56 protein-coding genes and 1 tRNA gene (1 of these 57 cut by a window edge) are annotated in these 56,153 nt (G+C 64.0%); 36 read left to right on the forward strand and 21 right to left on the reverse strand.

The genetic code is table 11. The features are described 5' to 3' along the window. Positions 1-271, reverse strand: the 5' end (the start) of a protein-coding gene (locus FJ942_RS04200) for an ABC transporter ATP-binding protein (protein WP_140897398.1). The gene continues 1,262 nt to the left of window position 1, outside the view; 271 of the gene's 1,533 nt are visible here — the first part of the coding sequence; its start codon is at positions 269-271; its stop codon lies beyond the left edge, outside the window. A gap of 213 nt (positions 272-484) precedes the next feature. On the opposite strand from FJ942_RS04200, the gene FJ942_RS04205 reads away from it, so the two are divergent. Further along, complete coding sequence (locus tag FJ942_RS04205) at positions 485-694, forward strand: SlyX family protein (RefSeq protein ID WP_140513732.1); 210 nt, start codon at positions 485-487, stop codon at positions 692-694. A 17-nt stretch (positions 695-711) separates the two neighbouring features. Next, positions 712-1,095, forward strand: coding sequence for a hypothetical protein (locus tag FJ942_RS04210; RefSeq protein WP_140560265.1), 384 nt, complete (start codon positions 712-714; stop codon positions 1,093-1,095). Here the strand turns inward: FJ942_RS04210 and FJ942_RS04215 are convergent. The 4 genes from FJ942_RS04215 to FJ942_RS04230 all read right to left on the reverse strand — a co-directional run bounded on the left by FJ942_RS04215 (position 1,090) and on the right by FJ942_RS04230 (position 4,018). Further along, positions 1,090-1,530, reverse strand: a complete 441-nt coding sequence (locus FJ942_RS04215) for a GNAT family N-acetyltransferase (protein WP_246679655.1) — start codon at positions 1,528-1,530, stop codon at positions 1,090-1,092. The genes FJ942_RS04210 and FJ942_RS04215 overlap by 6 nt on opposite strands. A 107-nt stretch (positions 1,531-1,637) precedes the next feature. Next, positions 1,638-2,627, reverse strand: coding sequence for a BMP family ABC transporter substrate-binding protein (locus FJ942_RS04220; protein WP_140686059.1), 990 nt, complete (start codon positions 2,625-2,627; stop codon positions 1,638-1,640). A 194-nt stretch (positions 2,628-2,821) separates the two neighbouring features. Beyond that, entirely contained in the window at positions 2,822-3,139 is a 318-nt protein-coding gene (locus tag FJ942_RS04225; protein ID WP_140686058.1) for a hypothetical protein, read from the reverse strand. A 129-nt stretch (positions 3,140-3,268) separates the two neighbouring features. Continuing rightward, positions 3,269-4,018, reverse strand: a complete 750-nt coding sequence (locus FJ942_RS04230) for a hypothetical protein (protein WP_246679657.1) — start codon at positions 4,016-4,018, stop codon at positions 3,269-3,271. Between the two features lie 375 nt (positions 4,019-4,393). Here FJ942_RS04230 and FJ942_RS04235 point away from each other — a divergent pair. The 9 genes from FJ942_RS04235 (at position 4,394) to FJ942_RS04275 (ending at position 13,589) form a co-directional block, all read left to right on the forward strand. Continuing rightward, a tRNA-Ser gene (locus FJ942_RS04235) sits at positions 4,394-4,483 on the forward strand. 260 nt (positions 4,484-4,743) lie between these two features. Continuing rightward, on the forward strand, positions 4,744-4,968 hold the full coding sequence (locus tag FJ942_RS04240; RefSeq protein WP_140584299.1) for an alkylphosphonate utilization protein: 225 nt from the start codon (positions 4,744-4,746) through the stop codon (positions 4,966-4,968). Between the two features lie 418 nt (positions 4,969-5,386). Next, a complete protein-coding gene (gene kdpF / locus FJ942_RS04245) occupies positions 5,387-5,476 on the forward strand; it encodes a K(+)-transporting ATPase subunit F (RefSeq protein ID WP_015315765.1) in 90 nt (29 codons plus the stop codon). 22 nt (positions 5,477-5,498) lie between these two features. Then, on the forward strand, positions 5,499-7,199 hold the full coding sequence (kdpA, locus tag FJ942_RS04250; RefSeq protein WP_140897267.1) for a potassium-transporting ATPase subunit KdpA: 1,701 nt from the start codon (positions 5,499-5,501) through the stop codon (positions 7,197-7,199). 27 nt (positions 7,200-7,226) lie between these two features. Then, positions 7,227-7,442, forward strand: a complete 216-nt coding sequence (locus FJ942_RS04255; RefSeq protein WP_140897268.1) for a hypothetical protein — start codon at positions 7,227-7,229, stop codon at positions 7,440-7,442. Beyond that, positions 7,439-9,532: a potassium-transporting ATPase subunit KdpB gene (gene kdpB, locus FJ942_RS04260; protein ID WP_140897269.1), complete on the forward strand. Its 2,094-nt coding sequence runs from the start codon at positions 7,439-7,441 to the stop codon at positions 9,530-9,532. The genes FJ942_RS04255 and kdpB overlap by 4 nt, the downstream gene beginning before the upstream one ends. Before the next feature lie 12 nt (positions 9,533-9,544). Continuing rightward, the gene (gene kdpC, locus FJ942_RS04265) at positions 9,545-10,114 is read left to right on the forward strand and encodes a potassium-transporting ATPase subunit KdpC (protein ID WP_140897270.1); all 570 of its coding nucleotides are present in this window, start codon (positions 9,545-9,547) and stop codon (positions 10,112-10,114) included. Positions 10,115-10,167: 53 nt separating this feature from the next. Continuing rightward, on the forward strand, positions 10,168-12,900 hold the full coding sequence (locus FJ942_RS04270) for a sensor histidine kinase KdpD (RefSeq protein ID WP_140897271.1): 2,733 nt from the start codon (positions 10,168-10,170) through the stop codon (positions 12,898-12,900). Continuing rightward, on the forward strand, positions 12,897-13,589 hold the full coding sequence (locus FJ942_RS04275) for a response regulator transcription factor (protein WP_140556501.1): 693 nt from the start codon (positions 12,897-12,899) through the stop codon (positions 13,587-13,589). Before FJ942_RS04270 ends, FJ942_RS04275 begins: the two co-directional genes overlap by 4 nt. Positions 13,590-13,605: 16 nt before the next feature. On the opposite strand, the gene FJ942_RS04280 is transcribed toward FJ942_RS04275, so the two are convergent. From FJ942_RS04280 to FJ942_RS04310, 7 genes are all read right to left on the reverse strand, one after another. Beyond that, positions 13,606-15,042, reverse strand: a complete 1,437-nt coding sequence (locus FJ942_RS04280) for an MFS transporter (protein WP_140897272.1) — start codon at positions 15,040-15,042, stop codon at positions 13,606-13,608. 178 nt (positions 15,043-15,220) lie between these two features. Further along, the gene (locus FJ942_RS04285) at positions 15,221-15,703 is read right to left on the reverse strand and encodes a DUF992 domain-containing protein (protein WP_140897273.1); all 483 of its coding nucleotides are present in this window, start codon (positions 15,701-15,703) and stop codon (positions 15,221-15,223) included. 107 nt (positions 15,704-15,810) lie between these two features. Continuing rightward, positions 15,811-16,287 carry a DUF992 domain-containing protein gene (locus FJ942_RS04290; protein ID WP_140816760.1) on the reverse strand — a complete coding sequence of 159 codons (477 nt, stop codon included), beginning with the start codon at positions 16,285-16,287 and terminating at the stop codon, positions 15,811-15,813. Between the two features lie 199 nt (positions 16,288-16,486). Continuing rightward, positions 16,487-17,329, reverse strand: a complete 843-nt coding sequence (locus FJ942_RS04295; protein WP_140496334.1) for a tetratricopeptide repeat protein — start codon at positions 17,327-17,329, stop codon at positions 16,487-16,489. Positions 17,330-17,470: 141 nt separating this feature from the next. Then, entirely contained in the window at positions 17,471-17,737 is a 267-nt protein-coding gene (rpsU, locus tag FJ942_RS04300; protein WP_010911429.1) for a 30S ribosomal protein S21, read from the reverse strand. Between the two features lie 179 nt (positions 17,738-17,916). After that, positions 17,917-18,303, reverse strand: a complete 387-nt coding sequence (locus FJ942_RS04305) for an SET domain-containing protein-lysine N-methyltransferase (protein ID WP_140496333.1) — start codon at positions 18,301-18,303, stop codon at positions 17,917-17,919. A gap of 111 nt (positions 18,304-18,414) precedes the next feature. Then, positions 18,415-19,173: an SDR family oxidoreductase gene (locus FJ942_RS04310; protein WP_140897274.1), complete on the reverse strand. Its 759-nt coding sequence runs from the start codon at positions 19,171-19,173 to the stop codon at positions 18,415-18,417. 265 nt (positions 19,174-19,438) lie between these two features. Here FJ942_RS04310 and FJ942_RS04315 point away from each other — a divergent pair, with 265 nt between their 5' ends. The 7 genes from FJ942_RS04315 (at position 19,439) to FJ942_RS04345 (ending at position 26,807) form a co-directional block, all read left to right on the forward strand. After that, positions 19,439-20,692 (forward strand): sarcosine oxidase subunit beta, encoded by a 1,254-nt coding sequence (locus tag FJ942_RS04315; protein WP_140624375.1) that lies wholly within the window; start codon positions 19,439-19,441, stop codon positions 20,690-20,692. 29 nt (positions 20,693-20,721) lie between these two features. Continuing rightward, positions 20,722-21,033: a sarcosine oxidase subunit delta gene (locus FJ942_RS04320; protein ID WP_140496330.1), complete on the forward strand. Its 312-nt coding sequence runs from the start codon at positions 20,722-20,724 to the stop codon at positions 21,031-21,033. Beyond that, the gene (locus tag FJ942_RS04325; protein WP_140897275.1) at positions 21,030-24,023 is read left to right on the forward strand and encodes a sarcosine oxidase subunit alpha; all 2,994 of its coding nucleotides are present in this window, start codon (positions 21,030-21,032) and stop codon (positions 24,021-24,023) included. The genes FJ942_RS04320 and FJ942_RS04325 overlap by 4 nt, the downstream gene beginning before the upstream one ends. Then, entirely contained in the window at positions 24,016-24,600 is a 585-nt protein-coding gene (locus FJ942_RS04330; RefSeq protein ID WP_140816756.1) for a sarcosine oxidase subunit gamma, read from the forward strand. Before FJ942_RS04325 ends, FJ942_RS04330 begins: the two co-directional genes overlap by 8 nt. Before the next feature lie 56 nt (positions 24,601-24,656). Continuing rightward, positions 24,657-24,878: a hypothetical protein gene (locus FJ942_RS04335; RefSeq protein ID WP_140496327.1), complete on the forward strand. Its 222-nt coding sequence runs from the start codon at positions 24,657-24,659 to the stop codon at positions 24,876-24,878. An 80-nt stretch (positions 24,879-24,958) separates the two neighbouring features. Continuing rightward, on the forward strand, positions 24,959-25,744 hold the full coding sequence (locus FJ942_RS04340) for a ThuA domain-containing protein (protein WP_140816752.1): 786 nt from the start codon (positions 24,959-24,961) through the stop codon (positions 25,742-25,744). A 13-nt stretch (positions 25,745-25,757) separates the two neighbouring features. Further along, a complete protein-coding gene (locus tag FJ942_RS04345) occupies positions 25,758-26,807 on the forward strand; it encodes a Gfo/Idh/MocA family oxidoreductase (protein ID WP_140816750.1) in 1,050 nt (349 codons plus the stop codon). 44 nt (positions 26,808-26,851) lie between these two features. On the opposite strand, the gene FJ942_RS04350 is transcribed toward FJ942_RS04345, so the two are convergent. The 6 genes from FJ942_RS04350 to FJ942_RS04375 all read right to left on the reverse strand — a co-directional run bounded on the left by FJ942_RS04350 (position 26,852) and on the right by FJ942_RS04375 (position 31,207). Further along, positions 26,852-27,100, reverse strand: a complete 249-nt coding sequence (locus FJ942_RS04350; RefSeq protein WP_140897276.1) for a DUF680 domain-containing protein — start codon at positions 27,098-27,100, stop codon at positions 26,852-26,854. Between the two features lie 194 nt (positions 27,101-27,294). Next, positions 27,295-27,939 (reverse strand): TetR/AcrR family transcriptional regulator, encoded by a 645-nt coding sequence (locus FJ942_RS04355; RefSeq protein WP_140496323.1) that lies wholly within the window; start codon positions 27,937-27,939, stop codon positions 27,295-27,297. A 105-nt stretch (positions 27,940-28,044) separates the two neighbouring features. Then, positions 28,045-28,821 carry an SDR family oxidoreductase gene (locus FJ942_RS04360; RefSeq protein WP_140897277.1) on the reverse strand — a complete coding sequence of 259 codons (777 nt, stop codon included), beginning with the start codon at positions 28,819-28,821 and terminating at the stop codon, positions 28,045-28,047. Positions 28,822-28,838: 17 nt separating this feature from the next. Then, positions 28,839-29,870 (reverse strand): phosphotransferase family protein, encoded by a 1,032-nt coding sequence (locus tag FJ942_RS04365; RefSeq protein WP_140513711.1) that lies wholly within the window; start codon positions 29,868-29,870, stop codon positions 28,839-28,841. Further along, the gene (locus tag FJ942_RS04370; protein ID WP_263483366.1) at positions 29,867-30,367 is read right to left on the reverse strand and encodes a MaoC family dehydratase; all 501 of its coding nucleotides are present in this window, start codon (positions 30,365-30,367) and stop codon (positions 29,867-29,869) included. The genes FJ942_RS04365 and FJ942_RS04370 overlap by 4 nt, the downstream gene beginning before the upstream one ends. Before the next feature lie 24 nt (positions 30,368-30,391). Then, positions 30,392-31,207, reverse strand: coding sequence for an SDR family oxidoreductase (locus FJ942_RS04375; protein WP_140496320.1), 816 nt, complete (start codon positions 31,205-31,207; stop codon positions 30,392-30,394). Between the two features lie 120 nt (positions 31,208-31,327). Between FJ942_RS04375 and FJ942_RS04380 the strand changes: the two genes are divergently transcribed. From FJ942_RS04380 to FJ942_RS04405, 6 genes are all read left to right on the forward strand, one after another. Continuing rightward, positions 31,328-32,566 (forward strand): acyl-CoA dehydrogenase family protein, encoded by a 1,239-nt coding sequence (locus tag FJ942_RS04380; RefSeq protein WP_140496319.1) that lies wholly within the window; start codon positions 31,328-31,330, stop codon positions 32,564-32,566. Between the two features lie 50 nt (positions 32,567-32,616). Beyond that, positions 32,617-33,654: a zinc-binding dehydrogenase gene (locus FJ942_RS04385; RefSeq protein WP_140897278.1), complete on the forward strand. Its 1,038-nt coding sequence runs from the start codon at positions 32,617-32,619 to the stop codon at positions 33,652-33,654. A gap of 228 nt (positions 33,655-33,882) precedes the next feature. Further along, positions 33,883-35,049: a glycosyltransferase family 87 protein gene (locus FJ942_RS04390; RefSeq protein WP_140556521.1), complete on the forward strand. Its 1,167-nt coding sequence runs from the start codon at positions 33,883-33,885 to the stop codon at positions 35,047-35,049. Next, complete coding sequence (locus FJ942_RS04395; RefSeq protein ID WP_140560287.1) at positions 35,042-36,028, forward strand: glycosyltransferase family 2 protein; 987 nt, start codon at positions 35,042-35,044, stop codon at positions 36,026-36,028. The genes FJ942_RS04390 and FJ942_RS04395 overlap by 8 nt, the downstream gene beginning before the upstream one ends. Beyond that, positions 36,025-36,846, forward strand: coding sequence for a ChbG/HpnK family deacetylase (locus FJ942_RS04400; protein ID WP_140496315.1), 822 nt, complete (start codon positions 36,025-36,027; stop codon positions 36,844-36,846). Before FJ942_RS04395 ends, FJ942_RS04400 begins: the two co-directional genes overlap by 4 nt. Next, positions 36,843-37,250 (forward strand): GtrA family protein, encoded by a 408-nt coding sequence (locus tag FJ942_RS04405; RefSeq protein ID WP_140496314.1) that lies wholly within the window; start codon positions 36,843-36,845, stop codon positions 37,248-37,250. The genes FJ942_RS04400 and FJ942_RS04405 overlap by 4 nt, the downstream gene beginning before the upstream one ends. A gap of 55 nt (positions 37,251-37,305) precedes the next feature. Here FJ942_RS04405 and FJ942_RS04410 read toward each other — a convergent pair whose 3' ends face one another. The 3 genes from FJ942_RS04410 to FJ942_RS04420 all read right to left on the reverse strand — a co-directional run bounded on the left by FJ942_RS04410 (position 37,306) and on the right by FJ942_RS04420 (position 42,692). Continuing rightward, positions 37,306-40,437: an efflux RND transporter permease subunit gene (locus FJ942_RS04410; protein WP_140496313.1), complete on the reverse strand. Its 3,132-nt coding sequence runs from the start codon at positions 40,435-40,437 to the stop codon at positions 37,306-37,308. Next, positions 40,434-41,588 (reverse strand): efflux RND transporter periplasmic adaptor subunit, encoded by a 1,155-nt coding sequence (locus FJ942_RS04415; RefSeq protein WP_140665938.1) that lies wholly within the window; start codon positions 41,586-41,588, stop codon positions 40,434-40,436. The genes FJ942_RS04410 and FJ942_RS04415 overlap by 4 nt, the downstream gene beginning before the upstream one ends. A gap of 279 nt (positions 41,589-41,867) precedes the next feature. Beyond that, positions 41,868-42,692: a MurR/RpiR family transcriptional regulator gene (locus FJ942_RS04420; RefSeq protein WP_140496311.1), complete on the reverse strand. Its 825-nt coding sequence runs from the start codon at positions 42,690-42,692 to the stop codon at positions 41,868-41,870. A gap of 143 nt (positions 42,693-42,835) precedes the next feature. Between FJ942_RS04420 and FJ942_RS04425 the strand changes: the two genes are divergently transcribed. The 12 genes from FJ942_RS04425 to FJ942_RS04480 all read left to right on the forward strand — a co-directional run bounded on the left by FJ942_RS04425 (position 42,836) and on the right by FJ942_RS04480 (position 56,107). After that, positions 42,836-43,654 carry an N-formylglutamate amidohydrolase gene (locus tag FJ942_RS04425; RefSeq protein ID WP_140897279.1) on the forward strand — a complete coding sequence of 273 codons (819 nt, stop codon included), beginning with the start codon at positions 42,836-42,838 and terminating at the stop codon, positions 43,652-43,654. A gap of 19 nt (positions 43,655-43,673) precedes the next feature. After that, positions 43,674-45,230, forward strand: a complete 1,557-nt coding sequence (locus FJ942_RS04430) for an amino acid permease (RefSeq protein WP_140496309.1) — start codon at positions 43,674-43,676, stop codon at positions 45,228-45,230. Positions 45,231-45,329: 99 nt separating this feature from the next. Further along, complete coding sequence (locus FJ942_RS04435) at positions 45,330-46,700, forward strand: glutamine synthetase family protein (RefSeq protein ID WP_140897280.1); 1,371 nt, start codon at positions 45,330-45,332, stop codon at positions 46,698-46,700. A 61-nt stretch (positions 46,701-46,761) separates the two neighbouring features. Beyond that, entirely contained in the window at positions 46,762-47,214 is a 453-nt protein-coding gene (locus FJ942_RS04440) for a hypothetical protein (RefSeq protein ID WP_140879564.1), read from the forward strand. A gap of 8 nt (positions 47,215-47,222) precedes the next feature. Further along, positions 47,223-47,627, forward strand: a complete 405-nt coding sequence (locus FJ942_RS04445) for a type II toxin-antitoxin system VapC family toxin (protein WP_224518925.1) — start codon at positions 47,223-47,225, stop codon at positions 47,625-47,627. Between the two features lie 30 nt (positions 47,628-47,657). Next, positions 47,658-49,043 (forward strand): aldehyde dehydrogenase family protein, encoded by a 1,386-nt coding sequence (locus tag FJ942_RS04450; protein ID WP_140496305.1) that lies wholly within the window; start codon positions 47,658-47,660, stop codon positions 49,041-49,043. Between the two features lie 17 nt (positions 49,044-49,060). Further along, a complete protein-coding gene (locus FJ942_RS04455; protein WP_140496304.1) occupies positions 49,061-50,233 on the forward strand; it encodes an iron-containing alcohol dehydrogenase in 1,173 nt (390 codons plus the stop codon). Positions 50,234-50,473: 240 nt separating this feature from the next. Further along, positions 50,474-51,580 carry an ABC transporter substrate-binding protein gene (locus tag FJ942_RS04460; RefSeq protein WP_140522419.1) on the forward strand — a complete coding sequence of 369 codons (1,107 nt, stop codon included), beginning with the start codon at positions 50,474-50,476 and terminating at the stop codon, positions 51,578-51,580. A gap of 64 nt (positions 51,581-51,644) precedes the next feature. Beyond that, positions 51,645-52,559 (forward strand): ABC transporter permease subunit, encoded by a 915-nt coding sequence (locus FJ942_RS04465; RefSeq protein WP_140496302.1) that lies wholly within the window; start codon positions 51,645-51,647, stop codon positions 52,557-52,559. Beyond that, the gene (locus FJ942_RS04470) at positions 52,556-53,347 is read left to right on the forward strand and encodes an ABC transporter permease (RefSeq protein WP_140496301.1); all 792 of its coding nucleotides are present in this window, start codon (positions 52,556-52,558) and stop codon (positions 53,345-53,347) included. The genes FJ942_RS04465 and FJ942_RS04470 overlap by 4 nt, the downstream gene beginning before the upstream one ends. A 16-nt stretch (positions 53,348-53,363) precedes the next feature. After that, entirely contained in the window at positions 53,364-54,428 is a 1,065-nt protein-coding gene (locus tag FJ942_RS04475; RefSeq protein WP_140897281.1) for an ABC transporter ATP-binding protein, read from the forward strand. Between the two features lie 128 nt (positions 54,429-54,556). Beyond that, positions 54,557-56,107, forward strand: coding sequence for a sodium:proton antiporter (locus FJ942_RS04480; RefSeq protein ID WP_140584316.1), 1,551 nt, complete (start codon positions 54,557-54,559; stop codon positions 56,105-56,107). The last annotated feature ends 46 nt before the right edge of the window (positions 56,108-56,153 follow it).

Here is a 56,153-nt window from a genome sequence, read left to right on the forward strand (position 1 = left end):
GCATGAAATGCTGGTGCACCATGCCGATGCCGAGCGCGATCGCATCGTTGGGCGTGCTTATCGATGCCGGCTTGCCGCCGACGCGGATCTCGCCGCTGTCGGCCTGGTAGAAGCCATACAGAATCGACATCAGCGTCGACTTGCCGGCGCCGTTCTCGCCGACGATGCCGTGGATGGTGCCGCGCGCGATTTCCAGGTTGATGTTGCGGTTGGCGCGCACGGCGCCAAAGCTCTTGTTGATGCCAATCAGTTCGATTGCGGCCAGTTCAATCGCGGCATGCGCCATGCAGCCTGTCCCACTCTTATTTTTTTATCGCTTGGTCAAAATGCCTAGCATGACGCTCCGCCCGTGCCAATTGGCCGGAGCAGCGTCCACTCTCGACAAATCCCGGCGCGCTTGTCAATTTCGAACGTGGCCGAAGCTCTCATATTCGCTAATATGGCAAGCCGATTTGACACTGCGCGCGACACCTGAGGACTTTGCATGACCATGCCCGCCGACCGGCTGACGACGCTGGAGATCCGCTCCGCCGAGCAGGAGAAGACCATCGAGGAGCTGTCCGGCCAGATCGCCGAGCAGTGGAAGGTGATCGAGCGCATGCAGCGCAAGCTCGACGCGCTGACCGACCGCTTCCTGGCGCTGGAGGAACAGGCGGCACCCGACGTGCCGGTGACTAAGCCGCCGCACTGGTAGGGGAGGGAAGCCGAGCGATGGCCAGCGATCGCATCGCAAGAGCCGGCGACTACGTGCTTGGCCTGATGAACGATGCGCAACGCCAAAGGGCCGAGCGCGATCTGGAGGTCGACCCCGCCTTTCGCGATGCGGTGGTCCAGCTTGCCGAGCGCATGCATATTTTCGACCGCGCCGAACCTTCCGGCGACGATCGCTGGCGGCTGATCTCGCAACGCATCGCCGAACTGCCGCAGATGCGCTCGCCCGGCGATGACGAGGCGAAACCTTCGGTGGTAATCCGCAAGCTGGAACGCCAACCCTACGGCGTCGGCGTTCCCGCGCTCGGCGGCCGGCGCGGCGCGGTCATCGCCATCTTGCTGATCGCGGTTTTCGCGCTCGGTTATCTGGTGGGCCAGCTATAGCCGAAGCTCGCGCACCATTAGCTGCATTGGGTGACCGTCCTGTTCAAACGGCTCGACGACTACCCAACCGAGCCCAGCATAGAAATCACGCGCTTCCCACGTATAGAGGTAGAGTCGCTCCGCACCGATCGACGCCCCATGTGCTTCGATGGCCCGGACCAGTGCGCCACCGATCCCTTTGTTGCGGTGGTTGCGATCCACGACCAAGCCGGCAAGCCATGGCGTCAGGTCGTGCGAAGGTTCCAATTCGTGGCGAACCAGCAGGCATGTGCCAACCGATACTTCGCCGATCCGGGCCTCAAGCGCCGTCTCGAAGCCGTCCCCGGCCAACAGCCTGCGGAGCCCGGCGGCATCCTCGTCCGGCGTCCTTGCGCTACCCTCGAAAAAGGCGGCAACCCGCAATCGTGCCATCGCCTCGACGTCGCTTTCGGTCATGGGTTCTATCATCGGCGCCACTCTTGCCTCGGTGCATGCCATCAAGGTCTTCCAAAAACAAAACCGCCGGGATAAGGCCCGGCGGTTCGAAACTTAGTGCTTACCGATCAATACGGGCAGGCGTTGTCGGCGGTGTAGTCGTGCACCTCGACCTTGCCGGCGATGATGTCGGCCTTGGCCTTCTCGACCGCCGCCTTCATCTCGTCGGTCACCAGCGCCTTGTTGTTGTCGTCCATGGCGTAGTCGACGCCGCCTTCCTTGAGGCCGAGATTTTCGACGCCGCCCTTGAAGGTGCCGTTCTTGCCGTCCATGAAGGCGGTGTAGACGGCAACATCCACGCGCTTCAGCATCGAGGTCAGAACCTTGCCGGGCTGGAGGCCGTTCTGGTTGGAATCGACGCCGATGCCGAGCTTGCCGGCATCAGCCGCCGCCTGCAGCACACCGACGCCGGTGCCGCCGGCGGCCGCATAGACCACGTCGGAACCCTGGTCGATCTGCGTCTTGGCGATCTCGCCGCCCTTGGCCGGGTCGTTCCAGGCGGCCGGCGTGTCGCCGGTCATGTTCTGGATGACGTCGGTCGCGCCTGCCGATTTGGCGCCGCCGACATAGCCGCATTCGAACTTGCGGATCAACGGAATGTCCATGCCGCCGACGAAGCTCACCTTCTTCGTCTTGGAGGCCATCGCCGCCATGATGCCGACGAGATAGGAGCCTTCATTCTCCTTGAATACGAGCGAGCGGACATTGGGCAGGTCGACGGCATCGTCGATGATGGCGAAGTTGAGATCGGGATATTCGGTCGCGACCTTCTTCAGCGCATCCTCCCAGGCGAAGCCGGCCATGACGATCGGGTTGTGGCCGTCCTCGGCGAAGCGGCGCAACGCCTGCTCGCGTTGCGAAGCGTTGGAGACCTCGAACTCGACATAGGGGACGCCGGTCTCTATCTTGAACTTTTCGGCGCCATGGTAGGCGGCCTCGTTGAAGGATTTGTCGAACTTACCGCCGAGATCATAGAGGATGGCCGGCTGCACATCCGCGGCGAAAGCCGGAAGAACCATTGCAGTTGCGGCCAGAAGGCCGAGAACGATACGTTTCATGTGATCCACACCCTGTCGGTTATTTTTTTCCGTTACGCCCCGCCCGCCTGCCCGGTTCTCCGGCATGCGCGCGACGTCAGCCAGGAGTGTATATTCCCCTCCCGCTCAGCGGCAATCTGGCACGGCCCGAAACAAAATTCACGTGGAATTTTGACCTTTTGGAAAAGCATGCCGGGGTGCGATGCCCGTGCCCTTCAGGCGAATTGCCCCGTGCGCCGCTGCCGCCTGTAGCCGATGGCGTAGAGCAGCAAGGCCAGCACCGCGAACACGGCAAAGCCCGGCTGGTTGAGCACCCAGGCGATGGGGCCGTCCCATAGCAGCGGGCCGGCCTTGGCGCGAACGAAGCTTTCAAAGGCGGCGCGCGTGTCGGGCGACACGGCCAGCCAGCTTGCATTGAGCGGGGTCAGCACCAGTGCCGAGGCGGCCACAGTGCGTGTCGTGTCAAGCACCGCCATGATGACCGAAATCGACAGCGCGACCATGGCCGCGAGACGAAAGACAAAGCGAAACATCAGAGACCTTTCCCCTGGCCGATCCTCAACATCCTCCCGAGGATCTCCGGCGGTGTTCCGAACGAGAAATAGAGCGCGCAGGCCCTATTCGCAATCACGGCACGCGAATTGAATCGCGGCCGACGCAGTCTACCCGGCCGGCCTGCGCTTGCGCCGGTTGGCGAGCCAGACGGCGAGAATGCCGCCGGCAATGGCGCCGACCACCAGCCCGGCCAGGCCGATGAAGGCGGCGAAGTAGCCGCACGCACCCTCGAAGCAACTCACGTCGGTGACTTCGGCGATGAGCGAACCGGCCAGGAAGCCACCCACCGCGCCGACGACCGCGCCGAGGATGATGCCGAGCAGCGCGGCGACAATGGAAACGAAGACCGACGGCGCTTCGGCTCGCGGCCTGGCATAAACGGTCTCGGCGCCGGAGCCGCGGCGCAACAGGTAGATGCAAAGCAGGCCGATGGCGATCTCGGCGGCGGTGATGGCCAGGCTTCTGGCGGAGAAGACGAAGCCCGGCACGGCGAGTGCGTAAGCGTGACTTGCCAGCAGCCATATGATCGTGGCGGCCTGCCAGATGGTGAAATGGCTGGGGAAGCGCGCCGAACGGCCGAAGGCGAGGCCGAGCAGGTAAAGCCCCCATAGGATGGTGATGATGTCGGCGACGAGCCCGCTGAAGAGGAAATAGAAAACGGGGTCCGGCAGGCCTGAACTCCCCACCAGCCACAAGGCCGACGCCAGCCAATAGACCGACAGGGCCATAACGATAACCAGCCAGCCCACCGGGACATAGGAAAGTCCGCTGTCCAGATGTCGGGCCGGGATCTTTCCCTCGGCCGGTGGCTGTCCGTTGTCCGGCGTACCGCCCGGAATTCCGCTGCTTGACGTCATGTTGCGACGATGCGCCCCGCAAAGCCTTTCGGACACTCGACAGGCCGCTCGGGACGAAGTCAAGCGCGGCTGGCCTCGCAGCCTTGCCCGTGCACATCATCAAGCAGCGATTGAAGTGGCGGGACTCCAAACGGATGTGCCGGCGGCCCCCATGAACGCCGTGTGGCCGGCAAAGCGAATTGACCGCCGTTATGGCTTGGCATTCGGCGCCGGATCGACTAGATGAGCCCCGCGCCTGTTGCTTCGACGGCTCAGGTGCGGGCAGGGCGTCCGCTGGTTGGCGGCGCCCGGTGCGGGCAGTTCCGCACGCATCCCCAAAGGGAGAGCATCTCCCCAACCCGCGCGGCGAAACCGGCCGACGCGAAAGGCAAGGACGGAGAGGTGGCCGAGTGGTTGAAGGCGCACGCCTGGAAAGTGTGTTTACGGGAAACCGTAACGCGGGTTCGAATCCCGCTCTCTCCGCCATCCTGCTTCGCTCTTCGAGCTTCGCAGGATTGGCTCAATCGACAGCGCGAAGCAGGATGCCCTCCGAAGCTTCAGCGTAGGAGGGCAGGGTCATCAACCTTGCCGACCGGCTTGCACGATTAAAAAAGCAGCTGTTAGTTTCGAGCGCTTTGGGAAGCGCGTCGAGTGATCCTTGGGCATTCTATGAACACGCCGCCCCCGACCCGGTTTTGGAATTCCCGGTGATCTGGTAATGGGTGATCCCGACCACAGGAGATGGCATGCCGGACGATGTAATGGTGCGCGACAGCAACGGCGCTCAGTTGAGTGACGGCGATTCCGTTACGCTGATGAAGGACCTCAAGGTCAAGGGCACTTCGGAGACGATCAAGCGCGGCACGTTGGTGAAGAACATTCGCCTTAACGGTAATCCCGGTGAGATCGAATGCAGTACCAGGCAAGTGAAGGGCCTGGTGCTCAAAACCGAGTTCGTAAAGAAGGCGTGACCCTCAAGGCGGTCGAGCCGCAGGGGTAGAATGCGTTTACCGGCGGCGAGCCGTTTCGTCGGCCAACCTGTTACCCCTTACGACTGACGATATCGCTGGAGCGCCAGGACGCGTTCACCACTTCCAATTCATCCGCCGAAAATCTTTACAAAATTCCTATTTCTTTCCGCTTTGCCCCGTCTCGAACCTTTATGGCGATCGGGTCCATATTCCGCTTTGAGAAAAACGTCGGACGCCGTCACCCAAGTGGGCGGGGCGTTCTCACGTAATCGCCAAGCTGCTTCGAGCGGGCGCAAAGTGGAAAAATCAAAGCAAGGACAAGCACAATGGACATCATTGTTCTCGGGATCGGGGTTTTGTTTTTCGCCCTCTCCTTTGCCTACGTCAAAGCCTGCGACAGAATTTGAGCGATCGGGACATGCTTGTCGATTACATCCTCGGTGGCGGCGTGACGTTGTTCCTGCTCGCCTACCTGACATACGCACTGATCCGCCCGGAACGCTTCTGACCGGCGCACGGAAAGCCAAATCATGACTATCAACGGATGGATACAGATCCTCCTCTATTGCGGGATCCTGGTTTTGCTCGTGAAGCCGCTGGGCGGCTACATGCATCGCGTCTTCACCGGCGACCGCAGCTTGCTGTCGCCGGTGCTCGGCCCCGTCGAGCGGGGCCTTTATCGCCTGGCTGGAACCGGCGACCAGGAGCAGCACTGGACGGGCTATGCCGCCGCCATGCTGTTGTTCAACCTTGCCGGTTTCCTGGCGCTCTATTTCCTCCAGCGCCTGCAAGGCGGCCTGCCCTACAACCCGGCCGGCATGAGCGCGGTCGAACCGGGGCTCGCCTTCAACACCGCGGCCAGCTTCATGACCAACACCAACTGGCAGAACTACGGCGGCGAGAGCACGATGTCCTATCTCGTGCAGATGGCCGGCCTCACAGTGCAGAACTTCCTGTCGGCGGCCACCGGCATCGCCATCGCCATGGCGCTGATCCGCGGCTTTGCCCGCGCTTCCGGCAAGTCGATCGGGAATTTCTGGGTCGATATGACCCGTGCCACGCTCTACGTGCTTTTGCCGCTCTGCGTCGTGCTCACCCTGGTCTATGTCTGGCTCGGAATGCCGCAGACGCTGGGAGCCTATGTCGGCGCCACCACGCTCGAAGGCGCGCAGCAGACCATCGCCGTCGGGCCGGTCGCCTCGCAGATCGCCATCAAGATGCTCGGCACCAATGGCGGCGGCTTCTTCAACGCCAATGCCGCGCATCCCTTCGAGAATCCGGACGCCATCTCCAACCTGATCCAGATGCTGTCGATCTTCGCCATCGGCGCTGCCTTGACCAACGTCTTCGGCCGCATGGTCGGCAACCAGCGCCAGGGCTGGGCGATCCTGGCCGCCATGGGCGCGCTGTTCATCGCCGGGGTTGCGGTCTGCTATTGGGCGGAAGCCGCCGGCAATCCGCTGGTCCATGCGCTGGGCATCGAGGGCGGCAATATGGAAGGTAAGGAAGCCCGCTTCGGCATCGCGCTCTCGGCGCTGTTCGCGGTCATCACCACGGCGGCCTCCTGCGGCGCGGTCAATGCCATGCATGACTCGTTCACCGCGCTCGGCGGCATGATCCCGCTCATCAACATGCAACTCGGCGAAGTCATCGTCGGCGGCGTCGGCGCCGGCTTCTACGGGATCCTGATGTTCATCCTGATCGCCGTCTTCGTCGCTGGCCTGATGGTCGGGCGCACGCCCGAATATCTGGGCAAGAAGATCGAGGCCAAGGAGGTCAAGATGGCGATGCTGGCAATCCTGTGCCTGCCGCTGGCGATGCTGACCTTCACGGCCATCGCGGTGGTCCTGCCGAGCGCCGTGGCATCGATCGCCAATGGCGGTCCGCACGGCTTCTCCGAGATCCTCTACGCCTATACGTCGGCGGCGGCGAACAACGGCTCGGCCTTCGGCGGCCTCACCGGCAACACGCCCTGGTACAACATCACGCTGGGTCTCGGCATGCTCATGGGCCGTTTCCTGGTCATCATCCCGGCGCTCGCCATCGCCGGCTCGCTGGCGGCGAAGAAGACCGTGTCCGCCTCGGCCGGCACGTTCCCGACCGACGGCCCGCTGTTCGTCGGGCTGCTGGTCGGCGTCATCGTCATCGTCGGCGGCCTGACCTTCTTCCCGGCGCTCGCCGTCGGGCCGATCGTCGAGCATCTGGCCGCCATCCACGGGCAGACATTCTGAGACGGAAGTGTCTTGGCTGAAACGGAAATGTCCTGGTTCAACAACAGGCATCGCAACGATCGCCATCCCGCCGACAACGGAAAGGAGGAACGGCCTCCTCCTTTCCCCACCATGTCGACGTTCCTCGGCATCGCCGCCGTCATGGTCGTTCTGTGGTTGCTGGCCTACGGGCTTCCGCATCTTCTTTCGGCATCCGATCGCTCGGTGCCGCTCACCAACACCGAAGCTGGAGCTTCAAAATGAGCCAGTCAAAATCAGCGAGCATTGTGGATGCCGGCATCCTGTGGTCCGCCATCGGCGGCGCCTTCAGAAAGCTGAACCCACGCACATTGGCCAGGAACCCGGTAATGTTCGTCGTTGCCGTCGTCTCGGCGCTGACATCAGTGCTTTTCGTCAAGGACCTCGCCAGCGGCGGCGGCAATCTCGGCTTCACCATCCAGATCATCATCTGGCTGTGGTTCACCGTGCTGTTCGCCAACTTCGCCGAAGCCGTCGCCGAAGGCCGCGGCAAGGCGCAGGCCGATTCGCTGCGCAACGCGCGCACCGAGACCCAGGCCAAGCTCCTGACCGGCGAGGACCGGACGAAATTCAAGCTGGTGCCCGGCACCAGCCTGAAGGTGGGCGACGCCGTGCTGGTCGAGGCCGGCGACATCATCCCCTCCGACGGTGAGGTGATCGAAGGCGTGGCTTCGGTCAACGAGGCGGCGATCACGGGCGAATCGGCGCCTGTCATTCGCGAATCCGGCGGCGACCGCTCCGCGGTCACCGGCGGCACGCAGGTGCTCTCCGACTGGATCCGCGTGCGCATCACCGCCGCCGCCGGCCACACCTTTCTCGACCGCATGATCTCGCTGGTCGAGGGCGCCGAGCGCCAGAAGACTCCGAACGAGATCGCGCTCAACATCCTGCTGGTGGGCATGACGCTGATCTTCGTGCTGGCCACCGCTACCATCCCGAGCTTCGCTTCCTATTCGGGCGGCTATATCCCGGTCACGGTGCTCGTCGCTTTGTTCGTGACCTTGATCCCGACCACTATCGGTGCGCTTTTGTCGGCCATCGGCATCGCCGGCATGGACCGTCTGGTGCGCTTCAATGTGCTCGCCATGTCCGGCCGCGCCGTGGAGGCGGCCGGCGACGTCGACACGCTTTTGCTCGACAAGACCGGCACGATCACGCTCGGCAACCGCCAGGCGACCGAATTCCGCCCGGTCAAGGGCGTCACCGAGCAGGAACTGGCCGATGCGGCACAGCTTGCCTCGCTCGCCGACGAAACGCCGGAAGGCCGCTCGATCGTCGTGCTGGCCAAGGAGAAATACGCCATCCGCGCCCGCGACATGGCGACACTGCACGCCACCTTCGTGCCCTTCACCGCGCAGACCCGGATGAGCGGCGTCGACATAGACGGCTCCTCCGTGCGCAAGGGCGCGGTCGATTCCGTGCTCGCCCATGTCAACCAGACGACATCAGCCAGCCACGCAACGCGCCCGAACAGCGATACGATCAGGGATCTCCAGGCGATCGCCGACGAGGTCGCCAAATCGGGCGGCACGCCGCTTGCGGTCGAGCGCGACGGACGCCTGCTCGGCATCGTGCACCTCAAGGACATCGTCAAGGGCGGCATCCGCGAGCGCTTCGCCGAGCTGCGCAGCATGGGCATACGCACGGTGATGATCACAGGGGACAATCCGATGACGGCAGCGGCCATTGCGGCCGAAGCCGGTGTCGACGACTTCCTTGCCCAGGCGACGCCGGAGGACAAGCTGAAGCTGATCCGCGACGAGCAGGCCAAGGGCAAGCTGGTCGCCATGTGCGGCGACGGCACCAACGATGCACCGGCCCTAGCCCAAGCCGACGTCGGCGTCGCCATGAACACCGGCACGGTGGCGGCGCGGGAGGCCGGCAACATGGTCGACCTCGACAGCGATCCGACCAAGCTGATCGAGATCGTCGAGATCGGCAAGGCGCTGCTGATGACGCGCGGTTCGCTGACCACCTTCTCCATCGCCAACGACGTCGCCAAGTACTTCGCCATCATCCCGGCCATGTTCGCCGTGTTCTACGTCGCGCCCGGCCAGACCACAGGTCCGCTGCAGGCGCTCAACATCATGCATCTGGGGACGCCGCAGAGCGCCATCCTGTCGGCCATCATCTTCAACGCGTTGATCATCATCGCGCTGATCCCGCTGTCGCTGCGCGGCGTCAAATACCGGGCGATCGGCGCCGGGGCGCTGCTCAGCCGCAACCTGCTCGTCTACGGCCTCGGCGGCATCATCGTGCCGTTCGCCGGCATCAAGATTATCGACATGGCCGTCACGGCCCTCGGCCTTGCATAAGGGATCACTCCGATGCTCAAGCAAATCAGACCCGCGATCGTCATGATCGTCTTCTTCACCGTGCTGACCGGGCTCATCTATCCCATCGGCATGACCGGCATCGCCCAGGCGCTGTTCCCGAAACAGGCCAATGGCAGCCTGATCGAGAAGGGCGGCAAGGTGGTCGGTTCCGAACTAATCGGTCAGGCTTTCGCCAGCGACCGCTATTTCCACGGCCGGCCCTCCGCGGCCGGCAATGGCTATGACGGCGGCGCCTCCAGCGGCTCGAATCTGGGTCCGACCAACCTCAAGCTGATCGAGCGCATCAAGGGCGACGCGGCGAAGCTGAAGGCCGAAAACCCCGATGCGCCGGTTCCAATGGGCCTCGTCACGACATCGGGCAGTGGGCTCGATCCCGACATCAGCCCCGACGACGCTTATTTCCAGGTTCCCCGTGTCGCCGAGGCAAGGGGCATCGATGAAGCCAAGGTCAAGGCGCTCGTCGACAGCCATGTCGAGGACCGGGAGCTCAGCGTCCTGGGCGAGCCGGTGGTCAATGTGCTGGCCCTCAACCTCGCATTGGACGACACAGCCAAGCAATGAAGAACAGCGCCGGGGATCGACACCGTCCCCGGCGCCGTTCAAACTGGATGCCGATGCCGGACGACAGAAGCAACGTCGAAAACAGACCTTCCCCCGACGCGCTGCTCGAGCATGCCGAGCGCGAGGGCCGCGGGCGTCTGCGCATCTTCCTGGGCGCGGCACCGGGCGTCGGCAAAACCTACGAAATGCTGATGTCGGGACGCGCCAGGCTGGCCGACGGCATCGACGTGGTGATCGGCGTCGTCGAGACGCACGGCCGCAAGGAAACGCTGGCCCTGGTCGAGGGCTACGAGGTCATTCCCCGCCGCCCGGTCGAATACAAGGGGCGCACCCTCGACGAGATGGACATAGACGCCATCCTGGCACGCCGCCCGGCACTGGTCCTGGTCGACGAACTCGCCCACACAAACGCGCCCGGCAGCCGTCACCCCAAGCGCTATCTCGACGTGCAGGAAATCCTGGCGCGCGGCATCGACGTCTACACGACGCTCAACATCCAGCATGTCGAAAGCCTGAACGACGTCGTCGCCCAGATCACGCGGGTCAGGGTGCGCGAAACGGTTCCCGATTCCATCATCGACCAGGCCGACGATGTCGAAATCATCGATCTGACGCCCGACGACCTGATCAAACGGCTGGAGGAAGGCAAGGTCTATTTCCCCAACACCGCCCAGCGCGCCATCGAGAACTATTTCTCGCCGGGCAATCTGACGGCGCTGCGCGAACTGGCGCTGCGCCGCACCGCCCAGCGTGTCGACGAACAACTGCTCAACCACATGCAGTCCCATGCCATCCAGGGCCCATGGGCGGCGGGGGAAAGGGTGCTCGTTTGCCTCGACGCGCGTCCGGGCGGGGCGGCGCGCGTGCGCTATGCGCGCAGGCTGGCCGACCGGCTCCGCGCGCCATGGACGGCGCTTCATGTCGACACGCCTCGTTCGGCCGCCATGTCGGAAGAAGAGAAGGACAGGCTGGCGAACCATCTGCGCCTCGCCGAGCAACTCGGCGCCGAGGTGACGACCATTCCGGGCCAGAACGTCGCGCAGGACATCGTGCGCCATGCGACGGCGAACAATTTCACCCATATCGTGGTCGGCAGGCCGACCCGGTCGCGCTGGCGGGAATTGATCGAGGGCTCGCTCACCTATGATCTGATCCGCAATGCCGGCGACATCAGCGTCCATGTCATCTCGGGAACCGAGCGCGATACCGACGCAGCATCGAGAAAGGTCAGGACGGCGGCCGAGCAGCGGCCGTTCCAGATATGGCCGTATCTGTTCGCCACGGCCTATGTCGCGGGCTCGCTGGCCGTCGGCACGGTTCTCGATCAGTTCCTCGACGTGCGCAATCTGGCGATCGTGCTGCTGCTGGCGGTGCTGACATCGGCGGTGACGTTCGGACTGTGGCCGGCCTTGTACGCCTGTTTCCTGAGCGCCCTTGCCTTCAACTACTTCTTCCTCGAGCCGCGCTACACGCTGACGATCAGGGATCCCGAGAGCATCGTTGCGTTTGCCGTCTTCCTCGTCGTTGCCGTCATCGCCAGCAACCTGACGGCGCGCGTGCAGCGCCAGGCTGCCGCCGCCCGCTCACGGGCGCGGGCCACGGAAGATATCTACCTGTTTTCCAAGAAGCTTGCCGGCGCCGGCACGCTCGACGACGTTCTGTGGGTCACGGCCTTCCAGATCGCCTCGATGCTGAAATTGCGGGTCGTACTGCTTTTGCCCGAAAACGGCGCCATCACCGTCAAGGCGGGCTATCCGCCCGACGATACGCTGGCCGAGGCCGATATCGCCGCCGCCCGCTGGGCCTGGGAGCACGACCGCGCCGCCGGCCGCGGCGCCGATACGCTGCCCGGTGCGAAGCGGCTGTATCTGCCGCTACGCACCGGACGCACGGCGGTCGGCGTGGTCGGCCTCGACAACGACAAGCAAGGTCCGCTGCTGACGCCCGAGCAGCAGCGGCTGCTCGACGCGCTGGCCGACCAGGCAGCGGTCGCCATCGAGCGCATCCAGCTCGTCGCCGATGTCGACCGTGCCAAGCTCGCGGCCGAAGCCGACAGGCTGCGCTCGGCGTTGCTGACCTCCATCTCCCATGATCTGAAGACGCCGCTCGCCGCCATCATGGGCGCGGCCGGCACCCTCAGGGAGTTCGCGCCTGATCTGCCCGAGCAGGACCGGACGGAGCTGTTGTCGACGGTGGTCGACGAAGCGGAGCGGCTGAACCGCTTCATCGCCAATCTGCTCGACATGACCAAGATCGAATCCGGTGCGATGGAGCCCAACTATGCGCTGCATTATGTCGGCGACGCCGTCGGCACCGCGCTCGATCGCGCCCGCAAGATCACCAGCGAGCACAAGATCGAGGTCGATATTCCGCCCGACCTGCCGATGCTGAAGCTCGACCCTGTGCTGTTCGAGCAGGTCCTGTTCAATCTGCTCGACAATGCGTCGAAATATTCGCCGCCCGGCTCGACGATCCGCCTGCAGGGCTGGACCGACATCGGCTCCGTCGTGCTTCAGATCATGGATGAGGGATTGGGCATCCCTCCGCAGGATCTTGAGCGCGTGTTCGATACTTTCTACCGGGTGCGCAAGGGCGACCAGGTGCGCGCCGGCACCGGGCTCGGCCTGTCGATCTGCCGCGGCTTCATCGAGGCGATGGGCGGCACGATCTCGGCCGCCAACCGGACCGACCGTTCGGGTGCTGCCTTCACCATCAGGATGCCGGTGCCGGCGGAGTTGCCCAACATCGGCAATCGCATCGGCTCCAGCACGGATCAGACTCGATGACCAATTCGAACGTCAGGATACTGGTCGTCGATGACGAGCCGCCGATCCGCAAGTTGCTCCGGGTCGGCCTCGCCAGCCAGGGCTACGCGGTCAGCGAGGCGCCGAACGCCAAGGCGGCTATCGAGCTGATGGTGCAGGAAAAACCGGATCTCGTGCTGCTCGACCTAGGCCTGCCCGGCATGAGCGGCCATGAACTGCTGCGCAAATGGCGCGACGACGGCTTCGACATGCCGGTGGTCATTCTCTCCAGCCGCACCGACGAGGCCGGCATCGTCGACGCGCTCGAACTCGGCGCCGACGACTACATCACCAAGCCGTTCGGAATGAACGAGCTGGTGGCGCGCATCCGCGTGGCACTGCGGCACAAGTTCCAGCAGCAGGGCGAGAGGCCGGTGTTCCAAACCGGTGATCTCAGCGTCGACCTGGTCAAGCGCATCGTCAAGGTCGGGGGCAAGGAGGTAAAGCTGTCGCCCAAGGAATACGACATTCTGCGCATTCTCGTGCAGTATGCGGGCAAGGTTCTCACGCACCAGTTCCTGCTGAAGCAGGTGTGGAACGATTCGACCGACGTGCAGTATCTGCGGGTCTATGTCCGGCAGTTGCGGCAGAAGATCGAGAAGACGCCGGACCAGCCGCGCTACATCACCACCGAGACCGGCGTCGGCTACCGCCTGCGCGAGGTCGAATGAGCGTTGCCTGGCCTGATTAGCCGACAGCTTCCGGCAGCCGGTTCGCGGTCGTCGATGTGCGCAAGGCGGCGAGGCAGCCAATGATGCCGAGGGGTACGAAGGCGAGGAACAGCCAGGTCGCCACATCAGCCGCCGCGTCCCGGTTCAGGCCCTGCGAAAAGCCGCTGGCATTGGCGACGATGCCGGCAAGGGCGGCACCCACAGCATAGCCGATGCGCTGCATGGTCGGCACCGCGGCCGAGGCGATGGTCTGCTCATCAACCGGCGCGGAGGCCACGATGACGCGCGTCAGGAACGGCCAGGCAACGCCGAAGCCGCCACCCTGCAAAAGGGCGCATACCAGGATCAGCGGGATCGAGCCTGCCGGGATGGTGTAGGCGAAACCAGCGAGGCCGGTGGCGATCATCAGGGCGCCGATGACGATGATCGATCTCTCACGCTCCTGTGGCGCGTTGGCGACAAGGATCGACAGGATCGACCAGGCGATCGATTCGGCGGCGATGATGTAGCCGGTGGTCAGGAGCGGAACGTGGTGCAGCGTGGTCAGAAGCAGCGGGCCGTAAATGGCAAAGGAACAGGTCGCCACCGAGAGGGCGGCGACCATGGTCATGCCGCTGCCGACCGGCGTGCGCCACGAGAACAGCCGCGAGGGGAAAAGCCGCGATTTCGGCTTCAGCGCATCGATACGGAAGAACAGCACAAGGCCGATCAGGCCGAGCACCATCAGCAGCGACGAGCGCAGAAGGGCGATATCGACCCCCGCCGAGGCGATCAGCACGACGGCGACGGCAAGGCAGCCAAGCGCTATGAGCGGGAAGGGTGGTGCCTTGCCCGCGCCGGCACTCGGCCTCGTCGCTTCCGGCGTGTCGAGCACGACGAAGCTCGCCAGCGCCATCGCCGCACCGCCGAACACGAAGATGCCGAACGCCCAGCGCCATGACAGAAGCTCTGTCATGATCGCGCCAAGCATCGGCCCGCTGAAGGCGGCGACGCCCCAGATCGCCGACATGATACCGAAAAGCTGCGGCCAGATGGCCCGCGGAAACAGGCGCTCCACCGAGACGAAAGCCAGCGACACCAGCGCGCCGCCGCCCAGGCCCTCGATCAGGCGCCCGGCCAGGAACAATTGCATCGAGGGCGCGGTGGCGCAGATCAGCGCGCCGGCCGCGTAAAGCAGCGCCGCGACCACCATGTTGGTGCGCAGCGCCACATAGCTGACCAGCCGTCCGGCCGCGGCACCGGCGACGATGGCGCCCAGTTCATAGATCGCCAGCGACCAGCCGACGAGCTGCACGCCCGCCAGTTCGCCGATCATGGCGGGCATGACGGTCGCCACCATCGTCTCGTTGGTGGCGTGCAGCAGGATGCCGAGGCTGATGAAGCAGAAGCGCGCGAGGTCGCCGCTCGCCCACAATGCGCGCCAGTCGACCCTGTTTGTGCTGATGTCGGTCACTTCGGTCCCTCGAATTTCATATCCCGATGCAAACGCATGGCGCCAGGAGCCGGCTCGGGGGTCCGGCAGGACCATGGTCGGATGGGTTTGTAGAACCTCAACCAAGCTTGAGCTCAAGCGATTTTTTGGACATGTTCGTGGATGCCCGCATCCCTGGCCGGCCGGCATCGCCGGCCAATCAGTTCTCCGTGCTGCGCAGCTGGAACTGGCTGACACCGATGGCGAAATTGATGCCGGTCTGGGTCTGCAGGCTGAGCGGCTGCAAGGTGAAGGACTGCGAGGAGCCGCCAACCAGCAGATTGGCCCCGGCGCCGACGGTTGCCGTCACCTCGGCGCTGGCGCCGACATAGTCGCCGGCCAATGCGCCCGGCGCGTAGATGTTCTTCAGCGGCGTCAGCACCAGCCATCGCATCACCGCCTGCTTGGTCGTGCCGATGTCGAGGCCGTATTTGTTGACCGCGCCGAAATAGGCTTCCGGCGCGAAAGTCTTGTCGGCAGGGGTGAAGGTGCAGCTCAGATCCTTGCTCGAGCCGAAGATGAAGCCGGTGCCGCCCGATATGGCGCATTCAAGTGTGCCGAGCTCGATGCCCTGGTCCTGTGCCCGTGCCGCGCCGACAAGCACAATTGCGATCACGGCAGCGGCGATGGCTGTCCTCGGCATGGCGGTCCCCCCAAACAAACGGCGCGGAGCCATTCTATCCGGTTCCGCGCCGTGGCGTGAGGGGGTCATGGAGCGCATGGCTCCATGACTTCAGTGGCTCCATGACTTCATTTGAGAGAGTGGATCAGCTCAAGCGAGGTCACGGCAACGGCCAGGTTGACGCCGGTCTGCGCCTGGACGCTGAGCGGCTCCAGCATGAAGGCGCTGTCGAAGCCGCCGACCAGCAGATTGGCGCCGCCGCCGGTCACGACGCTCGCCTCGGCATTGACGCCGTAGTAGCTGCCGGCAAGGTCACCCGCGTCGCGGTCACGGGTCGCCGCCAGTACGGCCCATACCAACTGGCCCTGGTGCGTCTGGCCGACGTCGACGCCGAGCTTGGAGATGACCCCGGTGTAAATTTCCGGCGCCCCGTGATGGGAAGGACGGAAGACACAGGACACGCCCTTGTTGGATGTCACGATGTAGCCGGTGCCGCCGTCGATGGTGCAGTCGAGCGTGCCGAGCTGCAGTCTGCCGGCGCTTGCCGGTGCAACAGCGAACATGGTCGTGGCGAGCGCAGCGGCGCAGACGAGTTTCTTGATCATGGGAGGTCCTTTCGCAAAACGCTTCAAAGTAACGGCTGGGTGACCAGACCGTTCCGCTGAAACCTTGGCGCGAACAAGGCAGGCGATCACGGCTTGCAGCGGGGTCAGCGCGCGGTTGCCGGATTGATGGCGATCTGCGGCGATACGTGTCCTTTCGGACACGCATCCGACGCGTGGGCTTGGCCGGCCTTGCCTGATGTCAGCTGACGCGGGCGAGGCCATCCTTGGCAGGCTGGTAGGTGGGATCGAGCCGAACGGCTTCGCGGTAGGACTTGGCCGCCTTGGCCTTGTCGCCGCGCCGCTCGTAGATCAGCGCCTGGTTGGACCAGGCTTCGGCGTTCTTGCCGTCGAGCTTGATGGCCATGTTGAAATCGGAAAAGGCATTGTCCTCGTCATTGGTGGCGAGGTAGGAAAGGCCGCGGCCATTATACGGCTCGGCGGCGTCCGGGGCCAGCGAGATGGCGGTCGAGAAATCCTCGATGGCGAATTTGTGCTGGCCCTGGCTCTGATAGATCAGGCCCCGATTGTGATAGGCGCGGGCATCGGTCGTGTCGAGCTGGATCGCCTTCTGGAAGTCGTTGAAGGCTTCCTGGGTGCGGCCGGCCTTGCGGTAGAGATTGCCACGGCCGATATAGGCGGCATCGTAGTTGCCATTGATCTGGATCGAGCGGTTGTAGTCCGCCAGCGCTGCTTCCTGATTGCCGAGGAAGCGCTGGATGAGCGCACGGTTCGAATAGGCCTGGTAGAAATTCGGGTTAAGCTGGATGGCCTGGTTGAAATCCTTGAGCGCCGCCTGGTATTGGCCGCCCCGGCCATAGGCCGAGCCGCGCACATTGTAGCCTTCAGGATCCTGCGGATTGCGCTGAATCACCGCCGACAGCGAGGAGATATTCTCGCTCGACCCTTGCGCCTTGTCGATGTTGTTGAACTCGCCGGTCGGGCCTGAGGTCTGGCAGCCGGCAAGCATCAATCCGGAAAGCAGGGCTGTCGCCAGGGCAAAGCCACGAAATGTGGTTTTGCTCTCCACGCTGATTGCGTTCATGTCTGCCCTGTCCTCACTTGCCGCGTCATTCAGGTCCGGATCCCCCCTCCGGGCCGGGTCACATCAAAATAAAAAGGTGGCGGCGATTCCGCATCGCGCCACCCCTGGTATCCTTCGAAAAGGACGAAATATAGGCGTTAATCAGCGCGGCGGACGCGCTGCACCGGCGGCACCGCCGGCAGCCACCGGACGCGGCGTCATCGGCAGCAGACCTTCGCGCTGTGCACGCTTGCGGGCCAGCTTGCGGGCTCGGCGCACGGCTTCGGCCTTTTCACGGGCGCGCTTCTCGGAAGGCTTCTCGTAGTGACCGCGCATCTTCATTTCGCGGAAGATGCCTTCGCGCTGCATCTTCTTCTTGAGAGCGCGAAGCGCCTGATCAACATTGTTGTCGCGGACGAGTACCTGCACGGGCAATCCTGTCTTTCGGGTTTGATATCAACAGGCAAGCGGCCATAGCCACTAGCCTCCGCGGCGATTTACACCACGAATTGTGGCGGCTGATAGCAGAATCACGCCGCGCTGTCCACAGCCGAAATGAACGGAGGCGGCCAATTCGCCCAGCGGGCGCTCGCAAGATAGGCAGCCAACTACGCGGTAGCCAGATGCAACCGCTCAAAATCCTCGAAGAATTCGCCATAGTCGCAGGTTATCTCTTCGCCCGCCGCTATGTCGCGGGTCGCAGTTGCCCCGCCATATTGCGAAAAGTCCGTGTTCGGCGTCGCCGAATGGTTCATGAAGCGGCCATTGTCGACCTCATAGACCACGAAGCCGGGCCGGTCGGGACTGGGATAGGCGTAGCGGTCGAGCAGTTCCCTGAGATGCGAGGGTGCCGCCTGGTATTTTTCCAGCGGGATCAGCCGGTCGAAATCCGGGTCGAGCCGCCAGATCGAGGCGCCTTTCCTGATTGGCTCGGCGGCGAACACGCCGACGCCCTCGATTGCGCTTTGGGCGACATAGGTTTTGATCAGCAGCATGGTTCCGGCCCGTTTCCAAGGAGAGAACGGAATCGTCAATTCGAGCCCAAATGCAAGCCCGGATTGCGACATCGCGGCCCGCGTTGATCCGCATGCCGGCGCCGAAACCGTTCACGTCCGGTTGATCGACACGCCGCCGTCGGCGAACAGCGCCGTTCCGGTGGTGAAGCTCGACGCGTCGGAGGCAAGATAAAGCGCCGAGCGGGCGATCTCTTCCGGCCAGGCCATCCGCTTCAGGGCATGGATGCCTTCGACGAACGTGCGGGCCTCGGGCGTGGTTGTGGTCGCGCCGGGCGTGTCTGTGCCGCCTGGCAGCAGTGCGTTGACGCGCAACCCCTTCGGCCCGTACTCGGCGGCCAGCACTTGCGTCAGGCCGATCAGGCCGGCCTTGGCCGCGGCGTAGGCCGCCATGCCTGGCATGCCGGCGGTGTAGCCGACGAAGCTGGAGGTGAAGACCAGCGATCCGCCGCCACGCTCCAGCATCGCCGGTATCTGATGCCTGGCGGCCAGATAGGCGCTGGTCAGATTGGTATCCATCGTGTCATGCCACGACGCCGGCGGCAGGTCCGGCAGCGGCGCCATCATGCCGACAGCGCCGGCATTGTTGAATGCAATGTCGAGACCACCGAAGCTACCGGTCGCGAGATCGACCAGCGCCTTCGCATAGGCTTCGTCCCTGACGTCGCCGGCAAGAGCGAGCGCAGTGCCGCCGGTTTCCACGATCTCCTCGACAAGCCTATCGAGCTCGGCCTGACGGCGCGCGGCGGCGACGACCTTGGCTCCTTCCTCGGCAAAGAGCTTTGCAGTGGCGCGGCCGATGCCGGAACTGGCGCCAGTGACGATGGCGATCTTGTTGACGAGTGCGAGCATGTTTCTGTCATCCTTCCGCTAAGCCGGCCTTGCCGGCGGTCGGATGCGTCGTCGCAAATGAGCATGGCCGCAGCCACCCGAAAGCTGCGAACCCGCCGATTTTCCCTGGCCTCGCACGCCGCGGCCGGTTGCGGCGCAAAACGGCAAGAGCCGTCGCAAACAGCGCAAGGGTGGCAGCGCTGTTTCGCTAGTGATACACCTCGCGCGCCGGGGGAAATTGCTAGCCCGGCCGCAAATCCGCGAGACTTTGGCGCGAGGCTGGAACGTGAAGAAATACTCTGTATTCGCCATCGCGCGTGAGGCCATGCGCGGCCACAAGGGCTGGGAGGAGCAATGGTCCTCGCCGGAGCCGAAGAAGGAATACGACGTCGTCATCGTGGGCGCCGGCGGCCATGGCCTGGCTACCGCCTATTATCTCGCCACCGTGCACGGCATCACCAATGTCGCGGTGCTGGAGAAGGGCTGGCTCGGTGGCGGCAATACCGGCCGCAACACCACCATCATCCGCTCCAACTATCTCTATGACGAGAGCGCCGGCATCTACGACCATGCGCTGAAATTGTGGGACGGGCTCAGCCAGGAGCTCAATTACAACGTCATGTATTCGGCGCGCGGCGTCATGATGCTGGCGCACAATGTGCACGACATCCAGGTGCTGAAGCGCCATGTCCACGCCAACCGGCTGAACGGCATCGACAATGAATGGCTCACACCCGAGCAGGCGAAGGAATTCTGCCCGCCGCTCAATATTTCCAGGGATGCGCGCTACCCGGTCGTCGGTGCCGCCTTGCAGCGGCGCGGCGGCACGGCGCGCCATGACGCGGTCGCCTGGGGGTATGCGCGCGGCGCCTCGGCGCGGGGCGTGCACATCATCCAGAATTGCGAGGTCACCGGCGTCAAGCGGGCGGCCAATGGCGCGGTCACCGGTGTCGAGACGACGCGCGGCTTCATCGGCGCCAAGAAGGTCGGCGTGGTCGCGGCCGGCCATTCCTCGGTCATTATGAACATGGCCGGCGTGCGAATGCCGCTGGAAAGCTATCCGCTGCAGGCGCTGGTCTCGGAGCCGGTCAAGCCTGTCGTTCCCTGCGTGGTGATGTCGAACACGGTGCATGCCTATATCTCGCAGTCCGACAAGGGCGAACTGGTGATCGGCGCCGGCACCGACCAGTACGTCTCCTACTCGCAGACCGGCGGCCTGCACATATTACAGCATACGCTGGACGCAATCTGCGAGATGTTCCCGATCTTCACGCGCATGAAGATGCTGCGCTCCTGGGGCGGCATCGTCGACGTCACGCCCGACCGCTCGCCGATCCTGGCCAAGACGCCGGTGCCCGGCCTCTACGTCAATTGCGGCTGGGGCACGGGCGGCTTCAAGGCGACACCCGGCTCCGGCCATGTCTTTGCCCACACCATCGCCAGGGACGATCCGCATCCGATCAACGCGCCCTTCACCATCGAGCGTTTCCGCACCGGCCGGCTCATCGACGAGGCGGCGGCGGCGGCGGTGGCGCACTGACGATGACTGAGCTGTAGGAACGAACAAGAATGCTTCTCATCCGCTGCCCCTATTGCGAGGAAGAGCGTCCGGAACTCGAGTTCCGCAACGCCGGCGAGGCGCATATCGCGCGCTCGGCCAACATGTCAGGCGAGAGCGACGAGGATTTCGAAAAATTCTTCTTCATCCGCTCGAATCCCAAAGGCATCATCTATGAGCGCTGGCGACACATGCATGGCTGTGCGCGCTTCTTCAACGCCGTGCGCGACACCGTCACCGACAAGTTCGTCATGACCTACAAGGCCGGCGAGCCGAAGCCTTCCAAGCTGCCCAAAAACTCCAGCGAAGTGGTTGCCAAATGAGCGGCGCGTTCCGCATACCGAGCGCCGGCCGCCTGAGCCAGGCCAAGACCGCCCGCTTCAGCTTCGACGGTCAGTCCTTCGTCGGCATCGAAGGCGATACGCTGGCTTCGGCGCTGCTGGCCAACGGCGTGCACCTGGTCGGCCGCTCGTTCAAATATCACCGGCCGCGGGGCGTGCTGTCGGCCGGCGCGGAGGAGCCCAACGCGCTGGTGCAGATCGTGCGCGACGACGCGCGCAAAACGCCGAATGTTCGCGCGACCGTGCAGGAACTCTATGACGGACTCGCCGCCAACTCGCAGAACCGCTGGCCGTCGCTGTCCTTCGACGTCAGCGCGGTCAACGATCTGGCGTCGCCGCTGTTTTCGGCCGGCTTTTACTACAAGACCTTCATGTGGCCGAAGGCGGCCTGGAAGAGCCTCTACGAACCCAAGATCCGGGAAGCCGCCGGGCTTGGCGTGTCCCCCGACAGGCCGGACCCCGACCATTATTCGTCGCGTTACGCTCATTGCGACGTGCTGGTGCTGGGCGGCGGTGCGGCCGGCATCGCGGCTGCATTGGCAGCGGCTGAAACCGGCGTGCGGGTCATTCTGGCCGATGAGCAGGCCGAATTCGGCGGCAGCCTGCGCTTCGAGAGCGGCGCGAAAATCGACGGCCAGGGCGGCTTTGCCTGGGCGCAGGCGGCGATCGCCAGGCTGAAAGGCATGGACAATGTCCGCGTGCTGTCGCGCACGACTGCCTTCGGCTACTACGCACAGAACTTCGTCGGCCTGGTCGAACGGGTCAGCGATCATTTGCAAAATCCCGGCCACGACCTGCCGCGCGAGCGGCTGTGGCAGGTGCGCGCCAGGCGCGTGGTGCTGGCGTCCGGGGCCATCGAGCGCCACATGGTGTTCGCCAACAACGACCGGCCGGGCATCATGCTGGCCTCGGCCGCGCGCACCTATCTCAATCACCATGGCGTCGCGGTCGGAAAAAACGTCGGCGTCTACACCGCCAATGATTCCGCTTACGCGGCGGCGATCGACCTGAAGAAGGCCGGCGTCAACATCGCGGCTATCGTCGATCTGCGCGACAATCCGACAGGGCCGGTGATCGATGAAGCAAGGATGCTCGGCATCGAGATCAATTTCGGCCGCGCGGTGATCCGCGCCGGAGGCAAGCTGCGCGTCTCGTCGATGACGGTGCAGCCGAAGAATGGTGGCGGCGAGCGCACCATTGCGGTCGATGCGATCCTGATGTCGGCCGGCTGGACGCCGTCGGTGCACCTGTTCTCGCAGTCGCGCGGCAAGGTCGCCTTCAACGACGAAACCAAGCGCTTCGTGCCCGGCACCTACGCGCAGGACTGCGTCTCTGTCGGCGCCTGCAACGGCACGGACGGCCTGTCGGCGACCCTCGACGAGGCCTATGCGGCAGGGGCCAAGGCGGCAAGGGACGCCGGCGCAAAGACTGCCAAGGGTACAAGGCCAAAAGTCGACGCCTCGGAAAGCTGGTCGCGTGGCATGCTGGGCGCCGCCCCCGGCGCCGGTCCGGATACGACGGTGAAGGCCTTCGTCGATTTCCAGAACGACGTCACCGCCAAGGACATCCGCCAGGCGGTGCATGAGGGCATGCGCTCGATCGAGCACGTCAAGCGCTTCACCACCAACGGCATGGCGACCGACCAGGGCAAGACCTCGAACATGCACGGCCTGGCGATTGCCGCCGAGACGCTTGGCAAGCCAATCCCCGAGGTGGGCCTCACTACGTTCCGCGCCCCTTATACGCCGGTGACCTTCGGCGCCATCGTCAGCCATGCGCGCGGTCCGCTGTTCGATCCGACGCGCAAGACGGCGATCCATCCCTGGGCTGAAGCCCAAGGCGCCGTGTTCGAGGATGTCGGGCAGTGGAAGCGCGCCTGGTATTTCCCCAGGGGTGGCGAGGACATGCATGCGGCGGTCGACCGCGAGTGCGTCGCGGTTCGAAACACGGCCGGCCTGTTCGACGCCTCGACGCTCGGCAAGATCGAGGTGGTCGGTCCCGATGCGGCCAAGTTCATGGAGCTGCTCTACACCAATCCATGGGAAAAGCTGGAGCCCGGCCGCTGCCGCTACGGCATCATGCTGCGCGAGGACGGCTTCATCTATGATGACGGCGTCGTCGGCAGGCTGGCGCCCGACCGTTTCCATGTGACGACGACGACGGGCGGCGCGCCGCGCGTCATGAACCATATGGAGGATTATCTCCAGACCGAGTTCCCGCATCTCAATGTCTGGCTGACCTCGATCACCGAGCAGTGGGCTGTTATCGCCGTACAGGGGCCGAAGTCTCGCGACATCATCGCGCCGCTGGTCGAAGGCATCGACATGTCGGATGAGGCCCTCCCGCACATGTCGGTGCGCGAGGGCAAGATATGCGGCGTGCCGACAAGGCTGTTCCGCATGTCGTTCACCGGCGAGCGCGGCTTCGAGGTAAATGTGCCGGCCGATTACGGTCAGGCCGTGTGGGAAGCGCTGTGGGCCGAGGGCCAGAAGCATGGCGCAACCGCCTACGGCACCGAGGCAATGCACGTGCTGCGCGCCGAGAAGGGCTACATCATCGTCGGCCAGGACACCGACGGCACGGTGACGCCCAATGATGCCGGTCTCGACTGGGCCGTCGGCAAGAAGAAGGCCGATTTCGTCGGCATTCGCGGCCTGACGCGGCCTGACCTGGTCGCCAAGGGCCGCAAGCAACTGGTCGGCCTCAAGACCAAGGATCCCAAGATGGTGCTGGAGGAAGGCGCGCAGATCGTCGAGGATCCCAGGCAGGCGATCCCGATGAAGATGATCGGCCATGTCACATCGAGCTATTGGTCGCAGAATTGCGGCCGCTCGATCGCTCTGGCGCTGGTCGCCGGCGGCCGCGCACGCACGGGCGACACGCTCTACGTGCCGATGCCGAGCGGGACGATCGAAGTGGAGGTTTCCAGCATGGTGTTCTTCGACGAAACGGGAGGCCGCCTCAATGGCTAAGGCTGCCGCAAACAAAGTGGCTCCGGCCGCATCGCCGGCGGTCGAGCGCCGTCCGGCGCTTGCTGGGCGCACCATCTCCGCGACAGGCGCCAAGGTCGAGGTGCTGGCACCTGCCGAGCGTATCTCGTTGCGCGCGCCGGAGGCTTCGCTTGCCGCCTTGTCGAAGGCGCTCGGCGTGACCTTGCCGAAAAAGCCGAAGACGTCCGTGTCGAAAGGCGGGCGCACCGCGCTATGGCTTGGGCCGGATGAATGGATGATCATCGACGAGGCCGGCAAAGACCCGCTCGCCGATTGTGCAAAGATTTCCGCCTTGCATTCCGCTGTCGGCATTTCGCATCGCAACGTTGCGATATCGGTCGCCGGTCCGGCCGCGGCCGCGGCAATCAATTCGGGCTGCCCGCAGGATCTGTCGCTCGAAGCCTTCCCGGTGGGTGCCGCCTCGCGTACCATTCTCGGCAAGGCCGAGATCGTTCTGCTGCGCACGGCGCAAGACGCTTTCCGGGTCGAGTGCTGGCGTTCCTTCTCGGATTATGTCTTTACTTTCCTCTCCGAGGGAGCACGCGACGCGGCGGCCTGACCCGGAACGTTTGCCGCCCGCGCCCGTTTGCGGGAACAGGTCGAGGGAGAATGCCGATGCCATCGAAGTCCACGCCGAAGTCGCCCGGGAAAAGCTCGGCCGTGCGCTCCCTGGAGCATGAGCGGCATCACGGGGCCGACGCCGAAGAGGAACTCGAGGAAGGCCTCGAGGATACGTTCCCGGCCAGCGATCCTGTGTCGATCACGGGGACGGCTATCCCCGGCGCCCCCGCAAGGCCGGGTAAAGCCAAGACCGTTCCCGGACGCAAACCGCGCTGATTTCCCCAGTTTCGGTTGAGGAGCCATCTTTCCAAGACGGCGCCAAGTGGGATATTCAAAGCGCTTTGGGAGATCGTAAAATGCCGGTAAAAGCCGTCGTCTGGGGCGAGAATGTCCATGAGCAGACCAATGCCGCCGTGCGCGGCCTTTATCCATTGGGCATGCATGGGACCATTGCAGCCGCGCTCAACCAGGATAAGGGCATCGAGGCGACCACCGCCACCTTGCAGGAGCCGGAGCACGGCTTGAGCGAAAGCCGGCTGGCTGCCACCCATGTCCTGCTCTGGTGGGGCCATGCCGCCCATGGCGAGGTCAAGGACGAGATCGTTGAGCGCGTGCAGAAACGGGTCTGGGAAGGCATGGGTCTGATCGTGCTCCATTCCGGACACTATTCGAAGATCTTCAAGCGGCTGATGGGCACGCCTTGTTCGCTGAAATGGCGCGAAGCGGGCGAGCGCGAGCGCGTCTGGGCCATCAACCGCGGCCATCCGATCGCGCAAGGTATCGGCGAGTGCCTGGAGATCGGCGAGACGGAGATGTATGGCGAGCCCTTCGCGGTACCGGAGCCGCTGGAGACGGTGTTCGTCTCCTGGTACGAAGGCGGCGAAGTCTTCCGGTCGGGGCTGACCTATCAGCGCGGCGCCGGACGGATCTTCTATTTCTCGCCCGGCCACGAGACCTACCCGATCTACCACAATGAAGGCGTGCAGCAGGTGCTGCGTAACGCCGTGCATTGGGCGCACAATCCCGCATCCGCATGGTCCGGCATCATCAATGCGCCGAACGTGCCGACAGACCAGGCCAAGGAGAAGATCGTCCAGAAGGGCCTGCGCCTGCATGCCGACGGCGACAAGGGCCTTAGTTAGGCGTGAGTTGAAGATGCACCGCCTCCTTCTGCTCGGCACCGGTGGCATTGCCGGACATCACGTCGAGGAGTTCGCCAGGATTCCAGGCTGCACAATCGTCGCCTGCGTCGACCAGGTGCCGGGCCGGGCGGCGAGGTTCGCCGCCGCCAACCAGATCAGCCAGTCTTTCGAGAGCCTGGAAGCGGCGATCGGCTGGGGTGCGTTCGATGCGGCCATCAATGCGACGCCGGATGGCGTGCACAAGGCCACGACGCTGGCGCTGCTTGCCCATGGGAAACACGTCTTTTGCGAAAAGCCGCTGGCGCCGAACCATGCCGACGCGCTTGCAATGACGGAAGCGGCCGAGGCGGCCGGGGTCGTCAACATGGTCAACCTGACCTACCGCAACTCGGCGGCGATCGAGGAAGCGCGACGCATGGTGCAGGCCGGCGAGATCGGCGCATTGCGCCATGTCGAGGCGAGCTACAAACAGAGCTGGCTGGTCAGCAAATCATGGGGCGACTGGCGCATCGAGGACAAATGGCTGTGGCGCCTGTCCAACCGGCACGGCTCGACGGGCGTGCTCGGCGATGTCGGTATCCACATTCTGGATTTCGCAAGCTATGGCGCCGACCAGGACATCGCCACCCTGCACGCCGACCTGGTGACGTTTCCCAAGGCCGAAGGCGATCGGATCGGCGATTATGTGCTTGATGCCAACGACAGTGTCGCAATGACGGCGCGGTTCAAATGCGGGGCGCTCGCGACGATCGTCGCCAGCCGCTACATGACCGGCCACGCCAACGACCTGTCGCTGGCCATGCATGGCACCAAGGGCGCCATCAAGGTCAAAACAGACGGCAAGGTTTCGCGCCTGTCGGCCTGCCTGGCCGAGGACATCGACCAGCAACGTTGGCGGACACTGGCGCTGCCGGATGTGAAGCGCAACGCGCTGCGTTTCGCCGAAGCGCTCGATAGGGGAAGGAACGGCGATCCATCCTTCCGTCGCGCCGCCGACATGCAGAGGCTGATCGACGCGGCCTTCGAGAGTTCGTCGTCCAGACTGCCGGTCACGATCGCCTGAATCACATCTGGTCGGCTGCACCAGCCAGGCGTGTGTTGCCGCTATCAGAACGCGCTCGGCACGATCCAGGGATTGATGCTGATGCCGAGGCGCGGGCCCTTGCCTTCAGCGGTATTTTCCGTGACGCCCTTTTTCTCGAGCGAGCCGGTCGATGCGCAATCGAGCTTCACATTGGCCTTGGTGTCGACGCAAGTCGCCGGCGGCACGTGCTTGACCGGGTGGGTCGTGTTGGCGGCAAGGGCCGAGCCCGAAAGTGCCAGCACGGCAGCGAGGGTGAGGAGGGTCTTTTTCATTGTCCGTCTCCGGGTTCGATGGGTGAATTTGTTCTCGTACGTGTACGGTATTCCGTACAAATACGCCCACCGATCGCGGAGTTCAAGCCAGAATCGTACACGTACGGAAATTTTTGTTAACCAAGAAAATCCGCCCCGCTTGGCACGTTAAACGCGGAGCGTCGATGAAGCGTGGATACGCAAGGAGATATCGTTCAGCAGTTGACCGGTGTCTCGGTCAGCGGGGGCACGTTCTGCGTGCTGAGCGTGGCAAGGGTGAAATCGCACATCCGTTTCACGAAAGCCTGCGGATCACCGAAGGGGTAGAAGGGGAAGGTGATCAGCAGCGAGATGGTGCCGTGGCCGACCGCCCACAGCATGGTAGCAATGGCGCGCGGATCACCCTGCAACTTCCCCGCGGCGACGCAGGCCTCGACCCTGCTGATCAGCACCTTCATCGCCGGGTTGCTTTCTTCCATGTCCTCGTAGCTCCGGCCTGCCGGCAGCTTGGTCTTTTCGGTCATGAAGACGGTGCGGTATTCATTGGGATTGCCAAGCCCGAATGCGGCGTATTCCGTCATCACTGCTTGCAGCGCCTCGATCGGATCGTCGGAAGGATGCTCCTCGATGCGCCGGGCAAGCGTCTCGAACGCATCCTCGGCCAGCGCGAACAATATGTCCTGCTTGTCGGCGAAATAGGAATAGACCGACATCGGCGCGTAGCCGACGCGCTTGGCCAGCTTGCGGATGGTCAGGCCCTCATAGCCTTCCTCCTGCACGAGCTTGTGCGCGGCCTCCACAAGTTCGGAACGCTGTTCGGCCTTTTGTTTCTCGCGGCGTGTCTGGGCGCTCACCGGCAATATCGCCTGCCTCTGCTGGTTGGGTGGCCAACTGAATTATATACGCTGTACGGAAACGGACAAGGGCGTCGCTGGTTCCCGTCGCAGGTTCCCAGGCGGCAGGCGTCAGATGGCGCCGACGCCGCCGTCGACGGCCAATGTGTGGCCGGTCATGAAGGAGTTGGCGGGGTCGGCGGCGAACAGGATCACCGTGGTGATCTCATCCACTTCGGCCACCCTCCTCATCGGCACGCCGCGCGTCAGTTCGGCCAGGGCGTCGGCTTCCGGAGCGCCGGAGACGCGCACGAAACCGTCGACCATCGCCGTTCTCGTGTGCGCCGGACAGACCGCGTTGATGCGCAGGCCCTTGCTGGCGTATTCAATTGCCGCCGACCGGGTCAGCCCGACCACGCCGTGCTTGGCGGCGGCATAGATCGAAAGCTTCGGCGCGCCACCCAGTCCGGCGGCGGAGGCGATGTTGACGATGGCGCCGCCCTTGCCGTCCGCCTTGAACTGCCGCTCCATCTGCGGGATTTGGTGCTTCATGGCATAGAAGACGCCGAGCAGATCGATTTCGATCACCCGGCGCGCCTCCTCCGAGGCGACCTGCGGCAAACGCACGAAACTCTGCACGATGCCGGCATTGTTGACTGCGACATCCAGCCGGCCGAATCTTTCGACCGCCAGAGCCACCAGCGCCTGCGACAGCGCCTCGTCGGCGATGTTGCCGGCCAGGACCGCCGTCTCGGCATCGAGCGTTTCGGCAAAGCTCCTCAAGGTTGGTTCATCGAGGTCGGAGAGGACCAGCCGCGCGCCTTCGGCGGCAAAAGCTTTGGCCGCGCCGCGGCCAAGCCCGCCCGCGGCACCCGTGATCAACACCGTTTTTCCGTCGAAGCGGCCCATCGATTATTTCTCGTCGATCAGTTTCGGTCGATCAGTTTCGCGGCGAGGTGCGAAAGCAGTTTCACCGCCTCGCCATAGGTCCTGGCCTTTTCCGGGTTCGAGGCATTGCCGTCCAGCGCGCGCTTGTAGACGCCCTGGCAGATCGCGGCCAGCCGGAAGAAGGAGAAGGCGAGGAAGAACGTCCAGTCGCCGATGCCGGTGAGCCCGCGCCGCCGGCAATAGGTGGCGACATAGTCCTCTTCCGAAGGCAGTCCGAGCGCGGCGCGGTCGATACCGCCCAGGCCGCGAAAGCCCGAGCTATGCGGCAGGCGCCATTGCATGCACTGGTAGGCGATATCGGCAAATGGATGGCCTGATGTGGACAGTTCCCAGTCGAGCACCGCCATCACCTTGGGCCGGTCCGGCGCGAATATCAGATTGTCCAGCCGATAGTCACCATGCACCAGCGAGACACGGCCGTCGTCGGCGGGCCTGTGCGTCTCCAGCCAGTCGATCAGCCGGTCCATGTCGGCAATGGCACCGGTCTCCGAGGCGCGGTACTGACTGGTCCAACGCGCCAGTTGGCGCTCGAAATAGTTACCCGGCCGGCCGAAATCGCCGAGACCCACGGCCTCGATATCGACGCCGTGCAGGGCGGCGAGCGTGGCGTTCATGGCATCGTAGATGGCGGCGCGCTCGCCATTGTCGCGCGCTTCCGGCAGTGCCGGATTCCAGAAGATGCGGCCGTCGATGAAATCCATGATGTAGAACATGCGGCCGATCGGTGAGTTCTCGGCTGAGAGGTGCAGCATCCGCGGCACCGGCACGGCGGTGCCCGAAAGGGCGCTCATCACCCTGAATTCACGGTCGACCTGGTGTGCCGATTTCAGCAACTGCCCCGGCGGCTTGGCGCGCAGCACGTAGCGGCCGCTGGCCGCCGTCAGCAGATAGGTCGGGTTGGATTGGCCGGATTTGAATTTTTCGACGGAGGAAAGTCCGGCAAAACCGGGGATCCGCGCCTCGAGATAGGGCGAAAGCGCTGCCTGGTCGAGCGCGTTCGGGTCGCTCATGCGGTCTCTGGCTGGCGTTCGATCAGGGTCAGCGTCAGCCAGCGGGCGGTGAGCGCCGGTTTCTTCGAGCCCTCGATCTCGATCGTCACGTCATGGGCCGTCTGCACCCAACCTGAGGGCCTGACCTTGACGTCAGCCAGCACGAAACGGGTGCGGATGCGCGCGCCGGTCTTCACCGGCGCCAGGAAGCGCAGCGAATCGAAGCCGTGGTTGACGCCCATCTTGCCGTTTTCCAGCGGCGGCATGGTCTCGAACGTCATTGCCGACAACAGCGACAGCGACAGGAAGCCATGCGCGATGGTGCCGCCGAACGGCGTCTCGCGTTTGGCCCGCTCGGGATCGCAATGGATGAACTGGTGGTCGTCGGTAGCGTCTGCGAACTGGTCGATCATGCGCTGCGTGACCACCCGCCATGGCGAGACGCCCACCTCCTTGCCGACGCTGGCCAGAAGCACATCGAGACTGATCGGTTCCACGCGGATGTCCTCCAGTTTCATCCCCGGCTTCCCCGGCCGGACATGTCATTCCTTGAACAGGGTCAGCCCATGCTGCACCGACTGTCCGCCGTCAATCGGCAGGATGGCGCCGGTGACATAGCTGCCTGCACGGCTGCACAAATAGAGCGTTGCGCCGGCAATGTCATCCGGGGCGCCGATACGGCCGATCGGAACGTGGCTGCCGACATACCTGGCCTGTTCCTCAGTGGCGGTGGCAAACGCCGTCATCCGGCTCTGGAAGGGCCCAGGGGCAAAGGCGTTGACGGTGATGCGGCGGCCGGCGAATTCCAGCGCCAGGGTGCGCGTCAGGTGATGAACGGCCGCTTTGGAGGCGGTGTAGGAGTAGGCGTCGTCGGCCAGCGGCTGCGTGCCCATCACGGAGCCCAGATTGATCACCCGGGCTGGATCCTCGTCGCTGGCGGCGGCTTCGAGCAGCGGCAGCAGTTCGCGGGTCAGGTGGAAGACGGCGGTGACGTTGACGCCGAACACCTTGGCCCAGGCATGATAGGGGAAGCTCTCCAGCGGCGCTCCCCAGGACACGCCGGCATTGTTGACCAGGATATGCAGCCGTTCGGCCCGCGTCTTGACCTCGCCGACCAAGGCGGCAATGCCGGCCTCGCTGGAAACGTCTCCGGCAAAGCCTTCCGCCCGGCCCGGCGCGCCAAACCCGTTCAATTCCTCGGCGACCTTGATGCAGTCCTCGCCCTTGCGCGAGGCGATCATCACCGTTGCGCCGGCCTTGACGAGGCCCGTCGCCGCCATGCGGCCGATGCCGGTCGCCGCGCCCGTGACCAGCGCGGTCTTGCCGGCCACCGAAAAAAGATCGTCGAGATAGCTCATCGAACTCCTGCGCCTTTCATCGGCGGATCGGGGAAAGCGTTCGCGTTGACAAGGCTATCCGAAGTACGGTCATCCTTGCCACTGACAAAATGCCCGGCCTGAACGAAGGGTTAGCAACCGATGACGGAGATGAATCTCGGCATGACGGAGCGGCTGAGGCCGATCCACGCGCGCGTCGCGGCCATGGTGCGCGACGAGATCATGCCGCTCGACAAGGAATTCCTCGGCGAAGTCGGCAAGGCGGGCGACCGCTGGACATACACGCGGCGCCAGACCGAGATCCTCGAAGGGCTGAAGACGACCGCAAGAGAGCGCGGCCTTTGGAATTTCTGGCTGACCGGCTCGGAACGCGGCTACGGTCTTTCCACCGTCGAATACGCCTATCTGGCCGAGGAGATGGGCAAGGCGCATCTCGGCGCCGAGACCTTCAACTGCTCGGCGCCCGACACCGGCAACATGGAGGTGCTGGAGCGCTACGGCTCGGCGGAGCACAAGAACGCCTGGCTGGAGCCGCTTCTCGACGGAAAGATCCGCTCGGCCTATCTGATGACCGAGCCGGACGTAGCCTCGTCGGATGCCACCAACATTTCGATGCGCTGCGAACGGCGCGGCGACGGCTATGTGCTGAACGGCGAGAAATGGTGGGCCTCTGGTGCCGGCGATCCCCGCTGCGCCATCTATATCGTCATGGTGAAGACCTCCGATGGAGAGCCGAAGCACAGGCGGCATTCGATGATCCTCGTGCCGGCGGACACCAAGGGTGTCAGCAAGCTGCGTCCAATGCAGGTCTACGGCGACGACGACGCGCCGCACGGCCACATGCATCTTCGCTTCGACAATGTGCTGGTGCCGGCGTCGAACCTGATCCTCGGCGAGGGCAGGGGTTTCGAGATCGCGCAAGGCCGCCTCGGCCCCGGCCGCATCCATCACTGCATGCGGGCCATCGGCCAGGCCGAGATGGCGCTGGAGCTGCTGTGCCAGCGTTCGGTCCGCCGTGAAGCGTTCGGCCAGCCACTGGCGAAACTCGGCGCCAATTTCGATATCATCGCCGAGTGCCGGATGGAGATCGAGATGGCCCGCCTGCTCTGCCTCAAGGCGGCGTGGATGATCGACCAGGGCGACGCGCGCGCCGCCGCGCCCTGGATCAGTCAGATCAAGGTGGTCGCGCCACGCATGGCTCTGAAGGTCACCGACGAGGCGGTGCAGATGTTCGGCGCGCAAGGCATCAGCCAGGACACGCCGCTGGCGCGCTCGTGGACGCATCTCAGAACGCTGCGCCTCGCCGACGGGCCGGATGCCGTGCATCGCCGCCAGGTGGCGCGGGCTGAATTGAGGAAATACACGCAGGAAAAGGTTTGAGCCGGCCGGCATCTCATCGTCTTGCGTCGACAACCAAGGAGCAGCCACCAATGGCCATACCCTCCGAAATGAAGGCCCTGCTCCTGGTCGGCGACGGCTACACCAGGGCGCCGAGCGGCAGCGTGCTGGAGGCGATGGAGCCCTATCTCAAGCCAGGCAGTATCGCAGTGCCGGCACCTGGGCCGACGCAAGTGCTGATCAAGGTCAGCCTTGCGTCGATCAATCCGTCCGATGTCGCCTTCATCAAGGGCCAGTACGGCCAGCCGCGGCTCAAGGGCCGGCCGGCCGGCTTCGAAGGCGTCGGCGTGGTCGTTGCCGGCGGCGACGAGCCCTATCCCAAGAGCCTCGTCGGCAAGCGCGTTGCCTTCGCCACCGGGCTCTCCAATTGGGGCTCATGGGCCGACTATGCCGTTGCCGAAGCCGCCGCCTGCATTCCGCTCCTCGACACCGTGCGCGACGAGGATGGGGCTGCCATGATCGTCAATCCGCTTACCGCGCTCGCCATGTTCGACATCGTCAGCCGAGAAGGCGAAAGGGCCTTCATCATGACCGCCGGCGCCAGCCAGCTCTGCAAGCTGATCATCGGGCTGGCCAGTGAGGAAGGATTGCGGCCTATCGTCACCGTGCGCCGCGACGAGCAGATCGCGCTGCTGAAGGAAATCGGCGCCGCCCATGTGCTCAACGAGAAGTCGCCCGATTTCGAAGCCTCGCTGCGCGAGGTGATAAAGGCCGAACAGCCGCGCATCTTTCTCGATGCGGTGACCGGGCCACTGGCCTCGGCCATCTTCAACGCCATGCCGAAGCGCTCGCGCTGGATCATCTATGGACGGCTCGATCCCGAGGCCACGATCATCCGCGAACCCGGCCAGCTGATTTTCCAGCACAAGCACATAGAGGGCTTCTGGCTGAGCGAATGGATGCGGCAGCATAAGGATCGCCGCGGTCCTGCGATCCTCGAGGCGCAGAAGCGCTTTTCCGACGGGCGCTGGACGACCGACGTGACGGCTGTGGTGCCGCTGGCCGAGGCGATGGCGCGCGTGCCGGCGGAACTGGCCAGGCCCAATGGCAAGGTGTTCATTCGGCCGTAAGGCAGGGGGTGTGCGGTTGAGCTGCATTCCGGTTCATCGAGAGCACAGCTGCTATAACCTTCGAGGGCCGGAAAGAGGGTGGTTTGTTGGCTGCGATCGTTCAATGTCATCGGCGGCCGCGCCGTTCGATCCCCCTATGCCACCCCGCTTTGTCCGTGATATGCCGCCGCCAATGAACGCTGGGACAGTGCCGGACCGGGCCTGTTCCGGATTGGTGTGGGGTGCTTGGTGAGGATTTCCAAACCGGTTTTCGACCGCCTGGGGCTTGGCCTGTGGATCGGGGCATTCGCGGTCGTGCTTGGCCTGGTCCTGTGGTCGCCCGATGCGCGCACCGTATTGCACGCCTACAGATATGGCAGTGTGGAGTTTCTCGCCGGCCGGCCGCTCTACGACCTCGAGTCCGAGATGGGATACCTTTACACGCCCGCCTTCGCCGCGCTCTATATTCCGTTCTTGAATCTGGGACCGCATCTTGGCGGGCTGGTCTGGCATGCCCTCGGTTTCGCCGTTCTCACCCTTGCCGCGGCGCGGCAGGTGCGCAAGCTGGGCGGACAGGAGCAGACCTGGCTGCTTTCCTTCGGCCTCTTTCTCGCTTTGCCGATGACACTGGGCGCCATTCGCAACGGCCAGGCGACAATCCTGCTGACCGGCGCCTGCTGGCTCTTGACCCTGTCGGCACTGGAAGGACGGCGTGCGGAGACCTTTTTCTGGGCCTCGCTTGCCATAACGGCCAAGCCGACCGCGATCATCATGCTGCTGTTGGTGGGGGCGTTGCGCCCGCGGCTGATACCGGTGCTGGTGCTCGCGGTGCTGTTCGTGCTCGCCATCCCCTACGCTTTCGCTCCCGCCGGCTACCTGAACGAGCAGTATGGCGATTTCGCCCGCATGCTGACGTCGATGGCCGTCGACAAGACCAGCCATTTTGTTCCTACCGATTTCACCGCGCCCTTTATCGAGATGGGGCTGCCCGTTCCGGACTCGGCTGCCACGGCGGTGCGCGTCGTGATCGGCCTGCTGACGCTCTCGATCGTGCTCTGGTTCGACCGCAAGCTCGAACAAGGAGCGGCCGGACTCGCGATCTTCCTGGCGGCCGCCTTCTACATGTGCGTCTTCAACCCGCGCGTCGAGCCCAACACCTATGCGATGATCGCGGTACCCGCCGGCCTTGCCATTGCCCTGTTGTGGCGCGAAGAAAAAGGTGGCGTCCTGGCCTGCGTGCTGTCCATGACTTTATTCCTGACAGGTTTGACTGGTGTCGAGCGCCACATGCATGACTTTCTCTATCCCTGGTTTCGGCCGATCACGGTCACTTTCATCGCCTGCTTCCTGATATGGTGGTTCTGGGCCAAGGCGCGGCAAAAATTGGTGAATGCGGAGCCTGTCGCCCATGGCTGAGATGCGCCCGACACTCGATATCGTGGCGCCGTTCTTCAACGAGGCGCAATCGGCGACGGCTTTCGCGGCATTGCTCGACGCGCTCGAGGCGGCGGTGTCGAGCCGCTTCGGCATGCAAGTCCACAAGATCCTGGTCGACGACGGCAGCCGGGACGATAGCGCCGGGCGGTTTTCGCAGGCACTTTCGGGATCCTGGGAAATCGTGCGCCTCAGCCGCAATTTCGGCAAGGAGGTCGCCGTGCTCGCCGGCCTCGACCACTCGCGGGGCGACATGGTGCTTGTCATGGACGCGGATCTGCAGCACTCCCTGGAGACCAGCCTGAAGATGATCGTCGAGCTGGCTGAGAATCCGGACGTCGACGTCGTCTACGCGCAGAACGACCGGCGCGGGGCAAGCTGGCGGCGCAGCCAGTTGGCGAAACTGTTCTACAGTCTGATCAACAGCAGCCAGCGGTTCGATATACCCGAGAATGCAGGCGATTTTCGTGTCATGCGCGGCACCGTGGCGCGCGCATTGACCAGCCTGCGCGACAAAAGGCGCTTCAACAAGGGCCTGTTCGCCTGGGCCGGCTTCCGCCAGAAGGCCATATCCTATTCGCCGGAAAACCGCGCCAGCGGCAAGTCGAAATGGAGCCGGCTCAACCTGATCGCCTTTTCGCTAGAGGGATTTACGTCCTTTTCGGTGATTCCGCTGCGCCTGATCAGCCTCAGCGGACTGCTTGCGGCGTTTGCCGGCGCGGTCTACGGCGCGAAAGTGCTCTTCGAGGTGCTGTTCTACGGCATTGCCGTTCCAGGCTATCCGAGCCTGCTGGTCGCCGTGGTGTTGCTCGGCGGCCTCAACCTGACACTTCTCGGGCTGATCGGTGAATATGTCTGGGTCACGCTCAGCGAAAGCAAGGATCGCCCGGTCTACATCGTGCGCGATATCGTGCGCAGCGATGTTCCCGCCAGGTCGGCGCCGGGCGTTTCCGGGGCATGATGCGCGGCATCCGCCTGATCGCCGACGATTACGGCCTGGCGCCCGGCGTCTCGGCGGCGATCCTCGACCTGCTCGATCGCGGGCGGCTAACGGGCACCGGTTGCATGACCGGTTTCGCGGAATGGCCGGGGGAGGCGGAACGCATCAAGCCGCTGTGCGGCCGGGTCGCCGTCGGCCTGCATCTGACCTTGACGGACCAGCCGGCCGTGACCGGCCCGTCGAGCCTGGCGCCGGAAGGCCGGCTGCCGCCGCTCCGCTCGCTGGCATTGCCGATCCTGCGCGGCAGCATCGAGACCTGCGACGTCCATGCCGAGCTCGACGCCCAATTTGGCCGCTTCGTCGAGGCGCTCGGACACCGGCCCGATTTCATCGACGGCCACCAGCATGTGCATTTCCTGCCTGTCGTGCGCAAATGGCTGCGGGGGCGTTTCGCCGGAGATGCCGGCAGACCGTGGCTGCGCGGCGCGCCGGCACTGGCCGGCAGCGGAGCGGCGGCATCGAAAATTGCGGCGATCGCCGCCCTGGCAACTGGTTTCAACCGATCCATGCGGCGCGCCGGCTTCACCGTGAGGGCGCCGCTCGCCGGCATCTATGACTGGCGGCAGCCGGAAAAGTTCGCGCCCGCCCTGCAAACCGCCGTTGAAAGCCTGCCGGAAGAGGGACTGTTCATGTGCCATCCCGGGCATGTCGACGAGACGTTGCGTGCACGCGACCCGATGCAAGATGTGCGCGAAGTCGAATTCGCGGTTCTCGCCTCCGATCATTTCGGCGCAAACCTGGCTCGCGCGCGTGTCGGCATCATGGACGGCACAGCATGAGTGCCGATCAGTCCCGGCGTTCGACCGGCAACAAGATTATCCGCTTCGCCATTGTCGGCCTGGTGAACACGGCCATCGACCTTGCCGGTTTCTTTCTGCTGCTCAAGCTGCACGTGCCGCCGCTGCCCGCCAACGTTGCGTCCTGGTTCATTGCCGTCACCTTCTCCTTCGCGGCCAACGGCTTCTGGTCGTTCGAGCGCGATCCGGCCATCCGGCTGCATCATGCCTTTCTTCGCTTCGCCTCGCTCGGCGCGCTGATTTCGCTTGGTGTCTCCAGCCTTGCGATCGCGCTGTTCGCCGGCGTCGTCGGCGTGTGGCCGGCAAAGATCGGCGGGGTGGTTGTGGCGGCGGTGCTGAATTTCCTCGCCGCGCGCTGGTCGATCGAGGGCCGTCTCTTGAAATAGCAGGCTGTTTCCCCACGAAAATTCCGGACCCGCCACACGGTCTCCTGGAATTTCCCTATTCAGCCGGCTCCACATCGGTGTAGGCGGCTTCCTCGAGTTCGCGCTTCAGCCGCGCCTCCTCGTGGGTCTTCGGCGTGACGAAGCGGCCGAGCAAGAGATAGGCGACGGGGGTCAGGAACAGCGTCGAGACGGTGGCCAGCCCCAGTCCGCCGACGATCACCCAGCCGAGCGCGATACGGGCCTCGGCGCCGGCGCCCGCCGCCAGCACCAGCGGCACGCCGCCGAGCACGGTGCAGATCATTGTCATCATCACCGGGCGCAAGCGAATGGTCGAGGCCTGTTCGATCGACTCGCGCACCCCCAGTCCGCGATCGCGCAGCTGGTTTGCGAATTCGACGATCAGGATGCCGTTCTTGGCCATGACGCCGACCAGCAGCACCAAGCCTATCTGGCTGTAGGCGTTGAGGCTGGTGCCCGAGAGCAGAAGCGCGAAGATGGCGCAGGCGAGGCCGAGCGGCACTGTCGCCATGATGATGATGGCGCTGACGAAGCTCTCGAATTGCGCGGCAAGCACCAGCAGGATGATGACCAGGGCAAAACCGAAGATGGTGACCATGGCGCTGTTTGTCTCACCCAGCGTCGCCGCCTCGGCCAACGGCACGATGCGGCTGCCCGGCGGCAGAAGCGGCGTTGCGATCTCCTCGGCGCGCGTAAGGGCCGAGCCGAGGGCGAAATCGCCGCCGAGGTTGGACGTGATCGCCACCGACGGCTGCTGCTGCTCGCGCGACAGCGAGGGCGGCACGGCACGCTCGGTCAGCGTGGCTATGGTCGACATCGGCACGAAACGGCCGTCAGCCGTCTTTAGGAAGACGTTCTCCAGGTCGGTCGGATCGTTGATCGGGTTGGTGGTCGAAACCAGCTTCACCCCGTAGCTGCGGTCGGCGATGTAGACATCGACGACGTCGTTGCCGTCGAGCATGGCCTGCATGGTGTTGGCCAGCCCGGTGATGTCGATGCCGAGATCGGAGGCGCGCTCGCGGTCGATGGCGACGGAGAGCTGCGGTTGCGTCGGGTCGATGGAAAGACGGGGTGTCTGGAAACGCGGATCCTTCTGCATCTCGGCGATGATCTTGACGGCCGCGTCGCCGAGCGCCTTGCGGTCGTTGCCGACCAGCGCGAACTGCAGGCCGTTGCCGGCGCCACGGATGCCGAGGCTGTTGGGCTGCACCGGGAAGATACGCACACTGGGCACCTGGCGGGTGAGTTGGCTGATCTCGGCCATGATCTCCTGCTGGCTGCGGCTGCGCTCGTCCCAGGGCGCCAGCGTCATCACCATGAAGCCTGAATTATAGGCGCCGTTCTGGCCGGCGCTCTCGAAAGTGCTGACGATTTCGCCGGAATCACGCAGCGGCTGGATCAGTTTTTCGATCTTCTGCATCTGCTGCGTCGTGTAGTCGAGGCTGACGCCTTGCGGGGCGCTGATGCGAAGCAGCACGACCGCGCGATCCTCGGTCGGCGTCAATTCCTGGCGGATGGTGCCGAACAGCGCGAATGCGGTGCCGGCGAACAGCAGCGCCACCAGCACCACGATCCACGGCGCGTCGAGGCAGACATGCAGGCTGCGCCGGTAGGCCGCGTTCAGCGCGCCGCCGATGCGTGCGCCGACGCCGTTGCCGCCCTCGTGGTGGAGGGCAGCAGTGGACAGCATGCGCGAGGCAAGCATGGGGCAAAGCGTCAGCGCGACCACGCAGGACAACAGCACCGACATGGCGAGCACGAAGCCGAATTCGCGGAACAGGCCGCCGGTCTGGCCCGGCAGGAAGGAGATCGGCACGAAGACGGCAACCAGCGTCAGCGTGGTGGCGATGACGGCGAAGAACACCTCCTGTGCGCCGAGCACGGCAGCGGCACGCGGCCCCATGCCTTGATTGCGCCGCCGCACGATGTTTTCCAAAACGACGATCGCGTCATCGACGACAAGCCCCGTCGCCAGCACCAGGGCCAGCAGCGTCAGGATGTTGATCGAGAAACCAGCGAGATAGATTGCGGCAATGGTGCCGATCATGGCGACGGGCATCGACAGGCCCGGAATGAGCGTGGCGCGCCAGTCGAGAAGAAAGGCATAGATGACGACCAGAACGATGGAGACGGAAAGCGCGAGCGCGATCTCCACCTCGTGCACGGCGCCGTTGACGAACACCGCGTCGTCGCTTGTGACCTTGATCGACATGCCTTGCGGCAGGTTTGCCTGCAATTTCTCGACCGCGGCCTTGACGCCGGTGGAGATATCCAGCGTGTTCGATTCCGCCTGGCGGATGATGCCGATGCCGATGCCGGTCTTGCCGTCCGAACGCAACGTGGTCTGGCCGATGTCGGGGCCGAGCGTGACGGTGGCGACATCGCGGATGCGCGTCGTGCCGCCAATGATGATGTTCTCGAATTCTTCCGGCGTCGTCACATCGGCCGTGGTGCGAACGATCAGGTCCTGATTGGTCGTGGTGATCGAGCCGGCGGGTGAATCGAAGGCGACCGAGGCAAGGGCGGTCCTGAGGTCGGCGACGGTGAAGCCCAGGCTGGCGAGCTTGTTCTGGTCGACGTCGATGCGGAAGATCTTGTCGCGGTCGCCATAGACCTGGACGTCCGCGACGCCTGGAACGGCAGCCAGTTCGTCCTCGATCTGGTCCTGGACCACAACGGTCATGTCCTGTACCGACATGGTGTCGGAGGTGACGGCCAGGCGCATCACGGGGTCGGAGTTGGCGTCGGCCTTGACGATGCGCGGCGGATCGGCCGTCTCCGGCATCTGGTTGGCGACGCGGCCGACGGCATCCCGCACATCCGAGGCCCCGACATTGAGATCGACGCCGTCGTTGAATTCGATGGTGACGCGGCTCGAGCCGAAGGAGGAGGTCGAGGAGATCGACTTGACGCCGGAAACGCGGGCAACAGCTCCCTCGATGGTATCGGTCAGTTCGCGATCGACCGTTTCGGCCGCCGCGCCTTCGAAAGTCGTGGAAACGGTGACGACGGCGCGGTCGACATCAGGCAGTTCGCGGATCTCGACGCCATAGAAGGCGGCGAGGCCGGCGACCGCGATGAGGACATTCAGCACCAAGGCCATGACCGGCCTGCGGATGAACAGGGCGGTAAAGCCGGTCTCGCTAGCGGCGTTGACGGCTCCGGTCATGAGCCTTCGGCCGCGTTCGCGGCGCGCTGCTCTCCGCGGGCGATGCGGACTTCGCCGCCCTCGCTGACGCTCTGGGTGCCTTCGGTCACCACCATGTCGCCACTGTCCAGTTCCGCGTCGATCAACACGGTTTCGGTGTTGCGCTGGATGATGCGCACCGGCACCCGCTTGGCCTTGCCGTTCTCGACCGCCCAGACGTAAGCGCCCTCCGAGCCCCACAGGATCGCCAGCGGGCTGACGGCGGGGTAAGTCTCGCCAGGGAATTTCATGGTGATGGCGAACGACATGCCGGCGCGCAGCGAATCGGCCGGGTTGGCGATCGTCGCCTTGACCAGAAGCGTACGGCTGTTCTCGTCGATGTGGTTGTCAATGGCCGAAACCGTGCCGGTATAGCTGTTGCCGGGGTTGGCGATCGGCGTCGCCGACAATTGCGCGCCGATCTTGACGGCGGCGGCGAAGCGCTCCGGCACCAGGAAATCGACAAGGATCGAGGAACGGTCGTCGAGCGTGGCGATCGCCGACTGGTTGGTCACATAATTGCCGGCGGAGATCGGCAGGATGCCGACCGTGCCGGAGATCGGGGCGAGAACAGACCGGCGGTGCAGGGCGAGTTCCGCATCCTGTAGCGCCAGCTTGGCACCGGCCAGCACCACTTCGGCATCGGCGACGGCGACCGGTGTCGCCGCATTGGAGGCGCGCAGCGACCTGACCCGGTCGAGCTTGGCCTGTGCGTCCTGAAGCGCGAGCCGGGCACGGTCCTGGGCGATCACTTCGGTTTCGGAATCAAGGGTCGCGATGACCTGTCCCTTGTCGACATGGGTGCCGGACGAAACCAGCAATTCGGCGAGACGGCCGGAGGAGTAGGGGTTGACCGTCACCGACGCATTGGCGCGGCCGGTGCCGATGGCCTGGAGCCGATCGTTTATGGTCGCGGAAATAGCGGGCACGACGACGACGTTGACCTGACGGGCTCGCTCGCCGCCAGCGGATTTCGTGCCGGCGCCGGTTTCAGCCGGAGGCCTTGCCGCGTAGGCCCAGTCTATTCCCCAGCGCGCCAGCACGTCCGGCGCGCCCGGGAAAAAGCGCAGCCAGGCGGCAACCGCCACCACCAGCACCACAAGGGCGAAAAGTATCTGTTTCCAGGCGGCCATCGGCACTCCGGTTGGCAAAACAATCCTTCCGTCCACCGGTTTCCCGAAATAAGCAGACGCAGCGGGGCTATTCTAAGGCAAGAAGCAAGCCCCCGATATCGTGCCTTTATGACAATTCTTCAGTGTCCGCGCACATTAAATATGCGTAACGTTGCCGGTGTTCGTGCCGTTTTGATTTTTTAGTTCACTTCGAGCCGGGCTTTCGAGATTACAACGCTGGCTATGCCGCCCCGACGCCAGTTTCGGACCGAAATCGTTCCAGACTTATCCCGGGCTGCATCAACGCAGGCCTTCCATCTCGCGGATGCGCCGGGCGCCGTCGGCCTCGAGTTGCCTTGTGACGGCGCCGATCAGCGTTTCGGCGACGACGAAGAGCGCCGCCGAGGAGTCCCACGCCGAAGGCACGGCGGTTCGCCCGGCGATGACGTGACGGGCGAAGCGGGCGATCGGCGACAGCCACTGGTCGGTGAACAACACGATCTGCACGCCACGCTGATGCGCCTTCTCGGCGAAGCGGATGAGGCTGTCCTGGTAGCGCCTGATGTCGAAAATGACCAGCACGTCGCGCTTGCCCATGTCGATCAGCCTGTCGCGCCACATGCTTTCCTGACCGGCGAGGTGAATGACGTCAGGCTGGATGATGGCAAGGTGGGCGGCCATGTAGCGCGCCAGCGGATCGGTGAAGCGGCCGCCGATCAGGAATGTCTTGCCGCGACGCTCTGCGAGGCGGGACGCGATGTCGGCAAGCTGCTTGTCGGACAGGTGCCGGAACGTCTCGCGCATATTGTCGAGCGTTGCCTCCAGCATCGGCGACGCCGTGCCGCCGGGCAAGGGCGGATTGAGCGTGCGGGTCGCAGGGGACTGCAATTGCGCCGCCAGTTCGTCCTGCAGGCTCGACTGGAACTCCGGATAGTTCTGGAAGCCGAGCCTGGCGACGAAACGCAGGATCGTCGGCGAGGACACGCCGGCCGCGGACGAGAATTCGGCGACAGTCTTCAGACCGATCATCGGATAGCTCGCTATCAGCGTCTGGGCCGCGCGCCGCTCGCCGGCCGGCATTGTGCCGATGCGGTCGGCGATCAATTCGGCAATACTGGAAATCATCTTTCCCATCCATGGCCCGGCCGACGGTGTTTTCCCCAAATCGCATTTGACAAAGCCGGGCAAACTGTATGAAATCATCCATAGGGACGCAATGAGGCAAAATACGTAACATACGATACAGCGCTCCCCGGGGACCGCAGACTATGGAGAAAGCACGGCCCGCCAGCCTTGCATCGCCTGATGCCGTAAGGGTGACCAACCCGGGCGGATCGAGTCCCTTCGTGCTCACCTGCGACCACGCCTCCAATTTCCTGCCCGCCGAATTCGGCACGCTCGGCCTCACCGCCGAGGACCTGTCGCGTCACATCGCCTGGGACCCGGGCGCGCTGCCGGTTGCGCTGCGCATGGCGCAGGCGCTCGATGCGACGCTGGTCGAAACCTGCATTTCGCGTCTCGTCATCGACTGCAACCGGCCGCTTGACGCGCCGGACCTGGTGCCGCCGGTCAGCGAAACCACAGCCATACCGGGCAACACCGGCCTGTCGGAAAAGCAGCGCGCGGCGCGGGTCGCCCTGTCCTGGCAGCCGTTCCATAGCGCCATCGAGCATATTGTCGAAGACAGGCTGGCGCGCGGCCAGGAGACGCGGCTGGTATCGGTGCATTCCTTCACGCCGGTCTACAAAGGCCGAGACCGGCCCTGGCATATCGGCATCATCCACGATGACGACCGCCGGCTGGCGGCGCCGCTGATATCGGCGCTGCGGCACCTTGCCGGCATTACCGTCGGCGTCAACGAACCCTATTCGCCGGCCGACCGCGTCTATTTCACGCTGGAACGCCATGCGCGCCCGCGCGGGCTGCCCTGCGCGATGATTGAAATCCGCAACGATGAAATCTCCGGCGAGACCGGGCAGCGGAAATGGGCGGATTTGCTCACAGGCATCTTTTCGGATCTGGAGCCCGAGGAGACCAGGGGCGCCAGGGAACACGCAACGGGAAAGTCAGTTCAATCGGCTAGCTGAGAACGCAAGGGGACTAAAAATGGCAGCACCTGGATATACCGAAGTTGACAAGGCGGAGGACGTCAAGGTCCTCCACAGCATGGGCTACGCCCAGGAACTGGAGCGGCGCCTCAGCCGCTTTTCGAATTTCGCCGTTTCCTTCTCCATCATCTGCATCCTGTCGGGCGGCATCAATTCGCTGGCGCAGGCAACGTCGGGCGCCGGCGGCATCGGCATCGGCATCGGCTGGCTGGTCGGCTGCTTCGTCTCGTTGACGTTCGCCGTCGCCATGTCGCAGATCAGCTCGGCCTATCCGACGGCAGGCGGGCTCTATCATTGGGGCTCGATCCTGGGCAACCGCGGCACCGGCTGGGTCACGGCCTGGCTCAACCTGCTCGGCCTGATCACCGTGCTCGGCGCCATCAATGTCGGCACCTGGACATTCTTCATCGGTGCCTTCGGACCGGCGCTCGGCATCGAAGGCACGCTGACCAACCAGATGATCTTTCTGGTCATCATCACCGGCGCCCAGGCGCTCATCAACCATCTCGGCATCAAGCTGACGGCCAAGCTCACCGACTTCTCGGGCTACCTCATCTTCTTCGGCTCGATCCTGATCGCAGTGGTCTGCCTGCTCTCCGCCGAAACCTGGGATTTCAGCCGGCTGTTCACCTTCCATAACTACTCCGGCGATGCCGGAGGCGGCGTCTGGCCGTCGGTTTCGAATGCCTGGGTGTTCGCGCTCGGCCTCCTGCTGCCGATCTATACCATCACCGGTTACGACGCCTCGGCGCATACGTCCGAGGAGACCATCAAGGCGGCCAGCTCGGTGCCGCGCGCCATGGTCATGTCGGTGATCTGGTCGGCCGTATTCGGCTATCTGTTCCTGGCCGCCTTCGTGCTGATGATCCCGAACATGGACGATGCCGCCAAGCAAGGCTGGAACGTGTTCTTCTGGGCCTTCGACCAGCGCGTCAGCCCTGGCCTCAAGGAGTTCGTCTATCTCGTCGTGTTCATCGCTCAGCTGCTGTGCGGCCTCGCCACCGTCACCTCAGCCTCGCGCATGATCTTCGCCTTCTCGCGTGACGGCGGCCTGCCGGGTTCGTCGGCACTGGCCAAGGTCAGCCCGACCTACCGCACGCCGGTGGCCGCGATCTGGACGGCATCGATCCTGTCGGTGCTGTTCGTCTGGGGTTCGACGCTGGTTTCGGTCGCCGGCACCTCGGCCTACACCATCGTGGTGTCCTGCACCGTCATCTTCCTGTTCCTGTCCTTCACCGTGCCGATCGTGCTCGGCATGCTGGCCTGGGGCACGCCCAAATGGGACAAGATGGGACCGTGGAACATGGGGCGCGGCGTGTTCATGCTGTTTGCGGTCCTGTCGATCGTGTCGATGATCCTGATCTTCGTCATTGGCATCCAGCCGCCGAACGACTGGGCGCTCTACATCACCGTCGGCTTCTTCATCCTGACCGCGATCGTCTGGTTTGCCTTCGAGCGCAACCGCTTCCAGGGTCCGCCGCTCGGCGACATCATCGCGGCGCGCCAGGCGGCGATCAAGGCGGCTGAGCAGGCCGTCGGCGAAACCGGCCACTGAGGCCAGCATCTCACAGCCATGGCCCGCGCATCGCCGGCCATGGCTTCGACCCTTCGAAATCGACAAGCCCAAAATGACAAGCACTGGAGCGCCAAAGGAATGGCCGGAAATTTCTCGTTCGATCAGTTGAAGAAAGCGGTTTCCGGCGGGGAGATCGACACGGTGCTGGCCTGCATCGTCGATATGCAGGGACGGCTGGCGGGAAAACGGTTCCTGGCCCAGTACTTCGTCGATTCCGCGCATGACGAGACGCATGGCTGCAACTATCTCCTGGCCGCCGACATCGATATGGAGCCGGTGCCCGGCTATAAGGCGGCAAGCTGGTCGAAGGGCTATGGCGATTTCGTCATGAAGCCCGACCTCGCGACGCTGCGGCGCATTCCGTGGCTGGAAAAGACAGCGCTCGTGATCTGCGACGTGCTCGATCACCACACCCATGACGACCTGCCGCATTCCCCGCGCGCCATCCTGAAGAAGCAGGTCAAGCGGCTGACGGAGCGCGGTTATATCGGCTATTTCGCCTCCGAGCTCGAATTCTACCTCTTCAGCGAGACCTACGATTCCGCCCGCAAGAAGCACTGGCAGGGCCTCGACACCGCCTCGCCCTATATCGGCGACTATCAGATCGGCATCACCACCAAGGAAGAAGGCGTCATGCGACGGCTTCGCAACGAGATGGAAGCGGCAGGCATCCCGATCGAGAACTCGAAGGGCGAGTGGGGGCCGGGTCAGGAAGAGATCAATGTGCGCTATGCCGAGGCCCTCGACATGGCCGATCGCCACGTCATCCTGAAGAACGGCGCCAAGGAGATCGCCGAATCCGAAGGCAAGGCGATTTCCTTCATGGCCAAGTACAATTACGGGCTCGCCGGCAATTCCAGCCACATCCACAATTCGCTCTGGAGCGCCGACGGCAAGACGCCGCTTTTCTTCGACAGACAAGCCGACTGGACGCTGTCGAGCCTCGGCCAGCAATGGGCGGCGGGCCAACTTAAATACGCCAAGGAGTTCACCTGGTTCCTGGCGCCCTACATCAATTCCTATAAGCGCTTCCAGGCCGGAACGTTCGCGCCGACCAAGATCATGTGGAGCGAAGATAATCGCACCGCCGGCTTCCGCCTGTGCGGCGAAGGCACCAAGGGCATCCGGATGGAATGCCGCATCGGCGGCGCCGACTTGAATCCCTATCTTGCCTTCGCGGCGTTGATCGCCGCCGGCCTTGCCGGCATCGACGAGAAGCTGGAGCTGCAAAAGCCCTTCGTCGGCGACGCCTATCAGGCCTCGCGCCTGCCGGAGATCCCGAAGACGCTGCGCGACGCCACCGACTCGCTGGCCAAGTCCAAGATGCTGAAACAGGCGCTTGGCGAGGACGTGCTCGAACACTACGTCCACACCGCCAAATGGGAGCAGTTCGAATACGACCGCCGCATTACGGATTGGGAACTGCACAGGGGGTTCGAGCGATACTAGAAAGATAGTAAGTTACTACCCTTACCTTGATCGGAAACGCGGATTGAACTAGATTTATGCGATGACCGAAGGAACCAAATACCATCCGCTTTTCGAGCATCTTCTGTTCTCGGGCCAAGGCCATATGTCCATGAGCTTCGCGGAGATTGAGCAAATAATAGGCGGCCGCTTGCCGCCGTCGGCGCGACAGCGGGAGGAATGGTGGGCGAACAGCCCGAACGGGCACAGCCAGGCACGCGCCTGGTTGCGCGCAAACTATCGGGCGTCCCATGTCGACCTTGCGAACGAACGCGTGGATTTTAAACTGGAGGGATGGCCCGAGGGCTATCGAAAGCCGAACATGGCTACCATGGACAAGACTCCTCCGGGAATGGCGGAGCCAGCGCAGGCTAGCTACGAACTTCCACGGGAAAATATCGACCATCCGCTTTTCGGCATATGGACAGGCAAGGTTACGCTTTGCCCAGGGCATGATTACACTAGGCCGGCTTTTGAGCCTGATGTGCAGCCGTGACGCATAGGTTGCTGCTCGACACGTGCGCGATCATATGGATAGCGCTGAACGAGCCGATCAGGCCGGAAGCCAAGACTGCGATCAATACCGCCGCGGCTGTTGACGAGAAGATCCGGGTTTCCCCCATTTCGGCCTGGGAATTGGGCCTGCTGAGCGCCAAGGGCCGGTTGGCGGCAGCAAAGTCGCCAACAAGCATTTTTGGGGAAGTGATCGCCACGCCAGGCATCAAGGTGGAGGCTCTTTCGCCGGGCTTGTTGATTGAATCGTCCTTCTTGCCCGGATCGCTTCACGGCGATCCGGCAGATAGAATATTGATCGCGACGGCACGGGCGTTCGATCTGACGCTCGTGACGCGCGATCAGTCGATACTGGATTATGCGAGAGCGGGGCATGTTCGCGCCCTTGCCTGCTGACGCTTTGCCTTTCGATATGGAGACATCTTCTTGGAAATCGTGAAACTCAAATCCCCTATCGATGGTTCGGTCTATGCCGAGCGTCCGATCGCCACCGACCAGGCGGTCAATGCCGCTGTCGAGCGCGCCAAGGCAGCGCAGGAGAAGTGGGCGCAGACTCCGATCGCCGAGCGCGGCAAGTACATGCTGGCGATGCTCGAGGCGTTGGTTGCCATGACCGACGAGATCGTGCCGGAGATCGCCTGGCAGATGGGGCGTCCGGTGCGCTATGGCGGCGAGTTCGGCGGCGTCAAGGAACGCACCAGCCATATGGTCGAAATCGCCGAGGCGGCGCTGAAATCGGTCCCGGCTTCCAATCCGAAGGACGGGTTCCGCCGCTATGTGAAGAAGGATCCGCTCGGCGTGGTCATGGTGATCGCGCCGTGGAACTATCCTTACCTCACCGCGGTCAACACGATCGTGCCGGCGCTGATGGCCGGCAACACCGTCATCCTCAAACACGCCGCGCAGACGCTGCTTGTCGGCGAGCGTTTCCAACAGGCTTTCGACAAAGCCGGCCTGCCCAAGGGCGTGTTCCAGAACATCGTGCTGAACCACGCGCAGACAGAAAAATTGCTTGGCTCGGGCAAGATCGACCACGTCAATTTCACCGGCTCGGTCGCCGGCGGCCGCGCCATCGAAAAGGCAGCGGCCGGCACCTTCATGACGCTCGGGTTGGAGCTTGGCGGCAAGGATCCTGCCTATGTGCTGCCCGACGCCAAGATTGACCATGCAGTCGCCAATCTGGTCGATGGCGCCTTCTACAATTCCGGCCAGTGCTGCTGCGGCATCGAGCGCGTCTATGTGCATGAGAAGGTCTATGACGAATTCGTCGCAGGCTTCATCGCCGAGACGAAACACTATGTCGTCGGCAACCCGCTCGAACAGGCGACGACGATGGGGCCGATGGCGCAGGCCCGTTTCGCCGACTTGATCCGCGAGCAGAAGGCCGAGGCGCTGCGCAAGGGCGCCAAGGCGCATATCAACATGAAGGTGGCTCAAGACAAGGCCGGCTCGCCCTATCTCGCGCCGGAGGTGCTGACCGGCGTCGACCATCAGATGAGCGTCATGCGCGAGGAAAGTTTTGGCCCGATCGTCGGCATCATGAAGGTGCGCAACGACGAGGAGGCGATCGCGCTGATGAACGACAGCCCCTACGGCCTGACCGCCTCGATCTGGACGCGCGACACCGAGCATGCGGTGGCGATCGGCGACCGCGTCGAGACCGGCACGGTGTTCATGAACCGCTGCGACTACCTCGACCCGGCGCTGGTCTGGACCGGCGTCAAGGACACCGGCAAGGGGGCCGGCTTGTCCGCCATCGGCTACGACAACCTGACCCGGCCGAAATCCTTCCACCTGCGCGAAGCCATCTGATTTTTTGAAAGACAAACATGTCCAAGCTGATCTCCAAATGGAACTACCCCACCACCGTTCGCTTCGGCGCCGGGCGCATCAAGGAATTGCCCGAGGTGCTCGCCGCCACCGGCATCAAGCGGCCGCTCTTCGTCACCGATCCGGGGCTGGCGAAACTGCCGGTCGTCGCTTCGACGCTGAAAATCCTCGATGACGCAAAAGTGCCCTACGGCGTTTTCTCCGAAGTGAAGCCGAATCCGGTCGATTCCAATCTCACCGCCGGCATCGCGGTGTTCAAGAAGGGCAAGCATGACGGCGTCATTGCCTTCGGCGGCGGCTCGGCGCTCGACCTTGGCAAGCTGATCGCCTTCCAGGCGGGACAGACGCGGCCGGTCTGGGATTTCGAGGACATCGGCGACTGGTGGACACGCGCCAACTCGGACGCGATCGCGCCGATCATAGCGGTGCCGACCACCGCCGGCACCGGCTCCGAAGTCGGCCGCGCCGGCGTCATCACCAATGAGGCGACCCACACCAAGAAGGTCATCTTCCATCCGAAGCTGCTGCCGGCGATCGTCATTGCCGATCCGGAACTGTCGGTCGGCATGCCGGGCTTCATCACCGCCGGCACCGGCATGGACGCGCTGGCCCATTGCCTCGAGGCTTATTGCGCGCCGGGCTACCATCCGATGGCCGACGGCATCGCCGTGGAAGGCATCAGGCTTGTCTTCGAGAACCTGCCAAAGGCCTATGCCAACGGCAGGGATCTGGTCGCCCGCGCCAACATGATGAGCGCCGCGGCGATGGGCGCGGCAGCCTTCCAGAAGGGGCTGGGGGCGATCCATTCGCTGTCGCATCCCATCGGGGCGCTCTACGACACCCATCACGGCATGACCAATGCGGTTTTCATGCCCTATGTGCTCGCCTTCAATCGCGAGGCGATCGAGGACCGCATCGCGCGGCTCGCCGCCTATTGCGGCATAAGAGGCGGCTTCGACGGCTTCGCCAAGGCTGTCATCAAGCTTCGCAAGGAATTGAAGGTGCCGCATGCGCTGCCAGGCCTGATCAAGGGGCTCGACATGGACAAGAAGCGCAAGGCCTTGATCGCCGATATGGCGGTGGTCGATCCGACAGCCGGCGGCAACCCGGTCAAGCTGACCAAGAAAGCAGCGCTGACGCTGCTCGAAAATGCAATCGCTGGGACGGTGTGATACCGCTTTCAGGGTAAAGTTGATCTGGAAAATCAGGGGCAACCAAGGGGAAAGGGGTGAAGTGCAAGGCAAAAGTAATTAGCCGGAAAATTAAGTGGTGGCTAATTGCTACAGTTGATTAAAAGGAGTTAACTTTCGTGCTGCCAGCGGTGGGGTTTCATAAAGCTTTCATCTGGCTGTCACACGAAAACGATACCGCATCGCAGGCGTCCAACGGCGTCAGTTCAACGGAGAGAACACATGTTCAAATTCACGGGGAAAGTGCTTTCCCTTTCGGCCGCGGCGCTGTTTGCGTCGACGGTGATTTCGTCCGCGGCTCCGCTGGACGATCTCGTCAAGGCCGCGAAGGCGGAAGGCCAGCTTACCACCATCGCGCTGCCGCATGACTGGTGCGGTTACGGCGACGTCATCGCCGGGTTCAAGGCGAAATATCCGGAAATCACCATCAACGAGCTCAATCCCGACGCCGGTTCGGGCGACGAGGTCGAGGCGATCAAGGCCAACAAGGACAATAAGGGCCCGCAGGCGCCCGACGTCATCGACGTCGGCCTGTCCTTCGGCCCGACCGCCAAGGCCGACGGCCTGCTGATGCCCTACAAGGTGTCGACCTGGGACTCGATCCCCGACAGCGCCAAGGATGCCGACGGCGCCTGGTACGGTGATTACTACGGCGTTCTGGCGATGATGGTGAACAAGGATCTGGTCAAGGAATCGCCGAAGGACTGGGCCGATCTGCTGAAGCCGGAATTCGCCAATTCGGTGGCTCTCGCCGGTGATCCGCGCGCTTCGAACCAGGCCATCCAGGCGGTCTATGCCGCTGGCCTTTCGAGTGGCGCCGCGGCTGGCGAAGCCGCGGGCACCGCCGGCCTCGACTTCTTCAAGAAGCTCAATGCCGCCGGCAACTTCGTACCGGTCATCGGCAAGCCGGCGACACTCGCCCAGGGTCAGACCCCGATTCTGATCAACTGGGACTACAACGCGCTCGCCGGCCGTGACACGCTGAAGGGCAACCCGCCGGTCGACGTCGTCGTGCCGAAGACCGGCGTCGTCGCCGGCGTCTACGTGCAGGCGATCAGCGCCTATGCGCCGCATCCGAACGCAGCCAAGCTCTGGATGGAATATCTCTATTCCGACGAAGGCCAGATCGGCTGGCTCAAGGGCTATTGCCACCCGATCCGCTTCAACGATCTCGCCAAGAACGGCAAGATCCCGGCGGACGTGCTGGCCAAGCTGCCGCCGGCGGAAGCCTATGCTTCGGCGGTGTTCCCGACGCTGGACGAGCAGGGCAAGGCCAAGGAAGCCGTCACCAAGAACTGGGACTCCGTTGTCGGTGCCAACGTCAAGTAACAGTTGAAATCCACCGGGCGGCTTCGCGGCCGCCCGGTTCCCCCTCGAAGACGGTAGCCGGCGCATGACCGATCTCTCGCTTTCCAATCACGATGCCGCAGGCAAGACTGCGCCGCCCGCGGAGGCACGCGCATTGCGATTGCCGACGCAATGGCTCGGCGTCGCACCGTTCTTCATCTTCGCCATCATGTTCCTGATTTTGCCCACGCTCTATCTGATGCTGGGCGCGTTCCAGAATGATGCCGGCGAATTCACGCTCGAAAACATCGTCGCTCTGGCGCAGCCGTCGATCGTTGCCGCTTACTGGATATCGATCAAGGTTAGCCTGGCCTCGGCGCTGATCGGTGCTTTCGCGGGCCTGGCCATCGCCATCGCCATCGTGCGCGGCGGGCTGCCGGACTGGATACGCTCGGCGACCCTGACCTTTTCCGGCGTTGCCTCCAATTTCGCCGGCGTGCCGCTGGCCTTCGCCTTCCTCGCCACGCTCGGCCGGCTCGGTCTTGCCACGGTGATCCTGAACACCGTGTTCGGCCTCAACATCTATGCCCACGGCTTCAATATCCTGTCCTTCTGGGGCCTGACGCTGACCTATGTCTATTTCCAGATCCCGCTGATGGTGGTCATCATCACGCCGGCGATCGATGGCTTGAAGAAGGAATGGGGTGAAGCTGCCGCCACGCTTGGCGCGACCACCGCGCAATATTGGCGCATCGTGGTCATCCCGGTGATCTGGCCGAGTTTTCTCGGCACCGTGATCCTGCTTTTCGCCAACGCCTTCGGGGCGATCGCCACCGCCTATGCGCTGACCGGCTCGTCGCTCAACATCGTGCCGATCCTGCTCTACGCGCAAATCCGCGGCGACGTGCTGCACAATGCCCATCTCGGCTACGCGATCGCCTTCGGCATGATCGTCATCACCGGCCTGGCCAATGTCTTCTACATCTGGTTCCGGACCCGTTCCGAGAGGTGGCTGAAATGAAGTCGGGCAAATTCTGGGCCTGGGTGGTCTTCATCCTCGGCGCGGCCTATTTCTTCATCCCGCTGATCGCGACGGTGGAATTTTCCATGCGCATGCGGCGCGGCGCCTATTCCTTCGACGCCTACCGGATCGTGCTCGGCGACGCGCGTTTCCAGGCGACCTTCCTGTATTCGGTGGTCGCCGCCATCTTCACCATCATTCTGGGTGTGCTGATCGTGGTGCCGGCGGCCTACTGGATCCGATTGCGGCTGCCGCAGCTCAGGCCGATCGTCGAGTTCATCACGCTTTTGCCGTTGGTCATTCCGGCCATCGTCATCGTCTTCGGCTATATCAGGATGTACGGCTCGAATTCACCCTTGCCGTTCCTCGGGTCCGATATGGGAACCAATGCCTTGCTGGTCATCGGCTATGCGACCTTGGCGCTGCCCTATATGTATCGTGCCGTCGATACGGGGCTCCGAACCATCGACGTGCGGACGTTGACGGAAGCGGCCCAGATCCTCGGAGCCGGCTGGGGCACGATCATCACCCGCGTCATCCTTCCCAATGTGCTGATTGCGGTGTTGTCCGGCGCCTTCCTGACATTCGCCATCGTCATCGGCGAGTTTACGATGGCGAGCTTGCTGAACCGGCCGGCTTTCGGCCCGTATCTGCAGAATGTCGGGGCCAACCGCGCCTATGAGCCGGCGGCCCTTGCCATCATCGCCTTCGTCATCACCTGGGGCTGCATGTCGCTGATCCAGATCCTGTCGCGCTTCGCGCCGAAATCGGCTAATCGTCCGAACTGACCCGAAAGAAAAAGCCATGGCCGAGCCATTCCTCTCCATCCAGCATGTGCGAAAATCCTTCGGCGCCACCACTGTTGTCGAGGATTTCAATCTCGATGTCGAACCGGGCGAGTTCGTCTCATTCCTCGGCCCGTCAGGCTGCGGCAAGACGACGGTGCTGCGCATGGTCGCCGGCTTCGAGGAGCCGTCGGCCGGCAAGATCGTCGTCGGCAGCAAGGACATCACCAGGCTGAAGCCGAACCAGCGCAATGTCGGCATGGTGTTCCAGGCCTATGCACTGTTCCCGAACATGACCGTGGCGCAGAACATCGGCTTCGGACTGAAAGTCGCCGGCATGTCCAGGGCTGATATCGATGCCCGTGTCGCCGAAATGCTGGGCATCATCAAGCTGCCGCAGATGGCCGACCGCTATCCTTATCAGCTCTCGGGCGGCCAGCAGCAGCGTATCGCGCTGGCCCGCGCCATCGCACCGAAGCCGAAGCTCTTGCTGCTCGACGAGCCGCTGTCGGCGCTTGATGCCAAGGTGCGCGTCTCGCTGCGCGAGGAAATCCGCTCGATCCAGAAGAAGCTCGGCATCACCACCATCTTCGTCACCCATGACCAGGAAGAGGCGCTGTCGATCTCCGACCGCATCGCGGTGATGTATGGCGGCAAGGCCGAGCAGGTCGGCACGCCGTTCGAGATCTACAACCGGCCGGCAACCAAGTTCGTCGCCAATTTCGTCGGCACGCTGAATGTGCTGGAAGGCACCGTCACCGACGCGGCGTCGGGCAAGGTCCGTGTCAACACCGAGGAAGTCTCGCTCAAGGGTAGGCTCAACGGCTCGAAGTCCGGCGATACGCTGTCATTGGCGCTGCGGCCGGAAGCCATTTCGCTCGGCCGCCAGCCCGGCCGCGATTCAAGCCTGTCCGGCGAGATTTCCGAAGTGCACTTTCTCGGCTCGGTGATCCGGGTCCGGGTCGGCATCGGCGGCAACACCGTTTCGCTCGACACGTTCAACAGTTCGACGACGCCACCGCCGGCCGTCGGTGAGAAGGCGGAGATTTCCTTCTCGTCGGGCGACCTGCTGGTGCTGCACTGACGCGGCCGAAGCGCCCTGCCGATCCGGCCACCGGTCCAGTTGCCGGACGATGCACTCCTATTGGACAATCAACAGCATCCTGCCGCTTTGCCACTGCCAAGAGCTCCGCTTCGCCGCTACGATGAGCCATGGCGCTATTTGAGTTCACCCTTGTCCTCCTGCTGATCGCCGTTGCGCTGACGGCGCTGTCGCGGCGCCTGCAGGTTCCTTACCCCGCCTTGCTGGCGCTGGCGGGCGCCGGCCTTGGCTTCCTGCCCGGCGCGCCGACGATCGAGATCGATCCGGAACTGGCGCTTGCGCTGTTCATTGCGCCGGTGCTGCTCGACGCGGCCTACGACACATCGCTGCGCGATCTTAACCGCTACAGGCTGCCGCTTGTGCTGCTGGCGCTTGGCGCGGTCGTTTTCACGACCGCCGTCGTGGCACTGGTCGGCTGGAAAATGGCCGGCCTGCCGATCGCTGCCGCCATAGCCCTTGGCGCCATCGTGGCGCCGCCGGACGCGGTTGCCGCGAGCGCCGTGCTCGGGCAGTTCAAAGTGCCGCACCGCATCACGGCCATCCTTCAGGGCGAAAGCCTGCTCAATGACGCCACCGCGCTTTTGATCTATCGCATCGCGATCACCGCCGCCGCCGGTCCCGTTCTTTTGGGCAGCGCCGTTCCGATGGTCCTGCTGTCGACCATCGGCAGCCTGGCCGCGGGCTATCTTCTCGGCCGCCTATCCCAGGCGATGCTTGGACGTATCGAAGATGCGGCGAGCGGCACCGTCGTGCAGTTCGCCGGGACGTTCGGCGTCTGGATCCTGGCTGACAGGCTGGGGCTCTCGGCCATCATCACCATCGTCGTCTATGCCATGACCATCGCGCGCACCGCACCGCGGCGCATGTCGGCCAGAAAGCGCGTCAGCTCCTATTCCGTCTGGGAGACGGCGGTGTTCGTGCTTAACGTGCTGGCTTTCGTGCTGATGGGCCTGCAGGCGCGGCTGATCGTCGGTCGCCTGGCCGAGCAGGGACAGTCCGAGGCATTCCTGTTTGCAGGGACGATCCTGGCGGTCGTCATCGTTTCCCGCCTTGCCTGGGTGCTGGGCTGCGGCGCCGTGATCCGATGGCTTGCCCGCTTCGGCAATGCGGAGCAGCGGCAAGAGGTGCCGTCGTTTCGCGGCGGGGTGCTGATCGGCTGGTGCGGCATGCGCGGCCTGGTGACGCTGGCGGCTGCCTTCGCATTGCCGGCGGACTTCCCCGGCCGCGATCCGATCGTGCTCACCGCCTTTTGCGTGGTGCTGGGCACGCTTGTCCTGCAAGGCATGAGCCTGAAGCCGTTGCTGCGCCTGCTTCGTCTCGAACCGGACGAGACCATAGACCGCGAGGTCGCGCAGGCCCGTGTCGCCATCATGCAGGCGGCCCTCGACATATTGAGCGGCAAGACCTCGACCGCGGCGGCGGCGGTGCGCGAGCAGTATGCCGCACAGCGCAAGGTCGCCAAGAACCCCGACGACGCCCAGGCAGCAACCGAGTACGACCGGCTGCGGCTCTATGCCATCAAGCGCCAGCGCGACGCGCTGGAAGAACTTCGCCGCAACGGGACGATCGGTGACGAGGCCTATCACCGGCTGGAGGAAGAAATCGACTGGTCGGAGCTGGCGGCTTCCCCGGCGGGACGGTTCCAGCCGCTGACGACCTAGGCGAGGCGAGGGGCTTTTGCGTCGTGGCCCAGCCGGGCCGCCGCGG

Source organism: Mesorhizobium sp. B2-4-2 (assembly GCF_006442845.1).
In the GTDB taxonomy this organism is placed as follows: domain Bacteria; phylum Pseudomonadota; class Alphaproteobacteria; order Rhizobiales; family Rhizobiaceae; genus Mesorhizobium.

Excerpts from the sequence above, each read along its gene's own strand:
- FJ942_RS04385 (WP_140897278.1), top strand. The coding sequence starts at position 32,617 with ATGGCCATACCCTCCGAAATGAAGGCCCTGCTCCTGGTCGGCGACGGC.
- FJ942_RS04305 (WP_140496333.1), bottom strand. The coding sequence starts at position 18,303 with ATGCTGCTGATCAAAACCTATGTCGCCCAAAGCGCAATCGAGGGCGTC.
- FJ942_RS04230 (WP_246679657.1), bottom strand. The coding sequence starts at position 4,018 with ATGACGTCAAGCAGCGGAATTCCGGGCGGTACGCCGGACAACGGACAG.
- FJ942_RS04345 (WP_140816750.1), top strand. The coding sequence starts at position 25,758 with ATGCACCGCCTCCTTCTGCTCGGCACCGGTGGCATTGCCGGACATCAC.
- FJ942_RS04270 (WP_140897271.1), top strand. The coding sequence starts at position 10,168 with ATGCCGGACGACAGAAGCAACGTCGAAAACAGACCTTCCCCCGACGCG.
- FJ942_RS04380 (WP_140496319.1), top strand. The coding sequence starts at position 31,328 with ATGACGGAGATGAATCTCGGCATGACGGAGCGGCTGAGGCCGATCCAC.
- FJ942_RS04455 (WP_140496304.1), top strand. The coding sequence starts at position 49,061 with ATGTCCAAGCTGATCTCCAAATGGAACTACCCCACCACCGTTCGCTTC.
- FJ942_RS04480 (WP_140584316.1), top strand. The coding sequence starts at position 54,557 with ATGGCGCTATTTGAGTTCACCCTTGTCCTCCTGCTGATCGCCGTTGCG.
- FJ942_RS04420 (WP_140496311.1), bottom strand. The coding sequence starts at position 42,692 with ATGATTTCCAGTATTGCCGAATTGATCGCCGACCGCATCGGCACAATG.
- FJ942_RS04285 (WP_140897273.1), bottom strand. The coding sequence starts at position 15,703 with ATGCCGAGGACAGCCATCGCCGCTGCCGTGATCGCAATTGTGCTTGTC.
- FJ942_RS04375 (WP_140496320.1), bottom strand. The coding sequence starts at position 31,207 with ATGAGCTATCTCGACGATCTTTTTTCGGTGGCCGGCAAGACCGCGCTG.
- FJ942_RS04425 (WP_140897279.1), top strand. The coding sequence starts at position 42,836 with ATGGAGAAAGCACGGCCCGCCAGCCTTGCATCGCCTGATGCCGTAAGG.
- FJ942_RS04435 (WP_140897280.1), top strand. The coding sequence starts at position 45,330 with ATGGCCGGAAATTTCTCGTTCGATCAGTTGAAGAAAGCGGTTTCCGGC.
- FJ942_RS04475 (WP_140897281.1), top strand. The coding sequence starts at position 53,364 with ATGGCCGAGCCATTCCTCTCCATCCAGCATGTGCGAAAATCCTTCGGC.
- FJ942_RS04440 (WP_140879564.1), top strand. The coding sequence starts at position 46,762 with ATGACCGAAGGAACCAAATACCATCCGCTTTTCGAGCATCTTCTGTTC.
- FJ942_RS04295 (WP_140496334.1), bottom strand. The coding sequence starts at position 17,329 with ATGAACGCAATCAGCGTGGAGAGCAAAACCACATTTCGTGGCTTTGCC.
- FJ942_RS04255 (WP_140897268.1), top strand. The coding sequence starts at position 7,227 with ATGTCCTGGTTCAACAACAGGCATCGCAACGATCGCCATCCCGCCGAC.
- kdpF (WP_015315765.1), top strand. The coding sequence starts at position 5,387 with ATGCTTGTCGATTACATCCTCGGTGGCGGCGTGACGTTGTTCCTGCTC.
- FJ942_RS04225 (WP_140686058.1), bottom strand. The coding sequence starts at position 3,139 with ATGTTTCGCTTTGTCTTTCGTCTCGCGGCCATGGTCGCGCTGTCGATT.
- FJ942_RS04290 (WP_140816760.1), bottom strand. The coding sequence starts at position 16,287 with ATGATCAAGAAACTCGTCTGCGCCGCTGCGCTCGCCACGACCATGTTC.
- FJ942_RS04210 (WP_140560265.1), top strand. The coding sequence starts at position 712 with ATGGCCAGCGATCGCATCGCAAGAGCCGGCGACTACGTGCTTGGCCTG.
- FJ942_RS04320 (WP_140496330.1), top strand. The coding sequence starts at position 20,722 with ATGCTTCTCATCCGCTGCCCCTATTGCGAGGAAGAGCGTCCGGAACTC.
- FJ942_RS04205 (WP_140513732.1), top strand. The coding sequence starts at position 485 with ATGACCATGCCCGCCGACCGGCTGACGACGCTGGAGATCCGCTCCGCC.
- FJ942_RS04325 (WP_140897275.1), top strand. The coding sequence starts at position 21,030 with ATGAGCGGCGCGTTCCGCATACCGAGCGCCGGCCGCCTGAGCCAGGCC.
- FJ942_RS04465 (WP_140496302.1), top strand. The coding sequence starts at position 51,645 with ATGACCGATCTCTCGCTTTCCAATCACGATGCCGCAGGCAAGACTGCG.
- FJ942_RS04220 (WP_140686059.1), bottom strand. The coding sequence starts at position 2,627 with ATGAAACGTATCGTTCTCGGCCTTCTGGCCGCAACTGCAATGGTTCTT.
- FJ942_RS04405 (WP_140496314.1), top strand. The coding sequence starts at position 36,843 with ATGAGTGCCGATCAGTCCCGGCGTTCGACCGGCAACAAGATTATCCGC.
- kdpC (WP_140897270.1), top strand. The coding sequence starts at position 9,545 with ATGCTCAAGCAAATCAGACCCGCGATCGTCATGATCGTCTTCTTCACC.
- FJ942_RS04415 (WP_140665938.1), bottom strand. The coding sequence starts at position 41,588 with ATGGCCGCCTGGAAACAGATACTTTTCGCCCTTGTGGTGCTGGTGGTG.
- kdpA (WP_140897267.1), top strand. The coding sequence starts at position 5,499 with ATGACTATCAACGGATGGATACAGATCCTCCTCTATTGCGGGATCCTG.
- FJ942_RS04340 (WP_140816752.1), top strand. The coding sequence starts at position 24,959 with ATGCCGGTAAAAGCCGTCGTCTGGGGCGAGAATGTCCATGAGCAGACC.
- FJ942_RS04410 (WP_140496313.1), bottom strand. The coding sequence starts at position 40,437 with ATGACCGGAGCCGTCAACGCCGCTAGCGAGACCGGCTTTACCGCCCTG.
- FJ942_RS04370 (WP_263483366.1), bottom strand. The coding sequence starts at position 30,367 with ATGAAACTGGAGGACATCCGCGTGGAACCGATCAGTCTCGATGTGCTT.
- FJ942_RS04360 (WP_140897277.1), bottom strand. The coding sequence starts at position 28,821 with ATGGGCCGCTTCGACGGAAAAACGGTGTTGATCACGGGTGCCGCGGGC.
- FJ942_RS04350 (WP_140897276.1), bottom strand. The coding sequence starts at position 27,100 with ATGAAAAAGACCCTCCTCACCCTCGCTGCCGTGCTGGCACTTTCGGGC.
- FJ942_RS04400 (WP_140496315.1), top strand. The coding sequence starts at position 36,025 with ATGATGCGCGGCATCCGCCTGATCGCCGACGATTACGGCCTGGCGCCC.
- FJ942_RS04460 (WP_140522419.1), top strand. The coding sequence starts at position 50,474 with ATGTTCAAATTCACGGGGAAAGTGCTTTCCCTTTCGGCCGCGGCGCTG.
- FJ942_RS04240 (WP_140584299.1), top strand. The coding sequence starts at position 4,744 with ATGCCGGACGATGTAATGGTGCGCGACAGCAACGGCGCTCAGTTGAGT.
- FJ942_RS04275 (WP_140556501.1), top strand. The coding sequence starts at position 12,897 with ATGACCAATTCGAACGTCAGGATACTGGTCGTCGATGACGAGCCGCCG.
- FJ942_RS04365 (WP_140513711.1), bottom strand. The coding sequence starts at position 29,870 with ATGAGCGACCCGAACGCGCTCGACCAGGCAGCGCTTTCGCCCTATCTC.
- FJ942_RS04335 (WP_140496327.1), top strand. The coding sequence starts at position 24,657 with ATGCCATCGAAGTCCACGCCGAAGTCGCCCGGGAAAAGCTCGGCCGTG.
- kdpB (WP_140897269.1), top strand. The coding sequence starts at position 7,439 with ATGAGCCAGTCAAAATCAGCGAGCATTGTGGATGCCGGCATCCTGTGG.
- FJ942_RS04330 (WP_140816756.1), top strand. The coding sequence starts at position 24,016 with ATGGCTAAGGCTGCCGCAAACAAAGTGGCTCCGGCCGCATCGCCGGCG.
- FJ942_RS04470 (WP_140496301.1), top strand. The coding sequence starts at position 52,556 with ATGAAGTCGGGCAAATTCTGGGCCTGGGTGGTCTTCATCCTCGGCGCG.
- FJ942_RS04395 (WP_140560287.1), top strand. The coding sequence starts at position 35,042 with ATGGCTGAGATGCGCCCGACACTCGATATCGTGGCGCCGTTCTTCAAC.
- FJ942_RS04310 (WP_140897274.1), bottom strand. The coding sequence starts at position 19,173 with ATGCTCGCACTCGTCAACAAGATCGCCATCGTCACTGGCGCCAGTTCC.
- FJ942_RS04430 (WP_140496309.1), top strand. The coding sequence starts at position 43,674 with ATGGCAGCACCTGGATATACCGAAGTTGACAAGGCGGAGGACGTCAAG.
- FJ942_RS04215 (WP_246679655.1), bottom strand. The coding sequence starts at position 1,530 with ATGACCGAAAGCGACGTCGAGGCGATGGCACGATTGCGGGTTGCCGCC.